The organism is Hymenobacter rigui (assembly GCF_003944715.1).
In the GTDB taxonomy this organism is placed as follows: Bacteria; Bacteroidota; Bacteroidia; order Cytophagales; family Hymenobacteraceae; genus Hymenobacter; species Hymenobacter rigui.
This window is the reverse complement of record NZ_RWIT01000013.1, coordinates 1-56,457: the sequence shown is the minus strand read 5'-3', so window position 1 is coordinate 56,457 and position 56,457 is coordinate 1. Positions and strand designations below refer to the sequence as shown.

Sequence of the window (56,457 nt, the reverse complement as noted above, 5' to 3'; positions counted from 1 at the left end):
ACTTAGAGAATTAGTTCGGGCAATTAGCAGGCGCAAGCATCGTCAGGGCCGCAGACCGCGCCGGTGGTAGCCTCCAGAAAAAAGGCCGTGAACTGCTGGTGCACCTGGTGCAGCAACTCGGTATTGAGGCAGTAGCAAACGGTGAGTCCGTCGATTTCGCCGCGTATCAAATCCAGCGCCTTCAGTTCCTGCAGGTGCTGCGACACCGTAGTGCGCGACAGGGGCAGCTCGGCGGCGATGTCGCCCGAGATGCAGGTTTTCTGCGCGGCCAGAAACTGGATGATGGCCACGCGGGCCGGGTGGGCCAGCGCTTTGGCCACGCGGGCCAACTGCTGCTGCTCTTCAGTGAAAGCGGCGGTTTTTGCGTAAGTCATTGGGAAGAAGATGCGAGCCCGCTGGGGGCGGTGGGAGAATCCGCTGTGGCGGCCAGCAGCTGGGTGAGCAGGGTTTCGGCCCGGTGGTAGGCACGCTGCTCAGCAGCCTTCAGCCGTTCCTCGCCCCCGCCGCCCGGTAGGCCATTGTAGCCCTGCAACTGCAGCCGCAGGCCTTCCAGGACGAGGCACTCGGTGCGCAACACCCGTTCGAGGATGGTATGCAGCACAGGCTGGGGCTGGATAGCAGTGTCGGCGCTAAAAGACATACAGGGAGAATGCAAAGCCGGGATTCATGTCGCAAATATACGACATAGTATGACGTAAGTTTGCGACATAAGACAAAAACTTTTGCCGTTTTCCGAAAAACGCTTACTTAAAGCGAGTTGCATTCGGCGAGCCCTGCGGGCCAGGCTATACAGGGGGCCGCTGCGCTTCCGTGCTGCGCACCGCTCCCGCTGGTCGCGCCCTTCCTATCCTTCTCGCAAAACCCCGCCGCGCCGGCCCAGGCAGCGGCGCTTACTCGGAGACGGGGCCGGCTCTCCGCTGCTCCCGCTGGTCGCGACGGAAGGCCGGCCCCGTCTCCGGTGCGCTCTGCAGCCCCGGCCGGGCCTCCCGCCTACTATATGGCTGCCGGCCGAACCGGCCAAGGCCGGTACCGCCAGCGAAGTGTTTGAGCCGGCTTGCCGCCGGCAGCTAGTGAGAGGAACAAGAGGGAGAAACGGGCTTGCTGACCTGAGTGAATAAAGGGTGTTCCATTTAATATTTGTTGTCTTTTTAGCAACAAAAACACTGGTTTTGGCGTTTAATAAAGAAAGTAAGAGGTTGTTTAGCTTCACCTTATTCCCTTAAATGTCATGCTAAATCCCGAATTCTTTCCCACCCCGGCCGCCGTCATTCAGCGCATGCTCGACCCGTTTTTCAACCCCGCTCCCAGTGGTGACGATGAGCAGAGCAGCGAGCGGTACCGCCGCTACAATCCGGCTGCGGCTGCCTTGCGCAAGCTTACCATTCTGGAGCCTAGCGCCGGCAGTGGGGCCATTGTGGACGAGCTGACGGCCTGGCTGGACCGGGAGGATTACCACAGCCGCAGCGGTAAGCAAAACGTGTACTGCTGCGAGGCCGACCCCGAATTGCGCGCCGTGCTCCATGATAAGGGCTATAAGGTCATTGCCAACGATTTCCTGACCTACCGCGGCGACCATTTTTTCGACCTTATTGTGATGAACCCGCCTTTCTCCAACGGTGACCGGCACTTGCTCAAGGCCTGGGACGTGGTAGCCGCTGGCGGCGACGTGGTGTGTTTGCTCAACACTGAAACGCTGGCCAACCCCTACACCGAAACCCGGCAGCTGCTAGCCCGCCTCATCGAGGACTACGGCACGAGCGAGGCACTGGGAGCCGTTTTTGCCGAGGCCGAGCGCCCCACCAACGTAGGGGTAAGCCTGGTACGGCTGCACAAACCCGCCAAGGCCGACCGCCTCACGTTTGAATTCACCAGCCGGGGCCGCCGGGGGCCGGAGCTCAACGAAAACCTGTTTGCCAATGCCGTGGCCACGCGCGATGTTATCGGCAACATGGCCGCCGAGTACGAGGGTCTGAAAGCGCAGTACGCGGCCTACCTGCAGGCCCGCGAGGGCATGAAGTTCTACGCCAAAAGCCTGTTGCGCAGCGAATACCAGGACGTGCTGAAACTGGCCGAGGCCAGCTTGGAGCGCGGCAGCCTGCGCACGAGCTACAACAACTTTGCCGACGAGATGAACCAGCAAATCTGGGGGCTAGTGCTCGACAAGGTGAATATTCAGAAGCTGATGACGGCCGACGTGCGCCGCAATTTCGCGGCTTTCAGCAAGGCCCAGGGCTACCAGGAATTCACTCATGAGGCCGTGGCCGAGTTGGTGGCGCTGGTGCTCGACAACCGCGAAACCATCATGGAGCAGGCCGTGGAATCGGTGTTCGACACCTTCACCAAGTACCACAAAGAAAACCGCCTGCACGTGGAGGGCTGGGTTACCAACTCGCAGTGGAAGGTGAACCGCAAGGTAATTCTGCCCTACGCAGTAGAAGAAAATTATTCGGGCAAGGGCTTCCGTGTGAACTGGAACCGGCGCGACGACTACGCCGACATTGACCGGGTGATGTGCTACTTAGCGGGCGAGGACTACGATGCTTGCGTTGGCATCGATACGGCCTTGGACCGCTACGGCAACCAGAACGCCAACCCCAATGGGGTATGGACGGTGTACAGCCGCTTCTTTGAAATCCGGGCTTTTAAGAAAGGCACCGTGCACCTGATTTTCCGCGATGAATACCTGTGGCAGGAGTTTAACCTGCGGGCCTGTGCGGGCAAGCAATGGTTGCCCGGTCCGGAAATGGCGGCCTACCGTGCTCGGCAGGCCAAAGAAACGACTTCCCCGACCCATCCGCTGGTGCACGAGGAGGAACCGCTGGCAGCGCCCGGTACGCAACTGCAATTGCGCTTGGCGGCTTGAGTCTTGGTGCCGGGCGGGTCATGATGCCCGCCCGGCACCAGGACCGGGGCAACCTCGCCAACCGGCTTCCTCCTGCGTATGCTTATCTAACGCCGACAAATCGTCTTCATGAAAAAACCGCTACCTCCCGCATCTGCCCCTAGTGTCGCTCCGCCGGGGCAACAGTTCAGCTACCTGCTGCGACACGGGCGTTTCTCATTTACCGAGCGCGAGCTGATGGAGCACCTGCAAATGACTTACCGTACTATCAAGCAGAGGGAAGCCGACCCTTCCAGCCTAACCGTGGCCGAGGCCCTGCGGGTCGCCGACTTGCTAACCATACCGGTACAAACCGTGCTGGCGGCCGCCCTGGCCGATGCCCTGACTACCCAGACAGAAAATTAATGGCAATGCGGCTGACCTAGTGTTGCGCGATAGGTAGTTACCTAGCGCAGCATGGGCCAGCGGAGTCTTAGTTTATCTGCTATGCGGTTGTTATAATGCGGCATGGCCTTAAAATTAAGAGTATCCTTTGCCGATAAAGAAGAAGCCAAGCGCAAGGGCGCGTTGTGGAGCGTGGCCGACAAGACGTGGTTTGTGCCGCCTCATCGGGATTACAACCAGTTCACGCAGTGGTGGGAGGCGGGAGAGGCAACGCTTATTCTGCAAGCGCCCTATTATGTAGCTACCAGTACGATTTATTGCTGGAAATGCACCCAATCCACGACGGTAGCTGCTTTGGCGGCGGACAGTTATTGTTTGCTTGATTACGACGACTCAGAATCTGATGAGGTGACCGAGGATGCTCCCAAGAGCTGGTACCGGCAGCAGGAATTTGTCTTCATTTCGGGCGTCGGATACGTCGATGAGGCCACTACTGCCCAACTCGCGGCAGCCTATCCGTTTTTTCGTTTGGGACATTCGCGCGCTGGTGGCAGCTATTGGGCCAACCATTGCCAGCACTGCCAGGCGCTGCAGGGGGACTTCTTCCTGCACCAGGAACCCGGAGGTGCATTTTCGCCCACCACGGTAGCCGAATGCCAACGCCTTACTCTTGAGGTGCAGCCGACGCCATACGACTGCATTCTCAATGCCGGCGTCAACTGGAGCAGCTTTGATGCGCAGGTGCCACGCTATGCCAAACGGCGCCGCATAGCACCAACGGCTGAGTAAAACCAAGGTAGCTCAGCCCAATGACTTCGCCCGGCTGAAGCTTCGCAACGCCCCGGCTTTTCTTGTATTTTCACTGCCGGAAAAACGATAGAGAACTGTTTGCCTGTGCGCTTATAGAATGAATGTGTATCAGATGTATGCCCACAACGGGCACCAGGTGGGTTTTTGGATTGTGCGAGATTCGTGGGGCAATACGCTGGCCCGGGTAATAGAAATCGAGGGGGCAACGGCGGGGCATAAGTTGCCGGGCCGGGCTCCATACCACGGTAATCCGCGGGTACTGGCTGATTTCTACAGCACGAGCGGCAAGCTACTGAGCCAGCGAAGCGAGGTGAGCTGTCCGGGTACCTACGCCTACGACTTGGTGCAGCCTTCGCCTGAACTGCTGGCCGCCATGGGCTTTTCAGTGGAATTGCCTACCGCGCAACCCGCTGCGCCAGCCGCGGTGCCGCCGGCTGCCTCTCCAGCTGAGGCTGTGCCAGCCGCCACTACCTTCCCTTATCAGGATATTCGAGCCCACGTGGAGCAGGGCGAATGGTCGGTAGCGCAGGCGTTTGAGGTGCTGAAGAAACTGCCCAAGCCGTGGGAAACAGCTGAGTGGAAGGCCAAGCGTCAAGACGTGCTCAAAGACCAATGCGAAGGCTGCGGCAGCCAAGAGCCTCCGCTGGTGTTGCTCAATCGGCAACTGCCCCTCTCCTACCCAGACGTCAAAACGCAAGTGCGCAACAGTATTCTGGCCGAGTTGGGTCGTTCTGTGTTCGACAACATTACCGACGAGCAGGCGGCGGCCGTCATGCGGTCGGAAAAGCGTCAAGCTTGCCCTACGTGCGGCATCATCAACATCCGGTCGCGCAAAAGCATGAAGCCGACGTTTTTGTGTGGCCGCAACCACGGCTTCGAGCAGCCCGTCGAGTTGGACTACTACCCCATCCCTAAAACCACCGACCGCGCCAAGGCGCTGCAGGCGGCCAAGAATTACCTGGCCAGCGTGCAGTTGCAGGCCGTGCTCAAGGCCAACGATGAAGCCGTTTCTCGCTTTGCCTTGCTAGAGTCGCTAGCCCAGTCGGCCGAGTACGTGAAGATGGAGGCCGTCACGACGCTATGCCGCCCCTGCCATTACCGAGCCCGGGCCGAAGGCATCGCCAATAAAGAATGGAAGCTGCCCCTAGTGCCGCTTATCTCCCGTTTCGTCTTCTCCTAAGCAGGCGCTCAACATACATTCCGTTAGAACTCCCGGGTGGGTATTCGCTAAATGAAACAGGAAAAAGCTGCGAAGCATAATCGGCAACAGGTTTTCGCGGAACTCGCTACCTACTCGGGTACCGGTGCCGAATGGTTTATCTCGCAGTGGCATTACCTGCCCTTAGACGGCCCGGTTACCCGGCACTTTGCCGTGGTAGTTCTGGTGCGGGAGTGTCCGGATAAAACGCTGGAAATAAACGTGCAGACCTACCGGGCGCTGCGGGAACGGCTACGGGAAAAGCCCACCAAATTTCCGTTGCCGCATAGTGGCCGGATGCAGTACGAAGACCTGGCGGAAGCGGAGCGCGTCCGCACGGCGGCCCTCGAACTCAAGGAGCAAGAGCGGGCATTATCGGAGCAAATATGGGACAAGATGCACTGGCTCGAAGACACGCCCGGCATCCCCTTGGGCAAAGCCGATGCCTGGATTCGCGTTGCGCAGCACCAGCTGGAAACAAACCGCATCAGCTACAATCTGGCAAACCAAATTGCCCGCCTAGGCCCACCCTGGTACCTAACAATTCCGGACCAAGTAAGCGAGCAGCTGCCAGCTGCCGCCGCCCGCCTTGCGCAGCTAGCTGCATTTCTTGAGAACGAACCTGCCCCGGCAGTGGAACCTGATTTTCCCGGTGTTAAAACCACCGGTCGCCCACGGCACTTTCCCATTCGTCGGCTGGGCAACTCCTACCGCCGCGTTCAATTGGAGGGCGAAGAGGCGTGGGATACTCCACCTTTTGGAGACGAGGCTGCGGAAATAGTCAGCGCCGAACCTTCGGGAGCCATGTCACCCGCTGAGATGCGGCAGCAACTACTGACGATTCGTGGAATGGTGGACCGGCTATTGGAGCAACTGGCATACTAGAATCAGGTTAGCTGCTGCGCCGGTTGCGGGGAGCGGCTGGCCTGTAGCAGCAACCATTCACTACGCAACAACATGGCTGTTCTTGTATTCTTTGGCGGGTTTATCCTGCTTCTTTTCTTGTGGGCCAAAATTGCCGATTGGTGGGATGGGCGCATCTTCCGCAAAAAGCTACAAGGTCTACAAGGTCGCTTTGATGAGTTAGAGGAGGTCACCTTACAGCAGAGCGAGCAAGCCCTTAAAACCTTGGATGAATTGACGGCTGCTATGCAAGGGCATGAGGCCTATCAGCAGCACCTGCGTGAGCGACGGGTAGTAAGCTGGCCGGCAACATCTTCCAGGAAAAAGTACAAGAAGAGTTACAAGCGGCGTTAGCATACAAGCGTATATGGGGCTGACAACGAATGAAAAAGGCTTAATCAGCCGCATGCTGCGGTTTGATAACGTGAACAGCGAGCTGCAAAAGAAGCTGGCTGCCACGCAACAGCTCGTCAATAGTTTTACTGCCGCTGCGGCGCAGTTTGATGCCAAACTGCAGGCCGTCGAAGAGCGGGAAGCTGCTTCGCGCAAAGTTCTTGCGCAGGAGGAAGCCGCTCTGCGGCAGCGCGAAACAGACGTGGCCAATCTGGAAAGACTGTTGACAGAAAAAAGCAAGAGTTTTCCCTGGCTGGCATCGGCCGTGGCCGACTTAGTGCTGTTGAAGAACAAGGAAGTATCCGATTACCTGCGCACCAAGCGCAACCCCGCTGCCACGGCCGCCGAAACGGTTCGCCAAATTGGGCAGGAGAAACGGGCCCTGGCCGAGCAGCTGAAGTTGGCTCAATACACCTTGGACCAGTACGAGTCCTTGTTCCCCTTCCTGACTCAGTTCCGGGAAGACGATATCGAAGAAGCCCTGCTGGAGATTACGGAGGCCTACGCCGAGCAGCCCGAGCCGCAGCAGGACGACCCGGTGAAGACGTATTTATCACCCGGCGAGTACGCCGCGTTATCCCCCGCCGAACGCAATCAGCGAGCCCTGGACCGATACCGCCAGGCTCGAAAAAGTAGCTTCCAAATCGGTCGGGACTACGAACGGTACGTGGGCTATTTGTATGAGAGCCGCGGCTACGAAGTTTCGTACTACGGTATCGAAAATGGCAAAGAAGACCTGGGGCGCGATTTAATTTGCCGCAAAGGCGGTAAGACGGAGGTAGTACAGTGTAAGTACTGGAGTCAACAAAAGCTGATTCACGAAAAGCATATCAATCAGCTTTTCGGTACCACCGTAATGCTATACTTGGATTCGGCAAGCAAACAGCAGGTGCCCCAGCAATTACACCTTTTCCCCCAGCTGCTAGCCGCTGGGGACATTGCGGCCGTTTTCTACACGTCTACCAGCCTATCTACCACTGCTCGAAGCTTCGCGCAGGCACTTGGGATTCAAATTCACGAGCAGGTCGCCATTGGCCCCTATCCCATGATTAAGTGCCATATCAGTACCGCCACCGGCGAAAAAATCTATCACCTGCCCTTCGACCAGATGTATGACCGAACCAAGCTGGACAAAGTCGGGGAGTTTTACGCGATGACCGTAGCCGAAGCGGAAGCCAAAGGGTTCCGGCGAGCTTGGCGCTGGCGTGGCTAAGTGTGCATGTTTTGTGATAGGCTCCCCCGATTCCTGCTACCATTATTTACAGCCCATCATAGGCCCGTAGTTGCTGCGCGATACGCTGCAGCACCTGTAGCACCTGGTCAAACGCGGGGAGCGGGCTATGCAACAGGCTGGGTAAGTCCTGCTCATAGGGCTGCCGAAGCTGGCGCAAGTTTGCTGCTTCCTCGGTGTAGGCCCAGCAGGCCGTCAGGGGTTTGGTTTTCCACTCTAGGGTCGGGCCGATGACGCCCGCCCGCGCATCGTCGCGCTGTACGGCCGCGAGTTGCTGAGCCAAGCCGGGCCCGTCCAGCAGCGCAACGATTTCGGGTTGGCTGGCCAACTGGTGCAGGTCGTAGAGGTGGCGCACTTTGCGGCTCATTGCCGCGAGTGGGTTCTGCTCGTACGAGGCCCGCACCAGGGCCATGATTTTCTCCGCAAACGTGCGCGAAAGGCTCAGTACGTTGAAATTGAAGGCTGCCAGGCCGTACTCCTGCACGGCTTCCGGCTGCCCCTGGTCGAGCAGGTACTGCCCCAGGTAGGAAATCAACGGGCGCTTGCTGTGCGGCTCAGGCTCCCCGAAGGCCGTTATTTCCAGCAAAATGTGCTCGGTAGCCGTCGGCACCGGGTCGGTGAACAGGTGCGGGTACTGGTGGTACACCAGCCGGTTGTGGCCGCGCTTGCTGGTGGAGCCTGGCACGTCTACTTCGGGCAGGCTGCCGGCCGCGATTTTATGGATGTCGCGAATAAGTCTTTTTAGTGCCCCATCGGTCTGCTGCTCCTGCATAATGACGGCCAGGTCTACATCCTCCGAGAACCGCTCGATAAGTCCGTAGCCTTTGGAAAGCGAGGTGCCGCCCTTGAACACGACGTGGTCGGCCACTGCCGAGTCGGCCAGGTTGCGCAGCACCCAGGTTACCCAGTAGTCCTTCTCAATAAAGCTTTGCCGCATTCCCCGGGCCGTCGCGGTGATGGTAATCAGGTTGCGAAAGTCCTGCTCGTGGGTGTGCAGGGTCATCGGATTTGCCATTGCGCGCGGTTGGGTAAGGCCTGCTCAGACAGGCCAAGTTTATAAGTGGATAGAGGATTTAGGCTGGCTTTCAACTTGCTGGCTAGCTTGATTTCGCCCAGTCCTTCCAGCAGGGCCCCCAGCAGGGCGCGCGTTGCCGGGTTATAGTCCTGCGCCAGGCGGACCAGGGCAACCTGCTCAGCCGGTGGCAGCTGCTTTACCTGCTCGCGCAGGCGCAGCAGAGCTGCGGCCGGCGAGGTGTCGGGCAGGCGCTTAATCTGCCGCAGGGCATCGAGCAGTTGGCACAGCTTCACTTCCTCCGGCTTCACATCGGCCCGACTGCGCACGAAGCGCACGCGCACGTTGCCGACTTTCTTGGGCCGACCCGGCCGGGGGGTGGCAATCTGAATTTCCTGGGGGACCTGCGTGGTCAGGCCCAGGCGGTTGAAGGCCGCTACCCCGGTGGGGTAGCCCCGCAACTTTTTGCTGGGCGTTTGTAGCAGCACCTGCAGCACTTGCTGCTCGGAAACCGGTACCGGGCCGAAACGGCTCTGCAGGGGGAGGCGGTAGGTGCCTTTGGTGACCTGCTGCACCACGCCTTCCTGGCGTAGCCGGCTTAGGTTCACGGCCACCGTGCCCGGCGCGATGCCCAGGCTGGCAAAGTCCTGGTAGCGCACGAGGGCACCCGGCTCCAGCTTATGCAAGCGGTTGAGGATTTTCTGGCGGGCGGTCGTGGATTTGGGCGATTTTTCCATCTGCTACGGCCGGTAAAGATACAGCTAATGTAAAGTTTTTTTACTGCAAAACATTACAAAGTGTTTTCTGTGCTTCGGGTAAGTTACGGTTCAGGCGGTAGCGCATGGGTTAGTGTTTCATAGAAGGCCCAAACGCCAAACACCCTCCTGCTGCCTTTTCAAGGCAACAGAAGGGCGTACTAGGCAATACCACCGGAAGTGAAGCTGCTAATAATTATGAGGGTCGTAGCGGTCCTGGGGGCTGCGGGAGGCCCGGTGCATAACGGAGCTGGAAAGACGGAAGAACTTATAGCCGAAATAGAATAGCAGGCCCCAAGTGGCCACCTGGGCTCCCCAGGCCGGGGCCCAGGATGAATAGAGAAAGATAACCAAGGCGATAAGCAGCAGAATACGCATAGCAGTAGGGATGAGAGTGAGTGCCGAGCCGGTCGTTTGCTCTGCTTGTTCTACCCAGTAAACGAAATGATGCCGGTTTGGTGCACGCAAAGCAGCTAATCAGCAAGGCGCACAGGCGAATTGTGGTTACCGGAAGCCGCGGGCCCGCAGCAGGTCGCTGTTGGAAAGCTTGAGCTTAACGTTGCGCCCACCTCCCTTCTCATACACTTCGACAACCAGGTTTTTCTGGTCAGGAATTGTGAACTTCTTGAACACAAATACCTGCTCCAGCTTACCGGCGGCTTCAATCTTTTTCAGGTTGCCGTTGTAGACGTAAGTGGGCGTGAGCTCAATGGCCTGCTCGGCCGTGCGCTTGGCCGCCTTCTTGTCCTGGATGTAGAACTTGACGAAATCCACGTCATACGTCACGTTGGAGCGGTTGCGCAGGTGCAGCGGGAAAAACAAGGTTTCCTGCTGGTAGCCCACGCGGCCGGCGCGCACGCTGAGCTGGTTTTTTGTGTCGCTGGCTGCCGCGCCGCCGCGCGCCAGCGCCTGCTTAGAAAAAGCATCCAGGTTGCCCTGCGGAATGGGCGTATTCGATAAAATGGCCTCGCTGCCACTGCCGGCCTGGGCGGTGGAACCGGTCATCGTGCTCAGGTCCATGCTCAGCACCTTGGGGTCGTGCTGGTAGTTCACGACGAACATATACAGCTTGCCCCCGGAGGTAAGCACGGTCATGTTGGTTTCGGTCAGGCGGCTGCTGGCCGCCTTCACGCGCACGATGTTGTCGGCGCCCGTGGCTTTGGCGGCCAGAATGCCGGAGTTACCCAGGTCGACGTAGGTGACCGGGTAGGGAAACACGAGGTGCGTGGTTTTCTGGTCTGAGACGTAGAGCGGGAGGACGGGCAGCTTGGCGGAGCCCGCGCTGGCTGCGCCTAGGTCCAGGCCCAGCTGGCGCGGGTTGCGCTGGTAGCCCACCACGAAGGAGTAGAGCTTGCCGCTGGCCGTGAGCACGGTCATGTTGGTTTCGCTGAAGCCGCTGCCGGCCGCCTTGACCCGCACGATGTTCTCGGAGCCCGTAGCCTTGGCCGCAATCAGCCCGGCGCTGCCCAAATCAACATACGTGACCGGGGACGGGAAAACCAGGTGGGTGGTTTTTTGCTCCGACACGAACAGCGGATACGTCGCGAGCTTCGCCGGCGCCGCCGGCGCTACGGGCCGGGTGCTGGCCAGCGTCGTGGATTGAGCGAGGGCGGGCGCCACGGCCAGGCTGAGGGGCAGGGTGCAGAGGGCAAGGGCGATTCTCATAGTAGCTTATTTATCAATCTTCAACATGACCTGGTAGCCGGCTTTCAGGCGCACTTTGACCAGGCGGATTTTCTTCTGGCCGAGGCCCTTGACGGCGGTAACCGCGACGCCGGCCGCGGCCAGGGTAGGGTCGGCGCTCATGGTCATGGCATCGGCGGCGTTCAGCCCGTCGGCACCGGCCTGCTTGGCCGCGTCCCGAGTAATGGCGCCCGGGATGTGCAGGCCTTCCAGGCCGTCCACGTCGTAGACTTCGAGGGCCACCGGAAAGACCCGATTGCCGGTTTTCAGCGTTTCGATGCTGATGTTCAGCCGCTCCCCGGCCAGGCTGCACTTGCCGTAGATGAAGGTATTAGCCGGTAGGGTGCGGCCATTGACCACGGCCGATTCCGTCAGACGCATTTTCACCAGCGAGCCGCTGACGACTTCCTGCGATTCGTGAATGACGGCCGGCAGGGTGTTGGCATCTTCGGTAGCCGCATGGCCGTCATCCAAACCGGTAAACGAGGCCGTGCGCCGTCTGCCCGCGCCGCCCCCACCCAGCCGGGAAACGACGGCATCCTCATCGACCACGTTAGCCCGGGTGCGGGCTTTTTTCCTGGTCTTGGCCACCGCCGGCGCGGCCGGGCGGGCTACCCCTCCCCCACCGCTGTTGCTTTGCGCCAGCAGCTGGGCCATCTGCAGCTGGGCATCCTTCTCGGCCAGCTCCCGCTCGTGCTGGCTGCGCATCAGCTCCAGCTGCTCCTGGGGCGTGAGGGCACCGGGCGCTGCCGTCGGGGCTGCTGCAGTGCCGGGCGCAGCCCCACCGTTCAGCAGAGCCTGCTGGGCGGCAATGAGCTGCTGCTGGGCCGCCACCACGGACTTGTCCACCGACCCGTTGGGCCCGGGCTTGCCGTCGGCACCGATGGAGTAGGACAGGCCCGAGCCGGCCGCCGTATCGAGGCGGGCGTCGACCAGGCCCCGGTTGCGTAGGGTGTCCACCGGGCTGGCGTAGGCTTCGAGCTTGCTGGCGGTGATGGAGCCTTTTTCGGCCGTGGGCAAGGTGGTGTTAAAGCCGGACGGTACGTTCTGGGCCTCGGCGGGCGCGCCCTGCCCGCCGCCGCCCAGGTAGAACATAACGGCCAGAAAGGGGACGCCCACCACCGGCAGGAAGGTAGCCATCTTGCGGGTGCGCAGAAATTGCGCGTCGTGCGATTTGGTTTCCATCGGGTAGGGCTTAGCGGGGCTGGGTGCTGAGGTCTTCGTTGCGCAGGACCCGCCAGTTCTCCATCAGGAAGCCGTGCGGGTTGTTCTCCGAGCGCGTCACGTCGCGCAGGGAGCATTCCGAGAGGAAGTTGCGGGTGGTCACCGAAGTGGCTCGAATTACCCGCTGGTGCCCGTAGCACCGCGCCACCAGGGGACGGGAATTGGTTATCACCACGCTATCCACGCTCATTTCCAGGCTGATGTTGGCGGCAATCAGGTCGTTGTAGAAGCCCTTCTCCTTGAAGTTCTCGTACTGCCGCTTCGCGGAGTTGTCGGCCAGGTACAGCGCCTTGTTCACGTTGCTGTCGATGGCTTTCTGGTCGGGGTCCAGGGTGAAAAACAGCTCGTGGAAGCGCGTGACGTGGGCGCGGGCCTCCACCGGCCGGTTGGCCCGCGCATCCCGGGCGCCGGCCGTGAGCAGTTGCCCGCCTTCCAGCACGTAGATGCGGTTGGCGGCCGCCGTGGTGGTCTGGAATGCGAAGTAAGCAATGGCGCCGGCCAGCACCAGCACTGCCACGATGAAGAGCAGGGCCAGCGTTTTGACCTGCTGGAAGGCGGAGTCGATGGTTTTCAGGGATGCGAACATGGCTAGGGAGGGCTAGTGAGGAATAAGTGGGCCCGGGCTTAGGCGGAGCGGCGGCCGAAGACTCGCTCCCGCAGGGCGGTGCCGGCGCGGTGGCCCAGCTGCTCGCCCCAAGACCGGTTGTCAGTAGCGGCGGCCGCCGCAGCCGGGGCTGCGCCCAAGCGGGTGGCCGCCCCGGCCGCGGCGCCTGCCGTGGCGGCGGTGCCCACCAGCGCGCCCTGCATGGCGCGGGCCACGCCGCTCACGCCCGAGGCGGCCAGCATCATATCCGTGATGAAGGGAATGACCAGATAGCCGGCAATGGCGATGCAGAGAAAGACCAGGTAACCGAAATCGGCGGAGTCGACGCCGGCGCCGGTGTTGAGGCGGCCGATGTCGGCTTCCAGCATCATCACCTGAAACTGCCCCATGATGGCCCCGAAGATGTTGGCCACCGGCACCCACAGGCTGATGGTGACGAACTGTCCCAGCCACTTGGCGATGGAGCCGGTGAAGCCGGGAAAAATGGCAATGCCGAAGGTCAGCGGACCCAGCACCGACAACACGATGAGCAGGAAGGTGGCCAGCACGTTGACGAGCAGGCGGGCGGCAATGTGAAAGAGCTCCAGGGTGTTTTTCATCCATTCCCGGAAGTCCTGCTTGACTTCGTACTTGAGCTTGTCAAAGCCCAGGGCGGCCTGCTGGCCCAGGTTGCTCATGCCCGTGGCCCCGCCCAGCTCTTCCAGCCGCTTTTCGTAGGCCTCATCCGTGGCGAAGTATTCGTTTCCCGGCTGGCGGGCCAGCAGGGCCTTTTTCTGCTGCTGCAGCTGGTCGATACGGGCGGTCTGGTCGGTGCGCACCGAATCGGTGCTGGTAGCCAGCGCACCCGTGATGCCGCGCAGGCCGCCGAGCAGCTGCGGAAACAGCAGGATGGCCAGGCCAATCAGAAAGGGGCGCAGCAGCGGGTACAGGTCGATGGGCTCGGCCCGGGCAATGTGGCCCCACACCCGGGAGCTGATGAAAACCAGGGCGGCAATGCCGCCCACGGCGCGGCCTAGGGTCACGAACTGCGCGACCAGCGGCAGCATCGAATCGTAGAGCCGGCCCAGCATCTGCTCCATCTGGAGCATCTGCATGGTAATTGAGTTCATGTCCATAGCGGCGGGAAATGCGGTGGGAGAAATGCGGCGGGAGCTAGTGGGCGTCTTCGGCCCCAATCAGGGCGAGTACCGAGGCCCGGTCCTGCCGGGCCTGCTGCTGCTGGTAGGCCACGGCCCGGCATTTGTTGGTGTAGTAAGTCATCAGCTGCTGCTGCTGCTGCATGCGGTCGGCAATGCGGTTGATGAACCTGAGGCGCTGGGCGTCGGTCATCTGCGCCCGGTTGGTGGTCATGATGGTGGCCAGCTCGGCGATGAGCGACACGTTTTCCTGCAGCAGCACCTGGTACATGGCGGAGGCTGCGCTGACTTGCGCGGGCGTGAGGCCCCGGGTGCGCAGCTCGGTTACACCGCTGGAAAACTGGGTAATCATGGCGGCCTGGGCGTCGTAGATTTCCCGCACCCGGCGGTAGTTGCGCACGCCGGCGCTGATTTGCAGCAGCGAGCTATACCACTGCGCGTGCAGGGCCTGGGTTTGGTCGGTGATGCCTTTGATGGCTGTGCTGAGCTGTTTGATGTCGCCGGCCAGCACCTTGGCCCGGCCTTTCAGCGTGGTCGATACGCCTTGGTGGAGAATCTGCTTGCGCGAGATTTGCTCGGAGATGGGCGCCGATATCACCGTTTGGGCCCGCGCCGGCCGGGCCAGCAGGCCCAGCAACGCCAGCAGGACGAATGTGGAGGCAGTTTTCATTAGCGGCGGGTAGGGTTAGCGGGCACTGGCGCCCATGAAGGATAGAAGGGTCTGGCGGTCCTGCTCGATTTGCTGGGTCGCCCGCAACTGCATCATGTTGCGCCGGGTGAAGTAGCTAACCAGGCCCAGCTGGTCGGTGATTTTGGCGTCCAGCTGGTCAATGAATTCCATGCGCTCAGCGTCGGTCATCTTGAGCATGGCGGGGCTAACCACTGTGCGCAGGTCGGCCACGGTGTTGGCCCCTTCTGCCAGCAACTGGGCGTACACGCTGGTCATCTGCGTGAGCTGCTGGGGGCTGATGTAGGGCGAGGTGCGCAGCACGTTGATGGCATCCGAGTACTGCTGGATAATTTGGGTTTGCTTGGCGTAGATGGAGCGCACCCGCCGGTAGTCGCGCACGGCGGCGCTGACTTTGAGCAGGCCGTCGTACCATTCTTTGTGTTGCTCCAGGTTCTTGCGGGCAAAGGTTTTGGTCAGTTCCTGCTCCTTTACCCCGAAGGCCACGAGCTTATTGGCCGCGGCCTCCAACCCCTTCATGGTCTTTTGCAGGCCGGTCTGCACCGCGCTTTGGCCTTCCAGCAGCGGGGCCGATACCACCAGCTGCGCCGAGGCTTGGGTAGCACTCAGTCCCAGCAGGACTAGGCTAATAAGGATGATTTTCTTCTGCATGGGCGGCGCGTTTGCGTGGTAGGTGGCTTACTGATTCCGGGTTTGCGGGTGCAGCAGGTACTTCATATGCCGCTCGGCTGCGAAGCGGGCCTGGCCGGTACCGCCCTCGAAGCCCAGCAGCGTGGGCAGCGCCTGCGTTGCCGTCACGTTGGGCTCTTGGGTCAGGGCCAGCAGCATCGTGGCCACCGTTTCGCAGCGGCCGGCCAAGCCGTTCCAGGTGGCCACGTCTTCGGGCTGCACCCGGGGTAGGCCCCGCGAGCGGGCTACCGTGCGCAGCACGTAGCGGTAGCGGGCCCAGCCGCTGCGTACCACCGGGTGCTCTTTCACCGAAGCGTCCAGGTCGCTGTCCTGCCACGTTGCCACGAACTGGGCGTAGCGCCGGGCCGCCGCCTTGTCGGCCGGCTCGGCGGTGGGCAAGGCCACCAGGCTGTCGGCCAGGGCCTGCGCAGCGGCTACCGCGGCGGAGGCGGGCGCAGGAGCAGCGGCTGCAGGGGCTGCCGCCGGCGAGTTGGCCGGGGATGTATCAGCGCCGCAGCTGCTGAGCAGCGCCAGCGGCAGGGCCAGGTAAAGCAGTGGATTGCGCATCGTTTTTTCCCTTTTGTTGATGGTTCGCCCCCTACCCTTCGCGCAACTCGGCGGCGAAGAGCTTGATAGCCGTGGGCATGTCGCCGGTCTGGCGCAGCTTCTCGAACAGCCGCACTTTCTCGGTTTCCTCGGTGGTATAGGTCACGTATTCCTCCTTCGACACCTCGATGGCGTACACCTTCGACACCACCCCGCCCAGCGAGATGAATACCTCGGTGTAGCGGCCGCGCGCGGGCTGGTTGTCGCGGTTGATGCTCAGCACTAGGTCTTTTTCCTTGGGTGTGAGCGAGAGTAGGGCCTGAATCTCCTCGAAGCGGTTGATGAACTTGCGCTGGTCGAGCAGAATCTTGCAGTCCGAGTTGTTGATGATGGCGTCCTTGACAATCTCGTTGCCGATGATGTCGTCGATTTCCTGCGTCACCACGATGGCCTCGCCGAAAAACTTGCGCACCGTCTTAAAGAGGTACTTGATGTAGGCAGCCATGCCGGGCGTGGTCAGCGCCTTCCAGGCCTCCTCAATCAGAATCATCTTCCGTACCCCCTTGAGCTTGCGCATCTTGGAGATGAAGGTTTCCATGATGATGAGCGTGACCACCGGAAACAGGATGGGATGGTCCTTGATGTTGTCCAGCTCGAAGACGATGAACGGGGCCTGCACCAGGTCCAGCTCCTTATCGGAGTTGAGCAGGTAGTCGTACTCGCCGCCGCGGTAGTAGGGCCCGAGTACGTAGAGAAAGTTGTCGAGGTCGAAGTCTTTCTCGCGCACCTTCTCCTCTTCCAGCACCTTGCGGTAGGTGCCCTTCACAAACTCGTAGAACGTGTTGAAGCTGGGCTGGATAGCCGGGTTGGCTTCGAGCATCACGTAATACAGGCTCACGGCCGTGGAGAGCGACACGTACTCGGACTGGCTCACGGTTTCGTCGTCCTTCTTCCACAGGGCCTGCAGCAGCGTTTTGATGCTTTCCTTCTTCTCCACGTCGAGCTTGCCCGAAATCAGGAAGGGGTTGAAGGCAATAGGCGCATCCTCCTCGTAGGTGAAGTACACCCCACCCACCAGCTCGCAGAGGCCTTTGTAGGAGTTGCCCGTATCCACCAGCAGCACGTGGGCGCCCTGCTCGTAGTACTGGCGCACCATGTGGTTGGTGAAAAACGACTTGCCCGAGCCCGAGGGACCCAGCACAAACTTGTTGCGGTTGAAGATGACCTGCCGCTTCATCGGCTCGTCGGAGATGTCCACCAGCACGGGCTTGCCGGTGAGGCGGTCGGAGAGCTTGATGCCCTTGGTGGCGCCGGTGCTGCGGTAGTTGGTTTCCGAGGCCCAGAAGCACACGGCCTGCTCGATGAAGGTGTAAAAGGTTTCCTCCGCGGGAAAGTCACCGGCGTTGCCCGGAATGCCGCCCCAGTAGAGCGCGGCGATGTCCACCGTGTTCTGCCGGGGCTTGCAGTTCATCTGGTTGAAGGCGGCGTTAACCAGCTTGCGCACCTCCGTCAGCTCCTCCTCGCTGCGGCCCCAGGTCAGCACGTTGCAGTGCACCCGCACCGGGCGGCGCTTGTGGGCAATTAGCTCGTTGAGAAAGGCGTGGTAGTACTCCACGTTGATGGCGTTCTGCCGGGAGTAGAGCGAGAGGGAGTTGAGCCGGTCCTTCTTCTGCTCGAAGGTTTTCACCGTTTTCTGGGTGTTGTCCAGAAACACGTACTGGTTCAGGATGTGACTGGTACCCAGCAGCAGCCCCAGCGGGGCGGCAAACGAGATGGGGAAGTCCGAGTACTCGGTGCTGTAGGCCTCGTAGCGGATGTCGGTTTCCACCGAGGTGGGCAGGTCGTCGAGGTTGGCCACCGAGAACATCTGGCAGAACTCCTGCCCTACCTTCAGCCCGTTGGTTAAATCCAGGTCCACCTGCGGGGCCTGGTCGGACAAGTCCAGCGAGAGGTACTTTTCCAGCAGCCCGGCTTTTTCCTGGGTACCGGCCAGCTCATCCGACGTAAGCCGGTGCGAGCGGATGAACGGCGCGTTGGTCGGCCCCACCCCTTCCAGCGTGCGCACGAACTGGCCTACGCTGTCGAAGAAGCTTTCCAGCACCTTCGTGTCGAGCATGTCCTTAGGCACGATGTGGCGGCGGGCCAGCAGCCCCGAGGTGCTGCCCCAGTTGGGCCGCTCCGACGAGGTTTTAGTGATGTAGAGGTAGCAGAAGTGGTTCAGGAACGGCCGCTCGTTGAAGTGCCGCTCGTAGGCGGCGGAAAGCAGCGTGCGCTCAGCCTCGAAGCCGGGCGCGTACTTGTCCTCCACGTACCAGTCCTGCTTGTGCACCACGCAGTGGTCGGGCAGCAGGCGCACGGCCTTTACGAAGGCGGCTTGCAGCTGGGCGTAGTCCTCGCGCGAGAGGGTGAAGATTTCCGGCAGCTCCAGGCGGAACACCACCGTCACGTCCGCATTTTTCGAGACGAGGCAATCCTTCTCCACCTTGTAGATGGGCTGCTTGGATTCCAGGGAAACGGAGGGCAGAACCTTGTTGCTCATAGGCAGGGAAAGCACCCGCTCCGGCCGCTACGCGCGGCCGGGCGGGTCCTGGTTGAGGCGTTGGAAAAGGCGGCTGTGCCGGTTGGTGATGTAGCGGGGCGAGGAGCGGCGGGCGGCGGCTTTCATCAGCCCATGCTCGCCGAAGCGGCGGTTCAGGGCAAATACCCCGGCCCACATGCCGCCTCCGGCCAGGAAGGTGAGCAGCACGGTGAGTACCAGCGGCACGCCCGCCAGGTAGCAGGTCACGAACAGGGCAAACACCAGCCCGATGCCGGCTACCAGAAAGTAGATGTTGCTGCCCACCAGCCCCTTGAATTCGACGGGCTTGTTGATACCCCGGTTCAGGTCATAGACAGGCATGGTGCCGGTACTAGAGGAAGAACGAGCGCACCACCGTGGCCACGATGACCAGGAAAATCATCGAGCCAAACCACGACACGGCCGTTTTCTGGGTGTCCTGGTCACCGGAGTTCCACTTGCTGTACACCTTGATGGCGCCTACCAGGCCCAGCACCGCCCCGATGGCGTACATGAGCTTGGTGAGCGGGTCGAAGTAGCTGGTGACCTGGGTAGTGGCATCCTGGATGCCGGCCGTGCCGTTGCCGCCCCCGGTTTGGGCATAGAGCAGGTGCGAGCTGAGCAGCAGGGCCAGGATGGCCAGCGAGGTACTAAAACGCTTCTGGTTCATACGAATGGGAAAGAATGAGACGTGGGGGATGGGCCGGCCGGGCACTACAGCTCGTCGGCCCCGAACAGGGCGGCCAACTCGGCCTGGTATTCTTCTAGGTGCTGGGCCATTTGCTCGGCCAGGCAGGTGCCCTGCAGGCCGGCCGGGGCGGGCGGGTTCTGGCCCGCCTGCAGCAGGGCGATGTACTCGCTGACCGAATCGGCGGCCACCAGCTGCGGCGCGGGCCCGGCCGTGATGATGTCCAGCGGGGAGGCCACCGGCTCTTCGAACGAAGCCAGGGGCTCGTAGCCCTCCGGCAGCTGCTGCTGGCGCATGGGTTCGGCGTCGAGGAGTTCGGCGCGGTGGTCAACGGCCGCCGGTGGGTCTGCCTCGGCGTGGGCCTCGCGCCGCACCAGCTCGGCCAGGCGCTCATCGGCCTGGTCGGGGGCTTCGGTCCGGGTCTGGTCCTGCGCCGCGGCCTGCTCTTCTGCCGAGGCCGAAGCAGCATCCATCGGTGTGCTGTCGTCGGCGCTCTGGTCCTGGCCGGTGGCCGTGGCGGTGGAGGCCGGCAACTGGCCTTCCACTACCGATTCGGTGGCTGGGGGTAGGTTCTCGGCGGCACCTTCCTCCGCGGCCGGGGCTTCCGAGGCTGCTGCGGTTGCCACCGGCTGGGTCGGCGCAAAGGCCGAAGTCGGCCGCACCAGGGCGGGCGGAGCCGCTACGGTGGCCGGGGGGCGGCTCGCGCCGAGCTTACTGTTCGTAAGCAGGGAGGCGAGTTCGGTGCGGTAGTAGAGCAATCCGACTACCAGGTAGTAGAGTAGAACCACGACCAGCATAAACAGGCCAAACTGGCTCCAGGTATAAGCACTGAGCATCGGCAGGAAACAAGCGTGGCACCTCGGGTCGGTCGACCTGAGCGTGGACGTGCCAAACCGCGGTTTGACTTGTGCAAACCTATTTGGCCCCAAAACCCGATTAGTAGAAAGTTGACGAACGGTTAAAATCGGGTGGTGAGGTGCACCGACTCTACACGAATGGAATGCCCTTTCTGGCCGTTTTCGCGCCAAATGGTCGAATCACCGTTGCTTCCGGCGGAGCTGCCCGCCTCGGCACCATGGGCGCATGCCAAGCGGGCCCACAGCATTCTTTCAAGCAAGACAACCCACCGAGAACACAGGCCAGCAGGCTCGGTCCCCGGTGGGTTGTAGCAGCCCGTAGGCGGGCAGTACGCTCGTTAAAGTCGTTCGTGGAGTAGCTGCCGCAGGTGGTGGATGAGCTCGGTCTTGTACGCTTCGGTTTCTGACTCAACGGCATCCGCCGGGAGCCCGGCCGCGGTCAAGGCTTCGTTGAACTCAGCCAGCCGGGCATTGGCTACGCCCATGGCTTTGGAGGCGGCCAGTTTGTCGAGGTTGTCGGCCAGCTCATCCAGCCGGTCCAGCCCCTGACTGCCGCTGCTGAGCCCAGCCTCGTTCATTGCCTCATCCAGCAGCGCCTTGGAGGCCGTTAGGTGGGCCTGGCGTTCTTCAGTTGTTTGCATAGACTCGGATAGAATTGCGTAGGTGCCAGCCCGAAGATAAACTACTGGCGGCCAACAGTCAGCGGGTGGAACAGAAAACTTGGTAGCAACGCAGCGAGACTACCCTACCAGGTGAATGCGGCTCTTGAGCTCATCCTTGCAGGAGCGGCTCACCGGCACGTATTCTTTCCCCAGCAGCACGCTGCTTTCCTCGTAGGCCTGCACGTGGTCCAGGTTCACGATGTGGGAGCGGTGGGTTTTGAAAAACTGGTCGGGCAGCTTCTGCTCCAGTTCCTTGAGGGTGGAATCAAACACGAAGTTTTCCCGCACGGTGTGCAGGCGCACGTAATTCTGCAGGGCCTCGAAGTACAGGATGTCGCTGAGCAGCACCTTGACGTGGCCCGAGCCTTTGCGCACGAACAGGTAGTCCTTAAACTTGGGGCAGCGCTCGGCCGGGCCCAGCACCTCCGCGCCGGCGTCGGCCGTGTCCAGCACCGGCCCGACCGGCCCGGCTTGGTAGGCATTGAAGAGGGCCAGCTCAATCTGCACCCGCAGCGAATCATCGGTGAAGGGCTTGACCAGAAAGCCGTAGGGCTGGGCCAGCTTGGCCCGGTTCAGGGTGGCCGAGTCGGAGCGAGCCGTCAGAAACACCACCGGCACGGCAAACTGCCGGCGCACGAGCAGCGCGGCCGCGATGCCGTCGCAGTCGCCGGCAATGTTGATGTCCATCAGCACCAGCTCCACGGGCTGGGTGGCCAGCACGCTCAGGGCCTCGTCGCTGTTGTCCACGGGCGGCAGGGGCGTGTGGCCCAGCCGGACCAGGGCGCGTTCAATTTCGCCGGCAATCAGCAGTTCGTCTTCAACAATGAGGATGGTAGCCATAGGGTGGGATAAGGGACGAGGAGACGGGCCAGCGTCACGCGCTGGCCACGACTACCTGGGTGCCCGTGGGAAGAAGGGGAACGGTCGACACGCTGGCTTTTAGCTGTCGAGCTAGGGTATTAACCAACTGCAAGCCCAGCGAATGAGTTTCGGGCGCTGTTTCCGCCCCTGGTAATCCGGCCCCGTCATCCTGCACCGTCAGCTGGAAGCCGGCGGCGGTCTGTTCCAGAGCCACGTGCAGATGACCGCGGTCCAGGTCCCGGAAGGCGTGCTTGTAGGCGTTGGTTACCAGCTCATTGACCACCAGGCCTAAGGCGCTGGCTTCTTTGGGGTCCATGACCAGCGGGGCCAAGCTGCTGGTCAGTTGGATGCGCTGCTGAGGCGTGGTGAGTGAGCGGTGCAGGGATTCCAGCAGCTCGCCCAGGTACTCGTTCATGCGCACCTGCGAGAGGTTATCGGCCCGGTACAGAAATTCGTGCACCAGGGCCATGCTCTGGATGCGGGCCTGCGAGCTGGCCAGGGCCTGTTGCAGTACGGGGTCGGGCAGGGTGCTGCGCTGCCAGGCCAGTAAGCTACTGACCAGTTGCAAGTTGTTTTTGACGCGGTGGTGAATTTCCTGCAGCAACACCTCCTTCTCGGCCACGGCCCGGCAGTTGGCCTGGTTGGCCTGGGCCAGCAGGGCTTTCTGCCGCCGCAACCGCCAGTACAAGCCCCCGCCCACGCCGATGGTGGTGGCGAGGCCGCCCAGCAGCAGCCAGAGCGAGTGCAGCTGGGCCCGCTGGCTGCGCTGCTCAAACTCGGCCGCCTTTTTCTGCTCGGTGAGCAGCTGCACGTCGTAGCGCACCTGCAGTTGGGCCAGGGCCTGCGCCTTGTTGCCGTTGAAGAGCGAATCGCGTAGGTCCTGCGCCCGAGCGTCGAGCTCATCCGCCCGCGCGGGGCGTTTTTGGTCAGCATACGCAAAGGCCAAACTGGACAGGGCATCCGCTTCGTATTCGGGCATTTTCTCCGTGCGGGCGAGGGCGAGGGCCAACTCGGCCGTCCGCTGGGCAGCCCTTGGCCGGCCCTGCAGGCGGTACACCCGCGCCAGCGAAAGCGCCGAGCTAGCCGCTTGGGGCTGGTAGTGGTAGCGCTGCATGATGCGCAGGGCCCGCTGCATGTTCGTGGCAGCGGCCGCCAGGCTGGCCCGCGAGCGGGGCGTCAGCTTGGCATAGACTTCGCCCCGAAACTGGTACACGTAGCCCAGGCCGCGGGCATCGGCCGCGCGCTGCATGTAGGGCAGGGCCCGCGTGGCGTAGTGGAGTACCGAGTCGTACCGCTGTAGTACCAGGAAAGTGTTGGCTAGGTTCAGCAGCAGGCCTCCCCGTTCCCGGGAGCTAACGGACGGGGTGGCGGCCTGCTGCCGGTAGGCCTGGCGCAGGTAGCGCAGGCCACCTGCCGCGTCCTTGGTATCCACGGTCACCAGCCCCAGGCACTGGGTAAAGCGCCACTGCTCGCGCGGGCGGTGCGCGCGGGTGAGCTCCACCCCCTGCTGGCTGTAGTGCATGGCAGCCACGTAGTCGGCGGCCCGCTCGCAGTTCACCACGAGCTCGTAGAGGGCATTAGCCGCCCGCGCCCAGTCTTGCCGGCGCCGGGCCAGGGCTACCGCCTGCTCCCCGGCCCGGCGGGCCTGCGGCACATCCTGGGCGAACAACTCGTCGCTCAGGGCTTGGAGCGCTTGGTAGCGCACGGAGTCGGGCAGCTTCGGGCGCCGCGCCAAGGCTCGGAGCGAGTCGATGAGTTGCGGCGCCCTAGGAGAAGCGGGCGTTCGGGTGTTGGCCCAGGCGCTAGGGCTGACGAGGAGCAGGCCGAGCACGGCCCAGAAGGCACCGCCCCTCACGCAGTAACAGATTTTGGGTAAGGTAGTGATTGGCAGAAAGTAGGTGTAGACATAGCGGACGGATAGTGCAGCCCCTCCCCTACCCCACCGCTAGGCGGCGCATCAGGAAAAGGCCATAGCGGGAAAGGAAGCGGCCAGCTCAACCAGAGAAGGTGAGCCGGCCGCTATACGTATCGAGAAGCCCTGGGATACCAGGGCCGCCCTATTTTTTGGGGGCCATCATCTGGCGAATCTGCTTTTTCATCGCCTTCTGCAACTGCGCCTCGTGCTCTTCCCGAAAGCGCGTGAGGATGTTATGAATGATATCCGGGGCCGACGCCCCCCCGCCCAGGATAAAGCCAAGCTGGGTAAAATATTGCTGGTGGTCGGCCGTGATGCGCAGGGTAGTCGTCTTCTTTTCCGCCGACGGCACAAACAGCTGCGCCAGGTCAAGCTCCCCGCCCGCCGCCGCGACCGGCGCGGCAACAGCTGGCTCATCATCAGCTTCCGCTTCATCTTCCGCTTCCGGCGCGCTGGCCGCGGCTGACGCAGGCGGTGGCGCGGAGGCAGGCGTGTGCGGCTCCTCCCCCACCGGCGCCGGCGCCACCGCTACCGGTTCCATCGCTTGGACAGGTGCGGGTGCTGCCGGTACGGGCGCCGCTAGCGCAGGCGCCGCCTTTTTTCCCTCTGGTTCCTTGGCTGCAGCCGGCGGAGTGGCTACGGCAGCGGGGGGTGTCGGAGCCGTCGCAGGAGCTTCCGGAGTTGCAGATGTTGGTGCCTCAGCCGGCGCCGGCGTGGGCGATGCCGGCCGGGGCGCGTCGCCCATCAGGCTGAACGCGGCGACGCCCGACGTAAGAGCGGCTAGTTCACGCTGGCGCCGCTCGGCTGCGGCTTCTTTGGATTCGGTTGTTTTCTTGGCCATGGGAGCGGGCGTTATTTAGCGTTGTCGTCGAGGGTTTCAATAGCAGCGGGAGCAGGCTGCTCAAATTCCGTGGGCGTGAAATCGATGGTTTTGCCCGAGGGGGTAACGGTACCCTTGCCGAGCACTAGCTCCAAAATTTCAGTAATCAGACTGCCCAGACCGAGTTTGCCCAACTCCTTTTCGGGCATGGGAAACATCGTGGAGCGTTTATCCTTGATGCTGACCAGTGATTCCACGCGGCTGTTGAGCAGCGGGTAGCCCTTCTCGCGGAACAACTCGGCGGTTTTGGTGTAAACTGTCCGCTTTTCCGCCTTGAGAAACTTGTTCCAGAAAGCGTAAAAGCCTTCCAAGTTGGATTCCGGCCGCTGCTTGCGGGTGAAGTTGCCTAGGATGTGCATGTAGGACATCGTGGAGGCAATCGTGCCCATGTCCGGCTCCATAGGCAAGAAGATGTAGTCCACCCGCTCCAATAGCTCCGTCAACCCCACAACGTTGACTGTACCCGGCGTATCCACCAGAATAAAATCGAACTCTTTCTCGGCCAGGGTATCAATGGCCTCAACGGCCTTCTCCACGCTAGAAATAGCAATGGGATACGGCGTTACTCCCTGCTTGATGAGTCGCTCCTGAAAAGCTACGTCGGATTGCAGTAGTTGCTGCTCATGGTTGCGGTAGGCGTGCAAGGTGTTCTGCGGATAGTCGCAGTCGAGCATCGCTACTTTGTAGCCGTAGAGGTAGCAGAGTGCCGAGGCGACGTGTGTACCGATGGTGGATTTGCCAGCCCCACCCTTTTGAGTGGCAAAGGCTATTACCCGAGTCTTGTTCATGGGGAGAGCGTTGTGTTTAGATGGCAGCTAGTTGGTGTTGTGCTTCAATGCTTCAGCGCTCCAATTTGTCTGCGTAGCGCTGAGGCTTTGCTTCTGTGCTTCAGTACATCCTAAAATTCGTGTAACACTGAAACAAGGAAGCAATGCCTCAAAGATACGTAGCTTCAGTGAAATTTAGAGGCATTGAAACGGCTTGTCGATGCACCAAGACTTCGCAGCTTCAATGAATCAATATCTCATTGAATCTTTGAAGCATCGAAGCTGTGAAGCAGAGAAGCGGATTAAAATCAAATAGACCTTTTTTTGAAGCATTGAAGCACTGAAACATTGAAGCGCGCAAAAAACTTTGTGTTTCATAAATAACATAACCATTAGCCTTGATGCAATGAAGCATTGAAGCAATGAGTCATTGAAGCAGAAATATCAAAGAGTTAGCCACAATACGAGATACTTTATTTGACCTGATATAATCATCAATAGTCAGCACCAGAAATGCTTCATTGAAGCGCAGATGCAACGAAGCACGGAAGCATACCAGCTCTAGTCCTAGCCCCGTTCAACGCCCTCGTTCAATCGGCTCGTTCATCGACCAGCAAGCCATGTCATTGTCCGGACAAACTTCGTTTGCCCGTTTCAATGACACCGCCATGTTCGCAGGCTCACATGGCTTGGCTTGCTAACTTTAGTCGCTTAGATTTGCGTAGCAAGGATTGCGTAGCCATTGCTCCTAAAGTATCGTAGATAGCTCATGGAATCAGAAAAGCCGGATGAAAGGATTGCCGACGCAGCGCGCACTTTGCGTATTGACGTGCGGGTAAGTCCAGACGAAAAGAAGGAACTGCAGGAGAAAGCAAAGGCAGCTGGCTACAAGAAGGTGTCGGCGTATCTGCGTGATGTTGGAAGGGGGGTAGAAGTGAAAGAGAGCGTACCTGCTGAGTTGCGGCGACAATTGGTTGGAATTGGCACTAACCTTAATCAGATTGCTCGTTTGGCGCAGGCCGGCAAATCGTTTAGCAACCATGAGGCGCAGCTGCTAGAGGCGTTAACAGTTATTAGAAGCTACTTGGTATGATTGCGAAAACAACTACCGGTAGTGACTTTGTAGGTGCACTAACGTACGGGGCTGGTCAGCGGCAGGGCAGGGGCAAAGAGCCAGGGGAAGCGCCACTCTTGGTAGTGGCTAATGTGATTCCAGGCAGCCCGAAAGAGATGGCGCAAGACATGCAAGCCGTAGCGGCCCGTAGCAAGCGTGTGCAGAAGCCGGTGTGGCATACGGTGCTTTCGTGGAAAGCTGGAGAGGTAGTAAGCCAGGCACAAAAGGTAGCTGCGGCCAAGCGCTATTGCGAGCTGATGGGAGCCCCGATTGACCGACACCAGGTAGTCGTGTATGAGCACCGGGACAAGCAGCATGCCCACGTGCACATCTACCTGAACCGAGTGCCGATTGATGGTGGCCCGGCGTTGCGAACGGACAATAACTTCTATCGGCAGCCGGCCATCACGCGGCAGATAAGCCAAGAGCTGGGCATGGACCCGCTGCCTGAGCGGCGGCGCAGTTTGAAGGCACTGGACCCAACCAAGGAGGCGGCGCGGCAGCGAGTGAGTCAGGCGCTGGCGCAGCTGCTGCGGCAGATGGATAGAGCAGGGGAGCAGTGGCTGGCTTTGCAATTGCAAAAACTGGCCATTGAAATTCGCTACACCCACGATAAGGGCGGGGTGCTGCGCGGCGTCAGTTTTGAAACGGATGGGGTAGCACTTCGGGGCCAGGAGGTAGGCTATAAAGGCGCGCAACTGCGGGAGGCGCTGGCGGCACCTGCGGGGGCGGCGATGGAACACAAAGCTGAGCACGAAGCCCGTCCCGAGGTATCGCCTGCATTCCTTCAAACGTTGCCTCCTCAACGGCCGAAGCCGGCGCGTCGGAAGAGGCATAAGCGCTAGGACCAGGTCGGAGACGCGGTGACCCTTCGTGTGCTGAGCGTGCACCTCACCGCTGACTTTGAACCGCTCGTCAAGTATTCCGTGCCAGCGGCAGGGTAGGGCAGTAAGTTGCTTGATTCACCAAGTGATTCAAGCGATGGAAGATGAAAAGGGGCTACGGAAAATCATGGAGTTTATGCGTCTGTTTGCCATCGGGCTACTGGCCGTAAACATCTACTATTACTGCTTTGGTTACTTCCGCGGGCTGGGCTGGACGACAGGCGTGGTAGAGCACCTACTGGAAAGCTTTACGCGTAATACGTTTCTGTTTAAGGCCAGCTGGGTAAGCAAGAGCCTGGCCGTGGTATTCCTGCTGCTCAGCTGCCTGGGCACGCGGGGGCGAGCCAATCAGGAGCTTAAAGGCCGAACGGTGGCGGGCTCCGCCGCGCTGGGGTTGCTGCTGCTCTTCGGGTCTGATGCGGTGCGCGGCCTGACGCTGGGGGCGGGGCTGACGACGGTGCTCTACGCCGGGCTGCTGACGACGGGCTTTCTGCTCTTGCTGAGCGCCGGGGCGTGGCTAAGCCGGCTGTTCAACAACGACCTGCTGAAGGACATTTTCAACAAGGAAAACGAGAGCTTCCCGCAGGAGGAGCGGCTGATGGAAAACGAGTACTCGGTGAACCTGCGTACCGAGTACCAGCTGCGCGGCAAGAAGCACCAGGGCTGGCTGAACGTGGTGAATCCATTTCGGGCCACGATGGTGCTAGGCACGCCCGGCTCGGGCAAGAGCTTCGCCATCATCAACGAATTTATCCGGCAGCACCTGGCGAAGGGCTTCTGCATGTACATCTACGACTACAAGTTTGACGACCTGAGCCGCATCTGCTACAACACGCTGCTGCGCCACCAAGACAAGTTTGACCGGCCGGTGGGCTTCTACGTCATCAACTTCGACAACCCGCGCAAAAGCCACCGCTGCAACCCGCTGCTGCCCGAGCTGATGACCGACATCGTGGACGCCTACGAAAGCGCATCGACCATCATGCTGAACCTGAACAAGAGCTGGATTCAGAAGCAGGGGGACTTTTTCGTGGAGTCACCCATCAATTTCGTGGCGGCCATCATCTGGTTTTTGAAGCTGTTCGAGAAGGGCAAGTACTGCACCTTTCCCCACGTCATTGAGTTTTTGAGCCGCGACTACGAGGAGATTTTTCCGGTGCTGGCTTCGTACCCAGAGATTGAGAACCTGGTAAAGCCCTTCGTGTCGGCCTTTCAGAAGGATGCTATTGAGCAGCTGGAAGGCCAGATTGCCAGCGCCCGGATTCCGCTGAGCCGGCTGGCGTCGCCCCAGCTCTACTGGGTAATGTCGGGCAACGACTTCACGCTCGACATCAACAGCAACGAGGAACCCAAGGTGTTGTGCGTGGGCAACAACCCCGAGCGACAGGCCATCTACGGGGCCGCGCTGGGCCTTTACAATGCCCGCTTAGTGAAACTGGTCAACCAGAAGGGCAAGCGCAAATCGTCGCTTATCATTGACGAGCTGCCCACCATCTACTTCAAGGGCCTCGATAACCTCATTGCCACGGCCCGCAGCAACAAGGTGAGCACCTGCCTGGGCTTCCAGGACTTCTCGCAGCTGGAGCGCGACTACGGGCAGAAGGAGGCCGAAGTCATCAAGAATACGGTAGGCAACGTGTTCAGCGGGCAGGTATCGGGCAATAGCGGCAAGTGGCTGAGCGAGCGGTTCGGTAAGATTCTGCAGCGTCGCCAGAGCCTGAGCATCAACATGCGCGAGACGAGCACCAGCCTGTCGACGCAGATGGACAGCATGATTCCGGCCAGCACCATTGCCAACCTGACGCAAGGCAATTTCGTGGGGGCGGTGGCCGATAACTTCGGCGAGGAAATCGACCAGAAGGTATTCCACGCCCGCATCCAGGTGGACGTAAAGGCAGTAGCGGCGGAAGCCAGCAACTATCAGCCTATCCCCGACATTACCAGCTTTATTAACCCGGCCACGGGTAAGGACGAGGCTGAGGAGATGATTAAGGCCAACTTCAACCGCGTGAAGATGGACGTGAAGGAGCTGTGCGCCCGTGAGCTAGCCCGCATCAAGCAGGACCCGGCCTTGCGCCACCTGATTAAAGAGAAGGCCGAGCAGTAGAACTGGCCGCGCATTACTGGGCACGGTAGAGCAAATGTGCTAGCCTGACGACGCCATTCGTGTACCCGGCCGGCACCTCACCCCCCAATTCTGACCACTCGTCAAGTTTCTGGTAAGCGCCTGGTGGTAGCCGATAGGTTTGCACAAGTCGAATTCCGGGCGGCTCGGCCCCTGCGCTGGGCGGTCAGGGTAACATTTTCCTTCACCTATTCCACTTTCCGATGGCCGAGCAAGATGATGCGATGACCCCAGCGCCGGACCTATGGTACCTGAGTGCCATACCGACCGCCAACGGCAACATTAGTGGGCAACTGCTACAGCGCGAGCCCGCCGGGCACACCCTGTACCAGCTTCAGATAAGCCCGGATAACTCCAGCCAGGCAGTCCTGCTGCCAGCGCCGGGGGCCGATGGCCGGTTGTTAAATGCGTTTGACAGCGCCCTGCTGCGCGCATTTACCACCAACCGGCTTCCAGGTCGAGATGACAAATTCCTAGCGGTTGAGAAGCCCACGCTACTAGAAAAGGTGGGCGACAACTGGAAAATTGCCGAACTGGGCCGCGTCGGCTTCAGCGCTACGGCGCCGGTGCACCAGGCGCCGGTAGCCGTAGCAGATGAGCTTCTGGCCACCGAACAGGCCCAGGCCCCTACGCAATCGATGCCAGGAGCTGACGAGGTAGGCCCGACTCCGAGCGTTGCGCCGGCCGATGATAAAGCTACTGCGGGGTTGGCACCCGATGAGGTGTCGGCCGGCCCGGCCGAGCAACTAAGCAGCGCCTCGCAGGGGCAGGCCCCACCGGTAGGGGAGGGGTCGGAAGCCCCCGCCGGCCTTGCTACCGACGTAGCTATTGCGGCGCCCGTGGGCGAATTACGCATTACCTGGCGGCAGCAAGGCGACGAAGTGGCCCCGCTGCTGGAAATGCGCGCCTACCTCGACCAGCTGCGCGAAGCCGGCGTGGCCGTGGGCGCGCTGCAGTTCGAGCGCAACCCGGCGGGCAAGCTCATGGGGGGCTTCGCAGTCAGCTACGACCCGCAGTCCAACAAGCTGGGCCAATTGGAAGCGACCCTGCAGGGCTTCCGGCAGGTGGGCCACGGCGTGGCCGTGGTAGAAAAGCCGGCGCAGGCCGCCGCCCGCCGGCAGGAGGTGGGCTACGACGACGGCTACGAGCCCCCGCGCAGCAAGCAGGTGCGGCAGGCATTCGGCGCCAGCCAATGGGACGCGCTGAGCGCCCAGCTCGCGGCCGTGCCCCGACACGCGCTGACCGTTCCGGAGCAGGGGCAGCAGGCCGCGGCCGAGCAGCGCGTGCAGCAGCTGGCTCAGCGGCAGGGCAAGACCACCGAGCAGGTGCTGCGCGACGGCAAGAGCATTTTTGACATTGACACCAGCGGCAACCCTGCCTCCGCTTTTCTGAAAAACTTCTATGCCCACCTGAATGGGGGGCCAAAGACCCGGCAGCACCTGGAGGTAGATTATGAGAAAACCCGCCAGGACTTGCAGGCGCGCCTGCTCAGCCGGGCGGGTAATGCCCAGGCGGAAGTTATCCCCAACCAGGTACCAACTGCCCCGAGTGCCCGCGTGGTGGCTGCAACCGACACCGACAAGCCTACTTCGGCCGAGGTTGTCGCTCCGGCGACTCACGTCGCCACGTCATTTCAGGCCAGCGAAGTGCCGCAGCAGGTGCTGGCTTCGCTGGGCTTAACTCTGCAGACGCTGGAGCAGAACGGGCAGCTGGAGAAACTACTCAGCGGCCGGCAAACCGACTTGCTGGCCATGCAGGTAACGGGCCGGCCGGACCAGGACCCCGTTCGGTTTGAGGGGAAGATGGTGCTGCGCCGCGAAACCGACGGCACGGCCACGCTGAAAATGGAATTACCCCAGGCCCGGCTGGTGATTCCCAACGAGATTGGAGGCCTGCCGTTCACCCCCGAGCAGCGCCAGCGGCTGGAAACGGAGGGCAACGCCGGCCTGCTGCGCGGCCTCAAGGACGAGCAGGGCCGCCCCTACAACGGCTACGTGGCCGTGGACAAGGCCATGAACAAGGTGGTGATTCTGCCGGAAGACAAGGTGACCCTGCACGACACCATTGCCGGCGTTAAGCTCACGCCCGAGCAGAGCCACGACCTGCGCGAGGGCAAAGTGGTGGCCCTGGCCAACATGGCCAGCGGCGACGGCGGCCGGAAGTTCGACGGTACCGTGCAGGTAAACGCCGCCAAGGCCTGCATCGAGGTGCGCCCCGCCGCGCACGAGCTGGCCCAGCGCCAAGCGCTGCCGACGCAGCAAACCGTACCGGCCGCTACCAAGACGGTCGAGCCCACCCCGGCTAAAGCGCAAACCGCGCAGGTGAAAACCCGGGGCCCGCGCCACTGAGCGGGCTGGCTTATGCCACACTTACACCATCTGCCCCCAAGCCCGGAAGCACTTTTCCGGGCTTCTTTTTTCCGGGCCTTCTCCGGTCTAACCCATCCCCAATCCATGGAACACGAGCTGACTTTTCAGAAAATCAAGGAGCAGGTGGAACTGCCCGAGTTGCTGAGCCACTTCGGTTACACCCTCAAAAAGGGGGAGCACCTGGGCCGGGGCAAGTGGCACGTATTCGAGGGTGACGATACCCTGGTTGTGTTCAAGGGCCGGGGTGGCGACTGGATGTATTTCAACGCCCAGGATGACCGCGACAAGGGCAGCGTTATCGACTGGATGAAAAACCGGGTGAGTTCGGGACGCATCGCGGGTATTGCCCAGCCGCCAGGCCGGAACTTGTGGCAGGCCGTCAACGACCACTTCCGCACCTACCTGAACCTGCCCGAGCAGCAGCGGCCCCGGCTTGAGTTGCCGCCCATTGCCGAAACGGCTCCTGGGGAAAAATTTCTTAGTATTTACACCAAGGATTGCCGGCCGCTGGAAAACACCACGTACCTGGAAGGGCGGGGCATCAGCCAGGCCACGCTACGACACCCGCAGTTCGTCGGGCGCATTCTCAACCACAGGCATACTGTGCAGCGGCCGGGCCTGCCGCCCAAAACTTACGTCAATACGGCTTTCCCGGCCTACCACGAAGGGCGGGTAGTGGGCTTGGAGCTGAAAGGTGAAGGCTTTAAGGGACAGGCGCCGGAAAGCCAGTTTTCCCGCTCGCTGTGGCTGAGCCGGCTGCCCGAGGCACAGCCCGCAACGGTGCTCGTCGTCAGCGAGTCGGCCCTCGATACGCTGTCCTACGCGCAGTTGCATCCCCAGGAAAGCGCTCTGTACGCTTCCACCGCCGGCACGCTTACCCAGAACAAGATTTTTGAACTGCAGCGGCTGCTGCGCGAGGAGCAGATTCCAGCCATCCGGGCCGCGTTCGACAATGACAGCCAGGGTCACCACTTCGACACGCGGCTGCTGGCGGGCCTGGCCAGCGACCAGAACCCCATGAAGGTCGTGCGGGAGCACGAGCATCAGCTGACCGTCGAAATCGTAGCGCCCCAGCCGGCCGGGGTGCAGGCGCTGAGCCGCCAGTTACAGGCCTACAACGAGCACACCAGCCAGCAGTTCAGCCAAGCCAATGGCATCCCTGGCACACCGGCTACGAGCCCGACGCTGCGCGATGCGCTGATACACTCGCAGAAGGCAGGCCTCCACACGTACCAGTTTCACCTGCCAATGCACCCGGCGGCGCTGCACGCCTTCAACCAAGCGGCCAGCCAGACGCTGGCCTTCGAGTACCGGATGGAGATAGTGAAAAGCCAGGGCAAGGACTGGAACCAGGACCTCAAGCAAGACCAGTTGCAGCAGGGGGTGCGGCGCGAGTTCGACCCCTTGGACGAAGACCAGCATGGCTTTGGTCAGGAACATTGGGACAATCCCACGTCGGAAGGACTAGGTAAAATAGCACAGCAGCACGAGGCGCAGGCAGCGGCTCGCACCCACGGGCAGCGGCAGCTCGTGTTAGAGCTGCGCGAAAGCCGCGATGCGGTGGCATTGCTGCCCACCCTGCGCGAAAACCTGGAGCGAGTGGGCCTGGCAATTGACCACGCGACAAAGCTCGAACCCAGCACAGCCCGCGAGATTGTCACGGAGCTGACGCTGCGCTACGCCCTTGATTCACCCCGACTATCTACCATCAGCGACGCATTGGATGCGTTACGGCAGAATCCCAACGCCAGGGTCATTGAGCCCCTGCAGGATGCCACGGAGCGCCGGCAGCTAGCTGCCGCCCGGGAACAGGAGCGCCAAGCCGGGGCATCGCTGGTGCCCAGCGGCTCGCGCACCCACGACCAAGCGCGCCAGTCTTTCATCGAGGCGGCGGGACGGGTGGCCCGCGCGCTGCGCGATGGTGCTGCTACTCTGGACGCAGCCCGTCTGCAGGAGGTCAGCAAGCAGCTGCTCACGAAGTCGGTGCTGACGGGCGTAAATCAGGAAAATGTCGGGAAGGTTTTGGCCGTTGTCGATACTTTGGATGCGCTGAAGGCCAATCCAGCGGTAGCACAGTTGCGACAAGCCGCGCAAGTGCTGCAAACGCCCGTGGCGCCCGCTCAGCAGGGGCGGCAACGCCCTGCTCCCCGTCTGTAGAGCAGTATCTAATCAATTCATCTGTGTAGCATGGCACTATTCAATAGCGTTGCTGAATGCATGCAGTATCTGGAAACGTGCAAGAAGGCTTTTCCCGTACTGCACGAGATTATCAAGCCTGGGGATGTCAAGGCGTGGGCGAAGCAGCTGGCGGCGCACGCCAGCCTGGACGATTACCTGCTGACAGAAATGGGGAATCTGAATCTGCTGAACATATCCATTGCCACGGGCTGGGGCTTGGAAAACGGTCGGCAGGATGAGCCGCCGTTGCGGCATTATCAAGGACTTCTGGAGAAGCTGAGCACGTACTTAGACAAATTTCCTAGGCTAAAGGCTAACCGGAGCTTTCGGGGCAAAGTCAAGAATTTGACCGGGCTAAGCCTGCTGACAACCCTAAGTGAGCTTTCCTTGGCCTTTCAACTGGCTACCAACGGCTACCAGGTAGTATTCGAGAAAAAATTCAAGCGGGCTGCTGCCGCAGCTGATAAGGATGTAGACGTAAGCGCAACCGATGCCACTGGGCACGTGGTACACTTTGAGGTGTACATGCCGAGTAAGGTGATGGAGGACGAAGGATTTCTGGACCTGAACGAGGACGACGCGGACTTTGCAGGCAGAGTGGAAGCGAAGCTGTTGACTAAGTTTGGTAACGAGGTAATCACCGCGCTGGACGGGCAGGTATTCTTGGCGGTGAATACGGCTTTCTTTGACAGGCTCCGGGTAAAAAATGCTTTTTCGTTTACCGCGAGCGACTACAGCAGGCTCATTGACCTTGTACCCCGGCCCGTTGACGGGATACTGCTGTTCGATGATGATTTTGGGGCCGGGAATTCTTTTCGCTTCGGCCCGTTGCTACGGAAGCTGTGATGTCATTTTTGGTGTCCACCTGTCAAGGCAGCGTGGTACTTACGACGTGGCTGTGGGCCTCCGGCTTACCCTGCTGGGTTTCGTGCTGCACGTAATATTCTAGGTGAGTCCCCGGCGCAAAAACGTCGGCGTCCAGGTAAGGCGAGCGGGCATTGACGGCGACGCGCTGCCAGGGACTCGCCTCGCCACCCACGCGGCGGAAAATGTGGGCTACTTCCAGCAAGTCTTTGGAAAAAGCCAGGTGGCGCCCCTCGGGCGTCAGGGTCAGTTCGATGTTGGCAGTATGCATTGGGGATGGAGAAAGCCGCTAGGCAACCATGCCCAGCAGCAAAAACAGTAGAAAGCCGACAAAAAAGGCCAGCGTGAGCAGCGGGGTTTCGGTTTCTTCGTGGGCCTCGGTGAGCAACTCTTCCGTGACCAGGAACAGCAAAGCGGCCAGCCCAAAGGAAAGCACAATTTCCAATAGGTTGCCCGAGGCCCCACGCAATACGGTGGTGCCGATGCCCGCTCCTACGAGCAGCATCAGTGACGTGCCGGCGACAATGGCCACCACTCGCCCCTTGCTGTGCCCGTCCTGCCGCAGTTCCACGGCCGTGGCCAGGCCCAGCGAGAGCAGCTCGATGGTTAGGGCAATGGCCAACAGGGTTCCCTCCTTAGCGCCCGCGGCAAAGCCGATGCCGAGCAGCAGCCCGTCAATTAGGATATCGATGCCGATAGCTACCAACAGGCCCCAGGGCAACGAGACAGCCGACGCCCTCCCAGGGCCGGACGCATCCGGAATTGCCGCAGCAGTGGGCTTGGCTGGTTCAATCTGCTTTTCCAGCCGCTGGGTAAAATAGCGCAGCCCGAGCATGGCTGCTACGCCCAGCCCAAAGCCCAGCGCTACTTCGTAGGGGGCGTGGTGCTGCACGATGTCGGGCAGCAACTCTACGGCTACTACCGAGAAGATGACCCCCGCTGCAAAGTGTAGAATGGCACTGCGCAGCTTGGGACCGGGGGCGCGCCAAACGGCCAGGGCCGCCCCGACAATCATTACCGCCGCGGGCAGCAGCGAGAAGCCTAGCATGGTCGTCCAGGGCGGGGTGACGGCGGTGGGAATGGTGAGCAGTATCAAGGGTACAGTTTATTTTGGGCGCTAATGATACGCAAGCTCTAGTGGCAGCTATGTTGCTGTTTCAGAATGGAGGAGTTACGTGAAATACACGGCGCTACCCCATTTGAGAAGGTTGGCCAAGTCCATGCTGGATTTATTTTGTAGCCTATCGAGGAGGGCCTCAATCGACGGGTGTGGTGTGTCTGAATTCAGTGCAGTCAACCTGTCAACAAGATGCTGTTGCCCAGCTAACAGGGTTTGCAATGCCGATTGGTAAGCATTGAAATAGGAAGAACGCGACTGACAAAGCTCCAGTGCTACTAAAACACCGAGTAGCGGTGCAACTAGAGAATCTGTCATCCACAGGTGCGAAAGCACGTCTTGGTTGTGACTAGTCAGCATGTGCCCAAAGCCTACATTTTGAAACTCGCCAATCTGGGTATTGGCCCCTCCCTCACACACGTTTAAGAATAGCAGTCGGACGTTCAGTTGCTCGACAGGAATGGGTACGAGTTCAGCTAGACTTACAGCTTCCGTTTCGGAAAGAGAAAAGCTGGAGTTATCGGGCTCATAGTAGCCCAACTCCCCGTGTGAGGATACCCAGATAACATCATAATCAGAGCTGCGGTAAGCATCTATAAAATCCTGTTTGGTAGCAGTCCCTTCCGTCAAGACAGTCAGTTCCACGCCAGCTCTGCTGAATAGATGAGCCAGCGCACAGGCTTCCATCTCCGATGTCACGCTGTTACCTTGCCAAAGTAGCACACGCCGAATTACCGGGTAGGCTGCCTTTTGCTGTAGGCTCGTGTAAATGGGGAACGTGACCTGCAGTTCTTTCAACATTAGCGCCTGCAAAGGCAACTGGTTAAAGTTGAAGGGACATAGGCTGGTTACGGCAGCGATATCTAATTTTTTAAGGGTGCTGAAGCCGTAAAATTCAGAAATTGCCTGCTCAAAATTAGCCCCGTGCGCGAACATGGGCATACCCATCACCCGTTCTGGCAGCGGTGTTTTTTGGCTCGAAGTCCCTCTGAGCACGTGCAACTGACTCAATGCTCTGTTGGACGCCTCTATTAAGTTGGGGACGGCAACGACATTGTCCTGTTGCCGAAAAGCCAGCTTTTCGTTTGCGCAGTAGTACACGCCATCTAGAGCGTTGGGCAAAATGAACAGAATGGATTTCTGAGGCTCCCAGTTAGCATCTGGGTGATAAAAAGCCGTCATTAGAGCGGCCAACTCAGTTGTGGCAGCGTGCTGACACAGGGTTAGGATTAGGTTATTCAATACTTTGAAGAGCCGTGATTTCTCATAAGTCACTAAAATTCTGTCGGCGGCCCGGCTTTCCACATCACGACTATAATCTCTAACTGCCGAGAGGATGGCGTCGAAGTTCGCTTTGATATCGTCAATGCCATTATTGACCTCACAGGCAATCTGCATCCTCTCCTGAGAAGAAAGTGTGCCCTGATTAGTTAGCTCAGCGTGAATAGCCTGGCGTTGAGCGAGCTGCTTGGTGGTCAGTACCAGATGTACACCTAGGTGTTGTTTTTCCCTGCCATGTGCTGCCCAATCAAGGCCGTCGTACAGAGTGCTGATAAGGGTTAGAATCTGTGTGGCCGTAGCGGGTGGCTGATGCGTGGTCGACCATGCGTAAAGTTGCGTGGCCAGCAGTGCTCCTTCCATCGTGGTGGCTCTCATCGCCCGGGCCCACGCAATAGCTGGTTGCAGGAAAACCTCACACCATTCTGATAATCCACCGAAAGAACGGGCATAGTAAAAGAGTTCAGCCAGCCACCGCGTGATTACCAGCGCCATCTCCACACCTGGGTACAACGGCCATATTCGTGGATTGGCAAACCGCCAAAGGCGTTCCGGCTGAAGGTCATATTGCTCCCCGTTTTCCAGGGACCTGCCGTACAGGGACTTCATGAAACAATCGAAAACCTCGGGGAAGGAGCCCCGCCGGTTATAAGTTCCAGCTGCTTTCGCCCCGTGAATCAACAGCAGCAAGTCAAGCCCAGCGTTTGAAAGTACTGTTGCCGGGTTGTTGTTAGCAGCGATAATGGCAGCAAAGATGAGGTTGATGTGTTTTCTGAATTCGTCCAGCGTTGAATCATGGGCTAAAGCACATTCTTCATTGAAAAGAATATCGAGTAGCCCCACTAAGTGAGGGTGCGTTACAACGTATTCCTGCTCCCATATACTCTCTACTTCTTGGCTGTAGCGGACTGCGTATACTGTCGGGAAAACTTCTTTTATCTTCATTGCTGACGCTCAGAGTAGGAAGGGGCAAGTGTAAGTAGATGGATGAGGGAAAATCCGCCTACTCACTCGAAGATTACTGGTCTATACCTCATCAGCTGATAAGGAGCGATGCGCGTTAGGTGTTTGGGGGGATGCAAAATCCATCCGCTGAATGCGCACGGCGTTGAGAATGGCCAACAGAGCCACACCCACGTCGGCAAACACGGCTTCCCACATCGTGGCTACGCCCCCGGCGCCGAGGGCCAGTACCACGGCCTTCACCCCAAACGCCAGCCAGATATTCTGCCACACCACGCGGTGGGTGGCGCGGGCAATGCGGCGGGCCGTGGCAATCTTGCTCGGGTGGTCGGTTTGAATCACCACGTCGGCCGTTTCGATGGTGGCATCGGAGCCCAGCCCGCCCATGGCAATGCCCACATCGGCCAGGGCTACCACGGGGGCGTCGTTCACGCCGTCGCCCACAAAGGCCAGCTTGCGGCCCTCCGTGAGGTACTGTTGCACGTAACGGGCTTTGTCTTCGGGCAGCAGGCCGCCGTGGGCTTCGCTGATGCCCAGCTCCCGGGCCACGCGCTGCACGATGCTGTCCTTGTCGCCGGAGAGCATGACGACCTTGCTGATGCCGTCGGCTTTCAACTCCTGCACGGCGCGGGCTGCGTCCTCTTTCGGGGCGTCGGCTACGGTCAGGTAGCCGGCGTATTTCCCGTCCACGGCCGCCACCACGATGCTGTCCACCACTTGGTCTACCTCGGGCGGATAGGCCACGCTGAACTTGGTGAGCAGCTTGGTGTTGCCGGCCAGCACCTCGCGCCCGTCTACCCGGCCGCGCAGGCCGTGACCGGCAATTTCTTCCACGCTTTCAACCGGCACGCCCGCGGCGGCGGTGCCCACGTGCGTCACCACCGCTTTGGCAATGGGGTGGGTCGACTTGGTTTCCAGCGCCCCCACCAAGCGCAGCAGTTGCTCCGGCGCGGTGCCCGGGGCCGGCTGCACCTGCTGCACGGCAAACACACCCTGGGTGAGCGTACCGGTCTTGTCCATGACTACCGTGTCAATTTCGCGCAACACGTCCAGGAAGTTGGAGCCCTTGAACAAGATGCCCGCTTTGGAGGCCGCCCCGATGCCGCCAAAATAGCCCAGCGGGATGCTGATGACCAGCGCGCACGGGCAGGAAATGACCAGGAACACCAGCGCCCGGTAGAGCCAGTCCCGAAACACGTAGTCTTCGACGACGAAGTAAGGCACCAGCACCAGCAGCGCGGCTAGGCCCACGACGATGGGCGTGTAGATGCGGGCAAACTTGGTGATGAATTGCTGGGTCTTGGCCTTGCGGCCCACCGCATCCTGCACCATGGCCAGAATCTTACTCAGCTTGGTATCCTTGAATACCGCCGTGACGGTTACCTGAATCAGGGATTCGAGGTTAATCATGCCCGCCAGCACGGCCTCACCGGATTGCTTGGTTTGCGGGGCAGATTCCCCCGTCAGGGCCGCCGTGTTGAAGCTGGCGGCCTGGCTGTTGAGGGTGCCGTCGAGGGCAACCTTCTCGCCGGGCTTGACTTCCATCACGTCGCCGACTTGCACGGCGCTGGGTTCGAGCACCAGGGGCTGGCCCCCACGCACCACGGTGACTTCGGTAGCCTGAATTTCGAGCAGGGCCTGAATGCTGCGCTTGGCCCGGTTCACGGCCGCGTCCTGAAACAACTCGCCCACGGTGTAAAACAGCATCACGGCTACCCCTTCCGGGTACTCGCCGATGGCGAAGGCCCCCAGCGTGGCGATGCTCATGAGCAGGAACTCGTTGAACACGTTGCCGGAGGGAATGCTCAGCACGGCCGCGCGGATAACTTTCCAGCCTACCAGCAGAAAGGCCACCGCGTACCAGAGCAGGCGCACGTAGCCGGTAAAAAAGCCGGGTTTAACATAGTCCAGGGCAATGCCGCCGAGCAGCAGCGCCAGGCTAAGGCCGGGAGGCAGATAGGGGTGTCCGCCGGCCGAGCCGTGGTCGTGGCCGTCTTCTTCGTCAAAGTCCAATTCGCCCGGGTCGTGGGAGTGGCCCGCGTGGCCGCCGGCCGGCTTCCCGGCCAGGTCCACTACGCGCTTGCCTGGCGGGTGGTGATGGCCGCGGTGGTCGTGGGGGGCGTGGTCATGGCCGGGTACATCGTGGCCCTCGGGCGCGGCGGCGGCCTCGGGGGTGAGCTGGTCGCGGTTCAGGGCGCCCACGTTTTCGGGCTGCACCTGCTTGGCGGTGTTCAGTTCTTCGTTGGTGTTGGGAGAAGTAGGGTCAGGCATGGAAAATCACGAGGTTGGGTGAAAGATGCGGGAGGCAGGGCAGCCTACTAGTCCACGAAAAAGCCGGCTACGCCCACCAGCACGAGCACGGCCCCGGTGAAGCGGCGCTCGTGCCGGGCCAGACCGGCCAGGTTGAGGCGCCGGATGCCGGAATAGGCAGCGGCCACCAGTGCGCTCATCGCTCCCACCGATACGACCAAGTACGTGGCCATGATGAGGGCCAATGCGGCCGTGCCCTGGGTGCCGGCAGCCAGAAAAAAGGTTTGAATTTCCAGGCAGGGCGCCAGAAACATGGTGGCGGCCAGCCCCAGCACTATCCGGCCGCGGGGCCGCTGAGCGGGCACGGGGGCCGGGGCCGGGTGGGTGTGGCCCGGCCCGGAAAAGGCGTACAGCAAGCCTATGATAACGAGTAGGGAAGGGGCGGCCACCCCGGCCACCTGTGAGAAGCGGGTCGATAAGCGCCAGCCCAGCCAGCCCAGCCCCAACCCCAGCAGCACCGTGCTCAGCACGTGCGCCAGGCCCGCTACCAGCGTCACGCCCACGGCCCGGCGTAGTGACCAGCGCTCGGCGCGGGCCACCGCCAGCACCGGGGCCCAGTGATTGGGAATGGCGGCATGGAGCAGACTCAGCAGAAAGGCACCGGTGAGGAGGTTGAGCATGGATACGGGACGGGGTTGGAAAGGGGCAATACGAGAGGCTTATTCCTCCTCTTCAGCGTTCTTCATTTTCGCCAGCAGCGAGTACGCTCCGTCAGTAACGAAGGTGGTCGAGGCGGGCACGGTGGCGGGCAAGATGACTTCGGTGAACTCATCCTCGCTGCGGCCAGGCGTCACGGGCACCATGCGGTAGCGGCCGGGCGCTTCTACGGCAAAGGCATAATTCTTGCCGTTGAAGCGTACCAGCGCCGCATTGGGCAGGGAGGAAGCGGTGGTGCGGCCGGTTTCGATGGTGGCCCGCACGTAGAGGCCGGGCAGCAGGGACGGGTCGTTTTCCTGGTCCAGGTGGCCGTGCACGCGCACGGTGCGGTCGGCCCCAATGGCCTTGCCCACTAAATACACGTGGGCCGTGCGCTCACGGCGGGACCCGGTGGAATCGCTGGCCAGGGTGAAGCGAATCAGCTGGCCGTGCTGCACCCGAGCCACGTCCTTCTCGAAGACCGTTAGCTCCACGTGCAGGTGTTCGGGGTCCACGATTTCAAACAGGGGTTCGGTGGCCGTCACGCTTTGGCCCACCGTCACGTTGACGGCCCGCACAAAGCCCGCCCGTGGAGCCCGCAGCGTGGCCGTGGTGGTGATGCCGCCCCCAACTGGCAGCCCGGCGATGCGCAGCTGGGCGGCCTGGGCTGCCGTTTGCACCTGCAAGGCTTCCACTTCGGCTTGAGCGCGCTGGTAGTTTTTGAGCGGGGCTACTTCCTGCTCGTACAGCTCGCGCTGGCGGGCCAGCTCGGCATTGGCAAACTTCAGCCGGCTGCGCAGCTCCAGGTACTCTTTCTGCAGCGTGACAAACTCGGGGTTGCGGAGTACGGCCAACACTTCGCCCTTGCGGACGCGGGAGCCCTGCAGCAATTCGGTGCTCTGCACGTAGCCCCCCAGCGGGGCGGTGATAGAAACGGCGCTTTCCGGTGGCACATCCAGCGTGCCGTTCACGGCCAGGCCCGCACCCATGGGGCGAGTGCTCAAACGACCGGTTTGCAGGCCGCCGGCCTGCTGCTCGGCCGGCGACAGGGTCACGACGTCAGAAGCTTCGTCGGCCGCAGCGGCTGGAGAGTCACCTGCTTCTGCTTTTAGGAGTTGCTCCGTCGAATCGGCGCCGGCGGAGGTTTTGTTGTCCGTGCCGCAGCCGGCCAGGGTCAGGCTCAGCAGCAGTGCCAGGGATGCGATATACTTCATGGGGTGAGGTCAAAAGATGCGTTACCGGGTTGTGCTCAGCAGGTAGTCCAAGTCGATGACGGTCTGGTTATGCTGCAGCACGGCGTCGAGGTAGGCGGTGCGCACGGCCAGGGCGCGCTCCAGGTTGAGCAGTAGCTCGGAATAAGTTGTTTCACCGGCCTTGTAAGCGCGCTGGCTCAGCCGCACGATGATGGTAGCCTGGGGCAGGGCCGTCTGCTCGTAAAACTGCACCCGGCGCTGCTGCTCCGTGAGGCGCGTGCGCAACTCGTCAAGCTGGGCTGCCGCCCCGGCTTGGTAGCGCTCGTAGTTGGCCGTGGCCACCTGCTCCTGCAGCTTAGCGGCTTGCACCCGGGCCTTGTAGGGGCCGCGCAGCAAAGGAATGGCCACCCCGGCCTGCACGCTCTGGAAACGGTCGCCGGTACCGTAGGTTTGTGGGCGCCCGTCCACCTCGTAGGTGCCGCGCAGCGACTGATTGGTATAGCCCACGCTTACCTGCGGCAGGCCCTGGGCCTGCTCCAGCCGGGTTTCAGCTTGCCGCTCCGCCAGCTGCTGGCGCAGTACCCGGGCCTCGGGCGTTTGGGTGAGCAAGGCCGAGTCCGTGGCCACGGCCGGGGCCGGCAGTAAGCGCAGGGTGCTGTCGGCAACGGCCACGGCCTGCGGGGCTTGCAGCAAGGCTTGCAGCTGCCGCCGGGCAATGGTATAGTCAGCCCGGGCCCGCGCCAGCAGGTTCTGCGTCTCACCTTGCTGGATAATGGCATTGGCCGGTTCCAAGCGCGCTGTTTCCCCGGTTTTAAAGCGTAGTTGGGCTGCGCGCAGAAACTCAGCGTAGATGCTGTCCTGGCCGCGTAGGGTGCGCAGGCGGTGGCGGGCGTACACGGCCTGCTCGTAGCTCAGGCGCACCTGCCGGCGCAGCTCGGCCTGCACCTGGGCCAGCTGCTGCTCGCGGGCCCCAATCTGGGCCTGGCTTAATCGGGCCTGGGCCTTGTAGTAGCCCGGTAGGGCCAGGGTTTGCCCCACGCTCAGCACGTTGTCCGATAGGGGGGAGTTTACTTGGCCATAGGTCCCCACCACCGTGGTGCGACCTACATCAAAGGCCGTGCGGCGCAGGGCCTGCTGCGCTTCCAGCGCGCGGGTGGCCGCCTGCACGCTGCCGTTGGCTTGCAGGGCCTGCCCCACGGCCTGACTGGCTGTGAGCGGGCCTTGCGCCCGGACCGGCCTGCTGGCCAGCAGGCTCCCAAGTACCGCTAGCACCACCACGGAGACCGGCATGGCGGGGGTAGGCCGCAGCTCCTCGGCTGCCCGGGACTGGGCAGGTCGCTCGGACCAGGCGTAGAGCACCGGCAGCACCAGCAACGTCAATAGCGTGGCCGTCACCAAGCCCCCAATAACCACCGTGGCCAGGGGCCGCTGCACTTCGGCGCCCGCCGAGGTCGACAAAGCCATGGGCAGAAAGCCCAGCGAGGCCACAGTGGCCGTCATCAGCACGGGCCGCAGGCGCACCTGCGTGCCTTCCAGGATGCGCTGATAGAGGTCGGTGCGCCCCTCGTCTTTCAGTTGGTTGAAGGAGCCGATAAGCACGATGCCGTTGAGCACGGCCACGCCGAACAGGGCAATGAAGCCCACGCCGGCCGAGATGCTGAACGGCATGCCGCGCAGCCACAGGGCCAGCACCCCGCCGATGGCCGAGAGGGGGATGGCCGTGAAAATCAACACCGATTGCTTGAGCGAGCGGAACGTGAAAAACAGCAGCACGAAAATCAGCAGCAAGGCCACGGGCACGGCGATGCTCAGGCGCTGGGTCGCTTCGCGCAGGTTCTCAAACTGCCCGCCGTAGGTGGTGTAGTAGCCGGGAGCCAGTGGTAGCTGCTGGTCGATTTTTCCCTGCAGTTCTTTCACAACGCTTTCCACGTCGCGGCCCCGCACGTTAAAAGCCACGGTAATGCGGCGCTTGGCGTCGTCGCGCTGAATCTGGTTGGGGCCTTCCTGCAGGTCGACGGTGGCTACCTGCTCCAGCGGCACCTGCTCGCCGGCGGGCGTGGCAATGAGCAACTGGCGCACCTGGCTGATATTTTGCCGCAATTCCGGGGCCAGGCGCAGGACCACGTCGAAGCGGCGCTCCTGCTCGAAGAGCTGCCCGGCGCTCTGGCCGGCAAAGGCCGTCTGCACCGTGCGGTTCACCTCGTCGGCGTTGAGGCCGAAGCGGGCCATGCGGTTGCGGTCCAGCTTCACCACGATTTGCGGCAGGCCGGTAACCTGCTCCACGTACACGTCCTCGGCCCCGTCCACTTGCCGCACCAGGCGGGCCGCCCGCTCGGCATAAGAAGCCAGCTGCTGCAGGTCTTCGCCATAAATCTTGAGCACCACATCCTGCTTGGCTCCGCTGATGAGCTCGTTGAAGCGCATCTGGATGGGCTGCTGAAAGCCGAAGGTGACGCCCGGGATGACGCTCAGGGCCTTGGCCATTTTGTCGGCCAGTTCCTGCTGGCTATGGGCTGAGGTCCACTTGTTTTGGTCTTTTTCCAGCACCACCATCACGTCGGCCGCTTCCACGGGCATGGGGTCCGTGGGAATTTCGGCGGCCCCAATCTTGGCTACCACCTCTTTTACTTCCGGAAACTGCTGTTTGAGGATGCCCGCCGCTTGCTGGCTCTTCTCTACCGTGTAGCTCAGCGAGGAACCCGTGAGCGTGCGCATTTCGATGGCAAAATCGCCTTCGGAAAGCTGGGGAATGAACTCGCCGCCCAGCGAGCGAAACACCAACAGGGCACCCGCAAACAGCGCCACGGCCGTTCCCAGCACCAGCGCCCGACGGCGCAGGGCCCACTCCAGTACAGGCCGGTAGCGGGCTTCCAGCCAGCTCATCATCCGGTCCGAGAAGTTGCGCTTGTGTTCCGTGTCGCGGCTTAGGGCCAGGGCCGACATCATGGGCACGTAGGTCAAACTCAAGATGAAGGCCCCGACAATGGCGAAGGCCACGGTTTCGGCCATGGGCCGGAACATCTTGCCCTCGATGCCGGCCAGCGCCAGCAGGGGCAAATACACAATCAAGATGATGATTTCGCCGAAGGCGGCCGAGGCGCGGATTTTGGAGGCCGCCTCGTAGGTGGCCTCGTTCATCTGGCCCTGGCTAAGCCGCCCGTGCGCCTCGTCGGGGTGCGCGGCCGTGCCCACATGGTGCTGCAGGCGGTGCACGATGGCTTCGACGATGATAACGGCGCCGTCCACCACCAGCCCGAAGTCAATGGCCCCGAGCGAGAGCAGGTTGCCCGACACCCCGAACAGGCGCATCATGCTGATGGCAAAGAGCATGGCCAGCGGAATCACCGAGGCCACCACCAGGCCCGCCCGGAGGTTGCCCAAAAACAACACCAGCACAAAAATGACGATGAGCGCCCCTTCCAGTAGATTTTTGCTGACCGTGTGAATGGCGCGGCCCACCAAGTCGGAGCGGTCCAGGTACACGTCAATGGTCACGCCTTCCGGCAGCGACTTTTCCACCGTTGCCATGCGCTGCTTCACGGCCTTAATGACCTCGTTGGCGTTAGCGCCCTTAAGCATGAGTACGATACCGCCCGTTACTTCGCCCCCGTCGTTGCGGGTCATGGCCCCGTAGCGCACGGCGGAGCCCAGGCGCACGGTGGCCACGTCGCGCACCAGCACGGGCAGCCCGCCCTGGGTGTTGCGCACCACAATGTTGCCCAGGTCGGCTGCGTTTTCGGCCAAGCCTTCGGTGCGGATAAAGTAGGCCGTGGGCTTCTGGTCGAGGTAGGCCCCGCCCGCGTTCTGGTTGTTGCGCGCCACGGCCTGATAGACTTGGTCCACGGTGACACCCAGGGAGCGAAGCCGGACCGGGTCCAGCGCGATTTCGTACTGCTTCAGCAGCCCGCCAAAGGACGATACGTCGGCCACGCCGGGCGTGCCCAGCAACTGCCGCCGCACAATCCAGTCCTGAATAGTGCGCAACTCGCGGGCGTCGTAGCGCAGTTCGTAGCCCGGCTTGGCGCGCACCAGGTACTGGTAAATCTCGCCCAGGCCAGTGCTCACCGGGGCCAGCTCGGGCCGACCGACACCTTGGGGAATCTGGCTTTCGGCTTCACGCAGGCGTTCCGCTACCTGCTGACGGGCCCAGTAAATGTCGATTTTGTCCTCGAAGACGATGGTGACCACCGACAGCCCGAAGCGGGAAAATGAGCGTACTTCCTCGCGGCCGGGAATGGTGGCCACGCTCTGCTCGACGGGAAAGGACACCAGCCGCTCGATGTCGCCGGCCGCCAGCGAGGGAGCCACGGTATAGACGACGACTTGGTTGGTGGTAATGTCGGGTACCGCGTCAATCGGCAGCCGACTCAACGAGTAGCCGCCCCAGGCCACCAGGGCCAAGGTCAGCAGCCCGATGATGAGCTTGTTGTGAATGGAAAAATGAATTAGCCGGTCAAACATCCGGAAAGGGGGTTAGGTCTAACGCTTCGGTTATGACCTGCCGCGCCACCGCTCCAAGCCCAGGCTAGGCAGAAGCAGTAGCGATACTCGCTGAACATCATGCGGCTACACGCATACGTCAACAGCCCGAGCGCACGACGGCGTCTCAGGTTACCCGGAGGGAGTCAGCAGGAAAACGGGAAGGGTTAGGCCTGCGGCGGCTGCCACACGGCCCCAGAGCCCCGCGTCGGGGCGGCCACCACCAGGTAGCCGTGGCGCTGAGCAGCGGCCCATTGCGTCAGTGGGGCCAGGGCCACGGCTGGTGCGGACGGCAAGGGCATAACGGCCCCGCCGCAGCAATGGCACTGGCAGAGGGGGGAGCACCAGTCACCCAAGGCGCCGGTACGGCAGTCCGAATGCGAGGCCGCGACGACAGTTGTTTGCGTCTGGTCTTTGCACGCAGGAGCCTCATCCGTGCAGCTCATGCAGGAGAGGATGGCAAAGTAGAAGGCAAAAAACAGAGCCAGCAGACGCATAGGGGCAAAGGTAACCGAAAACCGATAGTGCGGCGCTGCTTTTACCGGCATCATGTGCGAAAGGTTCCCCTTTGAAGAAGCGTCCGCTAGCCGCTGAGGGGGATTCACTGGGCGTTTGAACATCCTCCGGGAAATGCTTGCTACTGCGGTAGGCAGCGAGAGAAAACTGCAGCACTCTCACGAAAGTGAACAAGAGGGAAAAAGCCAATCATCGTGCCATAAATTAGCTAAAAAAGCATTAATAAATAAGCTAAAAAAGCAACTATAATAAGGACTTTTGCGTTTAATAAGTATAAGCAACGCACCTAAAACAGCCTGGTAATCATGGTGTCAACGCCCCTTTCCCCTGCTTGTGCGCTCTTGGTTTCCTCGGCTCGCCGGAACCTGCGCGAAGTGCTCAACCACCCCGCCTTTAGCCCGGAGCGCCGCCAGAAGGCTGAGCTGCTGCTGAGCGCCTGCACCGATGCGGCCCAGCTGCTGCGCTGGAAGCTGCTGGCCCTGCAAGAAAGCGAGGCCTGGGAAGATGCCCAGCTGGCCCGCGAGGCGCAGGAGCTAGGCCCGGCCGCCCACCCCGATTACCTCTACTAACGCCTTTTCAACCACTTACCCGCCTTTGGTTTATGAAAAATGCCCCCGCTGCCGCCCCCCGCGCCGATGTGTATGACATCATCACCAACCGGATTATTCTGGCCCTGGAAAGCGGCGTTGCCCCGTGGAAACAGTCGTGGAACGCTGCCCACGGCGCGCCCCGCAACTACCGCAGCAAGCACGTGTATCAGGGCATCAACGCCTTGCTGCTGGCCATGCTCCAGCACGAGCAGCCCTATTACCTGACCTACAACCAAGCCCGCGAGCTGGGCGGCCAGGTGCGCAAGGGCGAGAAGGGCATGCCCGTGGTATTCTTCAAGGTGTCGAGGAAAGAGGACGCCCAGGGCAAGGAGAAAAAAGTGGCCATCCTGCAGTATTCCACCGTGTTCAACATCGCCCAGATTGACGGCGTGGCGTGGAAGCTGCCCGAGCCGGTGCAGCGCGAGCACACGCCTCAGCAGGCCGCCGAGCAGATTGTGGCCGGTTATGCCGGTGGCCCCCGCATTCGCTACGCCGGCAGTGAGCCCCACTACCGCACCAGCACCGACACCGTGACCGTGCCCGAGCCGGCGAACTTCCACACGCCCGAGGATTTTTATACGACCCTGTTTCACGAGCTGGCCCATTCCACTGGCCACGCCAAGCGCCTCGACCGGGCCACGCTGACGGAAAAGGCGGCTTTTGGCAGCGAAACCTACGCCAAAGAAGAACTGGTGGCCGAGCTGGGCGCCGCCTTCCTGAGCAACGCCGCCGGCCTGAACCTGGCCGTAACCGAGCCTAGTACCGCCGCTTACCTGGCCAACTGGCTGCAGGCCCTGCGCAACGATAAGCGCCTGATTATCTCCGCCGCCAGCCAGGCCCAGAAAGCCGCCAATCATATTCTGGGCATTGAGCCCAGCTACGAAGCCGACAGCGCCGAAGCCCTGCCCGAGGCGGCCTAAGTAGGGAGTAGGGGAGAGGGAGCCGGCTCCCCAGCGCGCCAACAAAAGGAAAATGTCCGGCCCCGGAGTCGGCCGTCAAGGACTCCGCCGTTTTACCACTTACCCGTTACTGCCCTGTGATGTCAATTCCAGCCGCTTCTGCCGCCCGTCAGCCTACTCTTAGCCCCGCCGCCTGGGCGGGTAAGCCGCAAGCCTGCCCGGCGTGGGTCGGGTTTCCCAGCTTAGCGGGCCTGCCAGCCGGGCTGCAGTGGTCCGGCCGCGGCGAGGTGCCGGCCATCGGTGCCCGCGTACACATCTACCTGAACGGCTTCGGGCCGGCCGAGGTGAAAGCCTACTTTCACGCCGAGGGCTTTCTGGGCGTGGTGTGCGCCCCCGAGGTGCTACCCGCCTGGTTTCAGCAGCAGTGCCCCGGCGTCACGCTGGGCCACTGCTTCGGCCGGGAGCTGGAGCCCTACCAGCCCACGCCGGCGCCAATCGTTGGCAGCCCGGAGGACTGGATACCGGACTATCCACCAGAAGAGAATGAGTAGGTGCGGGGGCAATACTTGGCCCCCGCGCCAAGTGAATTGCTTTTCCCTTTTGTAGCCGTTCCATTGCGGCCAGCCGACGTGTTGCCCCAAGCCGGCTTAGCGCAGGCCCACCATCTTGAGAAACAGCCCGCCCGGGTTCTTATCGGCCTTCACTTTGCCGGTTTTGTGCTTGTAGCAGAACGAGAAGAGGGCGTTTAGTTTTTTAGCGTCGCCCAGAATCTGGCTGACCAGCTTGGGGTCCCGGATTTCCAGTTCCTCCAGATTCTGCAGGGCCCGGCGCTGCTTTTCTTCTTCGGCCCCGTCCTCGAAGGGAATGGGAAGTTGCTGGGGCACCTGGCCGTTGACGAAGAAGCGGATGCTGTGGAAGGAGCGCCCTTTCTTAATCAGTTCGTAGTTGATGCGCAGGTCGGTGTGCTCGTTGATTTGGGTGGTGGCCACGTCAAGCACGTACTTCTGCAGGGCCGAAATCTTCTCGTATTGCTCCGGCTCGTGGCCCTTGGGGTCCTTGAGTGAGAGCATGATTTTAAACTCGTCCAGCGTGAAGGTTTTCGTTTCCCCGATGTCTTTCCACTGCGAGGCAATCTGGTAAATACGCTTCGCGTATTTGCTCGACAAACTGAAAACCGACTGCAGGCGATAGGACGTGAAGTTGTTTTTCAGGTCAATCAGGTAGCGCCGCATGCGCTCGGATATTTCCAGCTCGATAATTCCCTCCCCCTTCACGTACAGCGCCGAGGCCAGCAAGCCTACCTGTAGCACGTGCTTGTTATCCTCAATAACATACTCGCGGCTGCGCAGGTTGGAGGTTGCTTCCAGTAGGCGCTGGTAGTTCCAGGAGCGCCCCGTCATCTGCTCCAATTCCTTTACCCGGATGCGGTAGATAGTGCCTGGCTTGTCCTCCTTGCGCAGCACCGAGAGCAGGGAGAACACAATATCCATCTCGACAGCGCTCATTTCGTAGCGCGCGGTGGTAATGGCATTGTGCTGCCTAATTTCTACTCCCGTAGAGGGAGTGCTGGCGGTAACGGGGGTACTCATGCTAGTGGGAATAGGTAGGGCGTATGGTCAAAGATAAGGGAGTTCCAGACATTAAGGTAAGTCTTCCCTAAGGCTCTATCCTTTCGCTTACAAAATCTATCCGTTGCACTTACCATCCCTATCCTTTTACTTACCGTCCCTATCCTTTCACTTACAAAATCTATCCCTGCCGCTTACAAAATCTATTCTTTTACTTACCATCCCTATCCTTTGAGTGGTATAAAATTCACAAAGTCAATGACTTACAGAGCCTGCAAATAGAGTAAATACTTGACAAATAAAAAAAAATCACAAATTTGTTGATGCCGTTCTGGGAAAAGGCTTTTAAAGGGTACAAAACGCCAGAACGGAACAAAAAGGCAACAAAAACGGGAGTCTAAATTGGCACAAGATGCGTTGCACTATTTCAAGAAAATTTATACTTTTATTTACCTAATAGGCCTTTTAGTTAGTACTCTTCATTCACAAGATTACAACAACCGCTTATTGGGAGATACATTTTCCCCTAAAAGCTTGCCATCTGCTGGGGCACTTTATCAAAAGCATACGCTGTTGCCTGCGCTTCTGCTAAATGCCTGGAGACTGGCCCAGAACTGAAAGGATAGAAATGATAAGCGGATGTCGCCGAGGCAGCCAAAAGGATAGAAATGGTAAGCCATCAGGTGCTGACCAGCGGCAAAAGGATAGAAATAGTAAGCATTTCCAGCGAGTAGAGGCCGTTTTTGCCTTTTGGGGGCCTACCTACGCAGCTTGCTCCAGCAAAGTTGACTTACAAAACCTATCCTTTTCCTCGCGGGCCGTGGCTGCCCAAGCTGGGTACCCAGCCTGCAGCTCATAAGCGGGCCAAAGCCAAGTAATTACCGCTTGCAACTTGGCCAGTGGATACTTGCCAGAAACATTTTGTCCTTGCTCAACAGCCTGTGGAGATGAATAGCTAGTGACTTACCATTTCTATCCTTTTCACTAATCAGAAACTAACCGGCGGCTATCTCAGTGAGCACCAGCGGTGCCCAAGCAGCCCGATTACTTGGTACTAAACAGCTGATTTTGGCTACCATTCCGCCAAGAATAGACAAGCACCGCCCAGAGTAAATGCGCGGGAAAAACCACTTTTTATAACCGAGAATGAAGGGGAGAAAATAGGAAGACTAGCACTATTAAGGTGCTGTAAAAGCTCTTATAAATAAGCTATAAAAGCAACTTTAATTTCTCTGCTTCTGTTTATTAATTACACGAGCATCCACTCATAAATCCTTGTCAGCCATGGATAAAGCTACTTATAATAGCCCGGAAATCGTTGAGGAAGCCTACGTCATCCTGCTGCAGTTAGGGGGGCGGCGGTTTCTGGCCATGACCGGTGCTGACCAGTTACTGGCTGCCGGGCGCACCGTTACCAACCCCCACCCGTGGTTGCGCATGAACCTGCGCCGCAATGAGGCCGGCGTGAATCGGTTGAAGATTACCCTCATGCCCACCGACACCTACACGGTCGAGTTCTATCACCAGCAGCTCGTCGACTGTGAGACAGTGATTACCCGGAAGCAAACCTTTGACCTGGTGTATGGGGAAGACCTGCCGGGCCTGTTCACGTCGGTCACCGGTTATGCTACCCACCTGTAACGGCCCAGCCCATGAAAGCCATCGATGCCCCCACTAATTGCCACCCGGACTGGAACCGGTTTCGCAGCCGGGTAATTGCCGCCGTGACTGATGTGGAAGCCCAGATGCAGCAGCTGGGCAAGAGTCTAAACTGCGAGGGCCTGGCCTGCGAGGTAGCCCCGCGGCTCGGGCTAGCGATTGACACGCCGGACGATTTCACCGTGCTCGAAAAGCTGGTCCGAGCTGTCCGCCCTATCGCCCTGGAAGCCCTGCGTTGCACTCGGGAGGAGCAAGGGGGACAGTTTGCCCTGCTGCTGTTGTAGCGGGGCCAGCCGCGGTTGACGAGCGAGCTACTATGCCGCTGCCGAATTGGTCATGAATTGCGTAGGGCCGTAATAATGCCAATTTAGCAACCTTTTTTTACGGCATGAAAACTCCGAAATCAATCCCACCCAGCGTGCACGTGCAGCCGTTGGAGCGCGAGCAGCTGCCCGTTGCCCCCGTTGCTTGTAGCTCACTGGCCGAGCTGATTCACTCGCTGGGTACCCGCAAAGAAGTAGCTGAGGCCTGGAAGGTGGTACCGCGTACCTTGGCCTTGCGGATGCAGAAGCCCGAAACCGCTACCCTGGAGGAGCTGCAGCGCCTGGCTGTTCTCGCCCGCCTCGACCTGCCCACGGTGTTCGAGCTGGCGTACTACCAGATGCAGCATCCCGTGGCCGTGCCGGCGCCGCAGCTGGGGCGCCCCAAGCAACAGCACTGAGGCGCGACCTGGCAGTTGATGATAGTTGACGACACTGCCGGCGGGCACGCGCGGAACCGTTCGCGTCGTCGTGGTGCATTTCGCGGCTAACTTTTTACCATTCGTCCTTTTTTCGCCCCGGGCCTGACCGCAGTTGGTAGCTTCGTGGTGTCCACCTGGTTGCCAAGGCGCCAGCAATTGTAGACCATCGGTCGGGTCCGGGCGCTGCACAGGCTACCGCGACGACCACCCCGACCCGCTTAATCCTGAACCCGCATGGAAGCAGAATGCTCGGTAGTAGCCCCGCTGCCTTTCCCCGACTTAAACCTGACCGTATCCTACGCCGAAGCGCTTTGCTACGCGCAGGGGCGGTTGAAAATGCTGGGCAACGGGGGCTTGAAACCCTTTTGCGCGGCGCATCAACTCACGTACCCCAACATCATCAACCTGAAAAACGGCAAGCTCAAACGCGAGGAGCCGCGCCTGCTCCAACGGCTGCTGGGCTGCCTGGCGGTGCCCACCGAGCTGCTGCAGTACCCGCTGGCCAGCAAGACGCCGTGCTTTCTGCTGCCGGATGCCGGGGCCCTGGCCACGTTCCGCGACCAGCTCCATTTCCTGACCGCTCAGCAGTAAAGCCACCAGTTGGTCTTTTTCCCTTTTGTTGCCAATACTGCCCCGGAAATGCGCTTCCTACCGGTTTAAGGAGCCTTTCAGGGGGTAAATATGTTGTCTTACCTGAACCACTAGCCCTAACCGATGACTCATCCCATCACCTTTTCCGAGCGGGAGGCCACCCCCGCCCAGCGGCAGGAACTCATCGACAAAGCCCGCGCCTGGAGTGTCGCCCAGGGGGCCGTACCCGGCCCGGCTGCTGAGGCGGTGTACGCCCGCTACGTGGCGGGCGAGTTGACGCTGCAGGGCGTCACCGACGAGCTGAAAAGCTTCTACGCAGGCCAGGCCGAAGCTTCAAACGACGCACCAGCTGTCCGCCCGCCGGCGGCCATGCGCCCAGAGCAGCCGCTGCTGGACTAACCCCCCGCCCCATACAGCCCGTCTGGTCTTCGGCCGGACGGGTTTTTTTATCACGCAACCTTCTTGCCGTGGCTATTCAGGATGGATTTTTCGACCCGGCCCACCAGGTTATCTATAACCGGTTGGGCATTACCAACCAGGACCAGCTGCGCGAAGCGGAAGGGGCGTTGTCCATTCCGGCTCTGCTGCGCATCGTGGTGGGAGCCGTCGACCTGCCGGGCCAGTTTGACGCTGCGCACCTCAAACGCATCCACCGGGAGCTATTTCAGGACGTGTATGCATGGGCGGGGCAGACCCGCGCCCACGGTCCAAATGGCCCGTTTCAGGGGCAAAAGCCGGCCTACGTGCTCAATCCCCGGGGTGATACAATGCGCTACGCCCCGTACCAGCAACTCGACCAGCGTCTAGATGCCATCGGCGCCCAGCTGCAGCTGGAAAACAATCTGCGCGGCCTGGCACCGGAGCAGTTTGCCCGGCGAGCAGCCTACTATTTTGACCAGTACAACCACGCGCACGCTTTTCGGGAAGGTAACGGGCGCACCATTCAGAGCGTGATGACCTTGCTGGGTCGGCAGGCTGGCTACCAGGTCGAACTGAGCCCGGCCGCGGCTGCTCAACTCAACAATGCCCGCGACTTGGCCATCATTCGTCCTTACGGACCCGCCCAGTCGGATAAGAATCTGGAGCCGCTCGTACTGTTGCTGCGTACGGCCGTCACGCCCCTCGCCGGCGCGGAGACCATGCAACTGCGTGACGCCAGTCAGGCCCGACCCTTAGCAGCTCCCACGCCCGATATGCAGCGCATGGAAGCGCAACGGGTGATGCAGACCAGTTCCTATGTTATCGGTGAGGCCTTGCGGGATATTGACCGAGGCGACACGACCAGAGGAAATCGGTTGTTGCAGCAAATGACGCGGGTGCTGCATGAGCCGGCCACCGCCGGGGAGCATAGTCATGCTATTCAGCAAGCGGCACTGGAAGTCGCCAAACATCCGATGCTGCGGCAGGAGCTTGCCCTTATGCAGCACGCCGTGTGGCTGGCCGAGAGTGTACAGAGGCTTGTGCAACTAATGCAGCCTGTACAGGCTATTACGGTACAGCAACAGAGTACCGCTAGTAAAATGGTTTCGAGGCGGCAATCACCAAGACATTAGTGGAAATAGGCTGCTAGTTAGCCAACTAGGAGTAAGTCTTCCAGCCGGGTAGTATACTGCGGCGTGCGCCACTGAGACTGTCCTTCCCAGGGGGCACGTGACTGGCCTGGTGGCAGAACCAGCGAAGCCAATTTCACAGTGCCTTTACCGAAGCGGCGATTCAATGCATCCAATTCGGCCATGAGTCTGTTTCGCTTTTCCGATACCTGTTTGGGCTCAAATAAAGTGAGTTGGATTTGCCCAGTCGGTTCCAAGCCGTCAAGAATGACCCCGGCTTTGGTGTAACGCTGACCCGGCCGCCAAAGCCGTTTGAGCGCCGCTCGTGCAAAGCGCACCAGTTCCACTGTGTCGCTAGTGGCCACGGGCAGAGTGAGTACGGTGGACGAAGAGTAGGGCGGCGACTCTAGCCCGTAGCGGCTTTTGCTTAGGAACACCGTCATGATATGGGCCGCGTCGCCCTGCCGCCGTAGCTTCTCTGCGGCCCGGGAAGCAAAGGCGCTGACGGCCCCTATTACATCGGCAAAATCCGTCAGAGGACGGCCGAAAGTACGCGAGCAGCATAGACTACGTCGCGCCAGGGTGCCATCTTCGCTGGGTGCCAAGCCCTGGCAGGGAAAGCCCTGCAGCTCGCGCACCAGGCGGGCGCCCACCACCCCGCCCAGGTGCTTGCGGGCGTAGGCTTCGGAACAGCCAGCCAGCCCGGCTGCGGTTGTAATGCCGGCCGCATGGAGCTTTTGGGAGTACTGCCGGCCAATGCCCCAGATATCTTCCACCGCAACCTGTTCTAAGGCCCAGCGCCGCCGCTCAACCGTATCCAGGTGGCACACTCCGCCCATTTCTGGATTCTTTTTCGCGAGGCGGTTAGCCAGCTTAGCCAGCGTTTTAGTGGGAGCGATACCCACGCAAGTTGGAATGCCAGTACGAGCCAGCACGTTGGCGCGCACGGTCCGGGCGAACGTATCTAGGCTGCTCACGACAAAGCGCTCCATGCCGTGTAGGTCCAGAAAGGCCTCGTCGATGGAGTACACCTCCACCGCCGGCGCGACCTGGCTCAGGTACCACATCACCCGGCGCGACATGTCGCCGTAGAGGGCGTAGTTGCTGGAAAAGACGGCCACGTGGTGCTGCTCCAACAGGGGCTTGACCTGAAAGTATGGGTCGCCCATCTGCAGGCCCAAGGCCTTGGCCTCGGCGCTACGGGATATCAGGCAGCCGTCATTATTGCTGAGCACAACCACGGGCCGGCCTTCGAGCCGGGGCTGAAAAACCCGCTCGCAGCTCACATAGAAGTTGTTACAGTCGACTAAGGCGTACATCGGCTAATCGCGGGTACGCAGCAGGGCCGCCAGTTTGCCGGGCACGAGCTCGTGCAGCACGTGCGTGACCACGCCCCAGATGCGCACGGCGTCGGCGTCCACAATTTCCCAAGGCTGATAATCGGGATTTTCCGGCTTGAGCCACCAGGTGCCGTGCTCGCAGACTAGGCGCTTCACGGTGCACTCGCCCTCGACCACTGCCACCACGATGTGGTTGTGGTCGGCTTCCATCTGCTTGTCCACGGCCA

General features: G+C 60.9%; 54 protein-coding genes. 22 read left to right on the top strand and 32 right to left on the bottom strand.

The features are described 5' to 3' along the window. Nucleotides 1-23 precede the first annotated feature (23 nt). Together EI291_RS17970 and EI291_RS17965 are read right to left on the bottom strand one after the other, a co-directional pair. On the bottom strand, nt 24-374 hold the full coding sequence (locus tag EI291_RS17970) for an ArsR/SmtB family transcription factor (RefSeq protein WP_125423274.1): 351 nt from the start codon (nt 372-374) through the stop codon (nt 24-26). Then, nucleotides 371-640, bottom strand: coding sequence for a hypothetical protein (locus EI291_RS17965; RefSeq protein WP_125423271.1), 270 nt, complete (start codon nt 638-640; stop codon nt 371-373). The genes EI291_RS17970 and EI291_RS17965 overlap by 4 nt, the downstream gene beginning before the upstream one ends. A gap of 588 nt (nt 641-1,228) precedes the next feature. Here EI291_RS17965 and EI291_RS17960 point away from each other — a divergent pair. The 7 genes from EI291_RS17960 to EI291_RS17930 all read left to right on the top strand — a co-directional run bounded on the left by EI291_RS17960 (nt 1,229) and on the right by EI291_RS17930 (nt 7,743). Beyond that, entirely contained in the window at nt 1,229-2,863 is a 1,635-nt protein-coding gene (locus tag EI291_RS17960; RefSeq protein ID WP_125423268.1) for a class I SAM-dependent methyltransferase, read from the top strand. A 108-nt stretch (nt 2,864-2,971) separates the two neighbouring features. Beyond that, nucleotides 2,972-3,247, top strand: a complete 276-nt coding sequence (locus tag EI291_RS17955) for a hypothetical protein (protein ID WP_125423265.1) — start codon at nt 2,972-2,974, stop codon at nt 3,245-3,247. A 102-nt stretch (nt 3,248-3,349) separates the two neighbouring features. Next, a complete protein-coding gene (locus EI291_RS17950; protein WP_125423263.1) occupies nt 3,350-4,015 on the top strand; it encodes a DUF5710 domain-containing protein in 666 nt (221 codons plus the stop codon). Between the two features lie 118 nt (nt 4,016-4,133). Further along, entirely contained in the window at nt 4,134-5,216 is a 1,083-nt protein-coding gene (locus EI291_RS17945) for a hypothetical protein (protein ID WP_125423260.1), read from the top strand. Between the two features lie 51 nt (nt 5,217-5,267). Then, a complete protein-coding gene (locus tag EI291_RS17940) occupies nt 5,268-6,119 on the top strand; it encodes a hypothetical protein (protein WP_125423257.1) in 852 nt (283 codons plus the stop codon). A gap of 72 nt (nt 6,120-6,191) precedes the next feature. Next, nucleotides 6,192-6,491, top strand: coding sequence for a hypothetical protein (locus tag EI291_RS17935; protein WP_125423254.1), 300 nt, complete (start codon nt 6,192-6,194; stop codon nt 6,489-6,491). A 52-nt stretch (nt 6,492-6,543) separates the two neighbouring features. Further along, nucleotides 6,544-7,743, top strand: coding sequence for a restriction endonuclease (locus EI291_RS17930; RefSeq protein WP_170172713.1), 1,200 nt, complete (start codon nt 6,544-6,546; stop codon nt 7,741-7,743). 46 nt (nt 7,744-7,789) lie between these two features. Here EI291_RS17930 and EI291_RS17925 read toward each other — a convergent pair whose 3' ends face one another. The 19 genes from EI291_RS17925 to EI291_RS17835 all read right to left on the bottom strand — a co-directional run bounded on the left by EI291_RS17925 (nt 7,790) and on the right by EI291_RS17835 (nt 25,286). Beyond that, nucleotides 7,790-8,776 carry a nucleotidyl transferase AbiEii/AbiGii toxin family protein gene (locus EI291_RS17925; RefSeq protein ID WP_125423248.1) on the bottom strand — a complete coding sequence of 329 codons (987 nt, stop codon included), beginning with the start codon at nt 8,774-8,776 and terminating at the stop codon, nt 7,790-7,792. After that, nucleotides 8,761-9,510, bottom strand: coding sequence for a type IV toxin-antitoxin system AbiEi family antitoxin domain-containing protein (locus tag EI291_RS17920; RefSeq protein WP_125423245.1), 750 nt, complete (start codon nt 9,508-9,510; stop codon nt 8,761-8,763). The genes EI291_RS17925 and EI291_RS17920 overlap by 16 nt, the downstream gene beginning before the upstream one ends. Before the next feature lie 207 nt (nt 9,511-9,717). Further along, nucleotides 9,718-9,906: a hypothetical protein gene (locus EI291_RS17915; RefSeq protein WP_125423243.1), complete on the bottom strand. Its 189-nt coding sequence runs from the start codon at nt 9,904-9,906 to the stop codon at nt 9,718-9,720. A 126-nt stretch (nt 9,907-10,032) separates the two neighbouring features. After that, nucleotides 10,033-11,193 (bottom strand): conjugative transposon protein TraN, encoded by a 1,161-nt coding sequence (gene traN, locus EI291_RS17910; RefSeq protein WP_125423240.1) that lies wholly within the window; start codon nt 11,191-11,193, stop codon nt 10,033-10,035. A gap of 6 nt (nt 11,194-11,199) precedes the next feature. Next, the gene (gene traM / locus EI291_RS17905) at nt 11,200-12,396 is read right to left on the bottom strand and encodes a conjugative transposon protein TraM (RefSeq protein ID WP_125423237.1); all 1,197 of its coding nucleotides are present in this window, start codon (nt 12,394-12,396) and stop codon (nt 11,200-11,202) included. Between the two features lie 10 nt (nt 12,397-12,406). After that, entirely contained in the window at nt 12,407-13,021 is a 615-nt protein-coding gene (gene traK / locus EI291_RS17900; RefSeq protein WP_125423234.1) for a conjugative transposon protein TraK, read from the bottom strand. A 38-nt stretch (nt 13,022-13,059) separates the two neighbouring features. Next, nucleotides 13,060-14,148, bottom strand: a complete 1,089-nt coding sequence (locus tag EI291_RS17895; RefSeq protein WP_125423231.1) for a hypothetical protein — start codon at nt 14,146-14,148, stop codon at nt 13,060-13,062. 43 nt (nt 14,149-14,191) lie between these two features. Continuing rightward, entirely contained in the window at nt 14,192-14,845 is a 654-nt protein-coding gene (locus tag EI291_RS17890; RefSeq protein ID WP_125423228.1) for a hypothetical protein, read from the bottom strand. A 15-nt stretch (nt 14,846-14,860) separates the two neighbouring features. Then, nucleotides 14,861-15,514, bottom strand: a complete 654-nt coding sequence (locus EI291_RS17885) for a hypothetical protein (protein ID WP_125423225.1) — start codon at nt 15,512-15,514, stop codon at nt 14,861-14,863. A 27-nt stretch (nt 15,515-15,541) separates the two neighbouring features. Next, complete coding sequence (locus EI291_RS17880) at nt 15,542-16,099, bottom strand: hypothetical protein (RefSeq protein ID WP_125423222.1); 558 nt, start codon at nt 16,097-16,099, stop codon at nt 15,542-15,544. Between the two features lie 31 nt (nt 16,100-16,130). After that, nucleotides 16,131-18,617: a TraG family conjugative transposon ATPase gene (locus EI291_RS17875; protein ID WP_125423219.1), complete on the bottom strand. Its 2,487-nt coding sequence runs from the start codon at nt 18,615-18,617 to the stop codon at nt 16,131-16,133. 27 nt (nt 18,618-18,644) lie between these two features. After that, nucleotides 18,645-18,977, bottom strand: coding sequence for a DUF4133 domain-containing protein (locus EI291_RS17870; protein ID WP_125423216.1), 333 nt, complete (start codon nt 18,975-18,977; stop codon nt 18,645-18,647). A 10-nt stretch (nt 18,978-18,987) separates the two neighbouring features. Next, the gene (locus EI291_RS17865) at nt 18,988-19,305 is read right to left on the bottom strand and encodes a DUF4134 domain-containing protein (RefSeq protein ID WP_073285643.1); all 318 of its coding nucleotides are present in this window, start codon (nt 19,303-19,305) and stop codon (nt 18,988-18,990) included. A gap of 44 nt (nt 19,306-19,349) precedes the next feature. Further along, a complete protein-coding gene (locus EI291_RS17860; RefSeq protein ID WP_125423213.1) occupies nt 19,350-20,159 on the bottom strand; it encodes a hypothetical protein in 810 nt (269 codons plus the stop codon). Nucleotides 20,160-20,518: 359 nt separating this feature from the next. Beyond that, nucleotides 20,519-20,821, bottom strand: a complete 303-nt coding sequence (locus tag EI291_RS17855) for a hypothetical protein (RefSeq protein ID WP_125423210.1) — start codon at nt 20,819-20,821, stop codon at nt 20,519-20,521. Nucleotides 20,822-20,920: 99 nt separating this feature from the next. Further along, the gene (locus tag EI291_RS17850; RefSeq protein WP_125423207.1) at nt 20,921-21,682 is read right to left on the bottom strand and encodes a LytR/AlgR family response regulator transcription factor; all 762 of its coding nucleotides are present in this window, start codon (nt 21,680-21,682) and stop codon (nt 20,921-20,923) included. Nucleotides 21,683-21,716: 34 nt separating this feature from the next. Then, nucleotides 21,717-23,558, bottom strand: coding sequence for a sensor histidine kinase (locus EI291_RS17845; protein WP_148103426.1), 1,842 nt, complete (start codon nt 23,556-23,558; stop codon nt 21,717-21,719). A 202-nt stretch (nt 23,559-23,760) separates the two neighbouring features. After that, the gene (locus EI291_RS17840; protein WP_125423202.1) at nt 23,761-24,159 is read right to left on the bottom strand and encodes a hypothetical protein; all 399 of its coding nucleotides are present in this window, start codon (nt 24,157-24,159) and stop codon (nt 23,761-23,763) included. A gap of 311 nt (nt 24,160-24,470) precedes the next feature. Next, complete coding sequence (locus EI291_RS17835) at nt 24,471-25,286, bottom strand: ParA family protein (protein ID WP_125423199.1); 816 nt, start codon at nt 25,284-25,286, stop codon at nt 24,471-24,473. A gap of 748 nt (nt 25,287-26,034) precedes the next feature. On the opposite strand from EI291_RS17835, the gene EI291_RS17830 reads away from it, so the two are divergent. The 6 genes from EI291_RS17830 (at nt 26,035) to EI291_RS17805 (ending at nt 34,781) form a co-directional block, all read left to right on the top strand. Next, nucleotides 26,035-26,358, top strand: coding sequence for a plasmid mobilization protein (locus tag EI291_RS17830; protein WP_125423195.1), 324 nt, complete (start codon nt 26,035-26,037; stop codon nt 26,356-26,358). Next, nucleotides 26,355-27,224 carry a relaxase/mobilization nuclease domain-containing protein gene (locus EI291_RS17825; RefSeq protein ID WP_125423192.1) on the top strand — a complete coding sequence of 290 codons (870 nt, stop codon included), beginning with the start codon at nt 26,355-26,357 and terminating at the stop codon, nt 27,222-27,224. The genes EI291_RS17830 and EI291_RS17825 overlap by 4 nt, the downstream gene beginning before the upstream one ends. Before the next feature lie 136 nt (nt 27,225-27,360). Continuing rightward, nucleotides 27,361-29,370 carry a conjugal transfer protein MobC gene (gene mobC / locus EI291_RS17820; protein ID WP_449547231.1) on the top strand — a complete coding sequence of 670 codons (2,010 nt, stop codon included), beginning with the start codon at nt 27,361-27,363 and terminating at the stop codon, nt 29,368-29,370. 221 nt (nt 29,371-29,591) lie between these two features. Next, nucleotides 29,592-31,736: a DUF3945 domain-containing protein gene (locus EI291_RS17815; protein ID WP_125423189.1), complete on the top strand. Its 2,145-nt coding sequence runs from the start codon at nt 29,592-29,594 to the stop codon at nt 31,734-31,736. A gap of 105 nt (nt 31,737-31,841) precedes the next feature. Further along, nucleotides 31,842-33,914, top strand: coding sequence for a toprim domain-containing protein (locus EI291_RS17810; RefSeq protein WP_170172711.1), 2,073 nt, complete (start codon nt 31,842-31,844; stop codon nt 33,912-33,914). Nucleotides 33,915-33,944: 30 nt separating this feature from the next. Further along, nucleotides 33,945-34,781, top strand: coding sequence for a hypothetical protein (locus EI291_RS17805; protein ID WP_125423183.1), 837 nt, complete (start codon nt 33,945-33,947; stop codon nt 34,779-34,781). Between the two features lie 22 nt (nt 34,782-34,803). Here EI291_RS17805 and EI291_RS17800 read toward each other — a convergent pair whose 3' ends face one another. The 8 genes from EI291_RS17800 to EI291_RS17765 form a co-directional block, all read right to left on the bottom strand. Next, on the bottom strand, nt 34,804-35,070 hold the full coding sequence (locus EI291_RS17800) for a hypothetical protein (RefSeq protein ID WP_125423180.1): 267 nt from the start codon (nt 35,068-35,070) through the stop codon (nt 34,804-34,806). A gap of 18 nt (nt 35,071-35,088) precedes the next feature. Beyond that, the gene (locus EI291_RS17795; protein WP_240635589.1) at nt 35,089-35,895 is read right to left on the bottom strand and encodes a ZIP family metal transporter; all 807 of its coding nucleotides are present in this window, start codon (nt 35,893-35,895) and stop codon (nt 35,089-35,091) included. A gap of 75 nt (nt 35,896-35,970) precedes the next feature. Further along, nucleotides 35,971-38,139 (bottom strand): CHAT domain-containing protein, encoded by a 2,169-nt coding sequence (locus tag EI291_RS17790; RefSeq protein WP_125423177.1) that lies wholly within the window; start codon nt 38,137-38,139, stop codon nt 35,971-35,973. 81 nt (nt 38,140-38,220) lie between these two features. Beyond that, a complete protein-coding gene (locus EI291_RS17785) occupies nt 38,221-40,428 on the bottom strand; it encodes a heavy metal translocating P-type ATPase (protein ID WP_240635588.1) in 2,208 nt (735 codons plus the stop codon). Between the two features lie 47 nt (nt 40,429-40,475). Next, nucleotides 40,476-41,087, bottom strand: coding sequence for a hypothetical protein (locus tag EI291_RS17780; protein WP_125423174.1), 612 nt, complete (start codon nt 41,085-41,087; stop codon nt 40,476-40,478). Nucleotides 41,088-41,126: 39 nt separating this feature from the next. Then, nucleotides 41,127-42,317 carry an efflux RND transporter periplasmic adaptor subunit gene (locus EI291_RS17775; protein ID WP_125423171.1) on the bottom strand — a complete coding sequence of 397 codons (1,191 nt, stop codon included), beginning with the start codon at nt 42,315-42,317 and terminating at the stop codon, nt 41,127-41,129. A 21-nt stretch (nt 42,318-42,338) separates the two neighbouring features. Continuing rightward, nucleotides 42,339-46,757, bottom strand: a complete 4,419-nt coding sequence (locus tag EI291_RS17770) for a CusA/CzcA family heavy metal efflux RND transporter (RefSeq protein WP_125423168.1) — start codon at nt 46,755-46,757, stop codon at nt 42,339-42,341. 185 nt (nt 46,758-46,942) lie between these two features. Further along, nucleotides 46,943-47,272: a DUF6660 family protein gene (locus tag EI291_RS17765; RefSeq protein WP_125423165.1), complete on the bottom strand. Its 330-nt coding sequence runs from the start codon at nt 47,270-47,272 to the stop codon at nt 46,943-46,945. A gap of 360 nt (nt 47,273-47,632) precedes the next feature. On the opposite strand from EI291_RS17765, the gene EI291_RS17760 reads away from it, so the two are divergent. From EI291_RS17760 to EI291_RS17750, 3 genes are all read left to right on the top strand, one after another. Beyond that, nucleotides 47,633-47,860 (top strand): hypothetical protein, encoded by a 228-nt coding sequence (locus EI291_RS17760; RefSeq protein ID WP_125423162.1) that lies wholly within the window; start codon nt 47,633-47,635, stop codon nt 47,858-47,860. 32 nt (nt 47,861-47,892) lie between these two features. Beyond that, the gene (locus EI291_RS17755) at nt 47,893-48,801 is read left to right on the top strand and encodes an ArdC family protein (RefSeq protein WP_125423159.1); all 909 of its coding nucleotides are present in this window, start codon (nt 47,893-47,895) and stop codon (nt 48,799-48,801) included. 116 nt (nt 48,802-48,917) lie between these two features. Then, nucleotides 48,918-49,331, top strand: a complete 414-nt coding sequence (locus EI291_RS17750; RefSeq protein WP_148103425.1) for a hypothetical protein — start codon at nt 48,918-48,920, stop codon at nt 49,329-49,331. A gap of 96 nt (nt 49,332-49,427) precedes the next feature. Here EI291_RS17750 and EI291_RS17745 read toward each other — a convergent pair whose 3' ends face one another. Further along, the gene (locus tag EI291_RS17745) at nt 49,428-50,369 is read right to left on the bottom strand and encodes a replication initiation protein (RefSeq protein WP_125423153.1); all 942 of its coding nucleotides are present in this window, start codon (nt 50,367-50,369) and stop codon (nt 49,428-49,430) included. A 1,263-nt stretch (nt 50,370-51,632) separates the two neighbouring features. On the opposite strand from EI291_RS17745, the gene EI291_RS17740 reads away from it, so the two are divergent. From EI291_RS17740 to EI291_RS17715, 6 genes are all read left to right on the top strand, one after another. Then, the gene (locus EI291_RS17740; RefSeq protein WP_125423150.1) at nt 51,633-51,989 is read left to right on the top strand and encodes a hypothetical protein; all 357 of its coding nucleotides are present in this window, start codon (nt 51,633-51,635) and stop codon (nt 51,987-51,989) included. A gap of 11 nt (nt 51,990-52,000) precedes the next feature. Continuing rightward, nucleotides 52,001-52,291, top strand: coding sequence for a hypothetical protein (locus EI291_RS17735; protein WP_125423147.1), 291 nt, complete (start codon nt 52,001-52,003; stop codon nt 52,289-52,291). Between the two features lie 104 nt (nt 52,292-52,395). After that, nucleotides 52,396-52,728: a hypothetical protein gene (locus EI291_RS17730; protein ID WP_125423145.1), complete on the top strand. Its 333-nt coding sequence runs from the start codon at nt 52,396-52,398 to the stop codon at nt 52,726-52,728. Between the two features lie 255 nt (nt 52,729-52,983). Beyond that, the gene (locus EI291_RS17725; protein WP_125423142.1) at nt 52,984-53,340 is read left to right on the top strand and encodes a hypothetical protein; all 357 of its coding nucleotides are present in this window, start codon (nt 52,984-52,986) and stop codon (nt 53,338-53,340) included. A 123-nt stretch (nt 53,341-53,463) separates the two neighbouring features. Then, nucleotides 53,464-53,739: an antitoxin VbhA family protein gene (locus EI291_RS17720; protein ID WP_125423139.1), complete on the top strand. Its 276-nt coding sequence runs from the start codon at nt 53,464-53,466 to the stop codon at nt 53,737-53,739. A 68-nt stretch (nt 53,740-53,807) separates the two neighbouring features. After that, nucleotides 53,808-54,893: a Fic/DOC family protein gene (locus EI291_RS17715; protein ID WP_170172710.1), complete on the top strand. Its 1,086-nt coding sequence runs from the start codon at nt 53,808-53,810 to the stop codon at nt 54,891-54,893. A 17-nt stretch (nt 54,894-54,910) separates the two neighbouring features. Here EI291_RS17715 and EI291_RS17710 read toward each other — a convergent pair whose 3' ends face one another. Together EI291_RS17710 and EI291_RS17705 are read right to left on the bottom strand one after the other, a co-directional pair. After that, entirely contained in the window at nt 54,911-56,209 is a 1,299-nt protein-coding gene (locus EI291_RS17710) for a Y-family DNA polymerase (protein ID WP_125423134.1), read from the bottom strand. Nucleotides 56,210-56,212: 3 nt separating this feature from the next. Continuing rightward, nucleotides 56,213-56,457: LexA family protein (locus EI291_RS17705; RefSeq protein WP_148103424.1), on the bottom strand; the 245-nt coding region annotated here is incomplete at its 5' end.

Bases quoted from the DNA above. Each gene is read 5' to 3' on its own strand.
- EI291_RS17970 (WP_125423274.1), bottom strand. From the start codon at position 374: ATGACTTACGCAAAAACCGCCGCTTTCACTGAAGAGCAGCAGCAGTTG.
- EI291_RS17965 (WP_125423271.1), bottom strand. From the start codon at position 640: ATGTCTTTTAGCGCCGACACTGCTATCCAGCCCCAGCCTGTGCTGCAT.
- EI291_RS17960 (WP_125423268.1), top strand. From the start codon at position 1,229: ATGCTAAATCCCGAATTCTTTCCCACCCCGGCCGCCGTCATTCAGCGC.
- EI291_RS17955 (WP_125423265.1), top strand. From the start codon at position 2,972: ATGAAAAAACCGCTACCTCCCGCATCTGCCCCTAGTGTCGCTCCGCCG.
- EI291_RS17950 (WP_125423263.1), top strand. From the start codon at position 3,350: ATGGCCTTAAAATTAAGAGTATCCTTTGCCGATAAAGAAGAAGCCAAG.
- EI291_RS17945 (WP_125423260.1), top strand. From the start codon at position 4,134: ATGAATGTGTATCAGATGTATGCCCACAACGGGCACCAGGTGGGTTTT.
- EI291_RS17940 (WP_125423257.1), top strand. From the start codon at position 5,268: ATGAAACAGGAAAAAGCTGCGAAGCATAATCGGCAACAGGTTTTCGCG.
- EI291_RS17935 (WP_125423254.1), top strand. From the start codon at position 6,192: ATGGCTGTTCTTGTATTCTTTGGCGGGTTTATCCTGCTTCTTTTCTTG.
- EI291_RS17930 (WP_170172713.1), top strand. From the start codon at position 6,544: ATGCTGCGGTTTGATAACGTGAACAGCGAGCTGCAAAAGAAGCTGGCT.
- EI291_RS17925 (WP_125423248.1), bottom strand. From the start codon at position 8,776: ATGGCAAATCCGATGACCCTGCACACCCACGAGCAGGACTTTCGCAAC.
- EI291_RS17920 (WP_125423245.1), bottom strand. From the start codon at position 9,510: ATGGAAAAATCGCCCAAATCCACGACCGCCCGCCAGAAAATCCTCAAC.
- EI291_RS17915 (WP_125423243.1), bottom strand. From the start codon at position 9,906: ATGCGTATTCTGCTGCTTATCGCCTTGGTTATCTTTCTCTATTCATCC.
- traN (WP_125423240.1), bottom strand. From the start codon at position 11,193: ATGAGAATCGCCCTTGCCCTCTGCACCCTGCCCCTCAGCCTGGCCGTG.
- traM (WP_125423237.1), bottom strand. From the start codon at position 12,396: ATGGAAACCAAATCGCACGACGCGCAATTTCTGCGCACCCGCAAGATG.
- traK (WP_125423234.1), bottom strand. From the start codon at position 13,021: ATGTTCGCATCCCTGAAAACCATCGACTCCGCCTTCCAGCAGGTCAAA.
- EI291_RS17895 (WP_125423231.1), bottom strand. From the start codon at position 14,148: ATGAACTCAATTACCATGCAGATGCTCCAGATGGAGCAGATGCTGGGC.
- EI291_RS17890 (WP_125423228.1), bottom strand. From the start codon at position 14,845: ATGAAAACTGCCTCCACATTCGTCCTGCTGGCGTTGCTGGGCCTGCTG.
- EI291_RS17885 (WP_125423225.1), bottom strand. From the start codon at position 15,514: ATGCAGAAGAAAATCATCCTTATTAGCCTAGTCCTGCTGGGACTGAGT.
- EI291_RS17880 (WP_125423222.1), bottom strand. From the start codon at position 16,099: ATGCGCAATCCACTGCTTTACCTGGCCCTGCCGCTGGCGCTGCTCAGC.
- EI291_RS17875 (WP_125423219.1), bottom strand. From the start codon at position 18,617: ATGAGCAACAAGGTTCTGCCCTCCGTTTCCCTGGAATCCAAGCAGCCC.
- EI291_RS17870 (WP_125423216.1), bottom strand. From the start codon at position 18,977: ATGCCTGTCTATGACCTGAACCGGGGTATCAACAAGCCCGTCGAATTC.
- EI291_RS17865 (WP_073285643.1), bottom strand. From the start codon at position 19,305: ATGAACCAGAAGCGTTTTAGTACCTCGCTGGCCATCCTGGCCCTGCTG.
- EI291_RS17860 (WP_125423213.1), bottom strand. From the start codon at position 20,159: ATGCTCAGTGCTTATACCTGGAGCCAGTTTGGCCTGTTTATGCTGGTC.
- EI291_RS17855 (WP_125423210.1), bottom strand. From the start codon at position 20,821: ATGCAAACAACTGAAGAACGCCAGGCCCACCTAACGGCCTCCAAGGCG.
- EI291_RS17850 (WP_125423207.1), bottom strand. From the start codon at position 21,682: ATGGCTACCATCCTCATTGTTGAAGACGAACTGCTGATTGCCGGCGAA.
- EI291_RS17840 (WP_125423202.1), bottom strand. From the start codon at position 24,159: ATGGAACCGGTAGCGGTGGCGCCGGCGCCGGTGGGGGAGGAGCCGCAC.
- EI291_RS17835 (WP_125423199.1), bottom strand. From the start codon at position 25,286: ATGAACAAGACTCGGGTAATAGCCTTTGCCACTCAAAAGGGTGGGGCT.
- EI291_RS17830 (WP_125423195.1), top strand. From the start codon at position 26,035: ATGGAATCAGAAAAGCCGGATGAAAGGATTGCCGACGCAGCGCGCACT.
- EI291_RS17825 (WP_125423192.1), top strand. From the start codon at position 26,355: ATGATTGCGAAAACAACTACCGGTAGTGACTTTGTAGGTGCACTAACG.
- mobC (WP_449547231.1), top strand. From the start codon at position 27,361: ATGGAAGATGAAAAGGGGCTACGGAAAATCATGGAGTTTATGCGTCTG.
- EI291_RS17815 (WP_125423189.1), top strand. From the start codon at position 29,592: ATGGCCGAGCAAGATGATGCGATGACCCCAGCGCCGGACCTATGGTAC.
- EI291_RS17810 (WP_170172711.1), top strand. From the start codon at position 31,842: ATGGAACACGAGCTGACTTTTCAGAAAATCAAGGAGCAGGTGGAACTG.
- EI291_RS17805 (WP_125423183.1), top strand. From the start codon at position 33,945: ATGGCACTATTCAATAGCGTTGCTGAATGCATGCAGTATCTGGAAACG.
- EI291_RS17800 (WP_125423180.1), bottom strand. From the start codon at position 35,070: ATGCATACTGCCAACATCGAACTGACCCTGACGCCCGAGGGGCGCCAC.
- EI291_RS17790 (WP_125423177.1), bottom strand. From the start codon at position 38,139: ATGAAGATAAAAGAAGTTTTCCCGACAGTATACGCAGTCCGCTACAGC.
- EI291_RS17785 (WP_240635588.1), bottom strand. From the start codon at position 40,428: ATGCCTGACCCTACTTCTCCCAACACCAACGAAGAACTGAACACCGCC.
- EI291_RS17780 (WP_125423174.1), bottom strand. From the start codon at position 41,087: ATGCTCAACCTCCTCACCGGTGCCTTTCTGCTGAGTCTGCTCCATGCC.
- EI291_RS17775 (WP_125423171.1), bottom strand. From the start codon at position 42,317: ATGAAGTATATCGCATCCCTGGCACTGCTGCTGAGCCTGACCCTGGCC.
- EI291_RS17770 (WP_125423168.1), bottom strand. From the start codon at position 46,757: ATGTTTGACCGGCTAATTCATTTTTCCATTCACAACAAGCTCATCATC.
- EI291_RS17765 (WP_125423165.1), bottom strand. From the start codon at position 47,272: ATGCGTCTGCTGGCTCTGTTTTTTGCCTTCTACTTTGCCATCCTCTCC.
- EI291_RS17755 (WP_125423159.1), top strand. From the start codon at position 47,893: ATGAAAAATGCCCCCGCTGCCGCCCCCCGCGCCGATGTGTATGACATC.
- EI291_RS17745 (WP_125423153.1), bottom strand. From the start codon at position 50,369: ATGAGTACCCCCGTTACCGCCAGCACTCCCTCTACGGGAGTAGAAATT.
- EI291_RS17740 (WP_125423150.1), top strand. From the start codon at position 51,633: ATGGATAAAGCTACTTATAATAGCCCGGAAATCGTTGAGGAAGCCTAC.
- EI291_RS17735 (WP_125423147.1), top strand. From the start codon at position 52,001: ATGAAAGCCATCGATGCCCCCACTAATTGCCACCCGGACTGGAACCGG.
- EI291_RS17730 (WP_125423145.1), top strand. From the start codon at position 52,396: ATGAAAACTCCGAAATCAATCCCACCCAGCGTGCACGTGCAGCCGTTG.
- EI291_RS17725 (WP_125423142.1), top strand. From the start codon at position 52,984: ATGGAAGCAGAATGCTCGGTAGTAGCCCCGCTGCCTTTCCCCGACTTA.
- EI291_RS17720 (WP_125423139.1), top strand. From the start codon at position 53,464: ATGACTCATCCCATCACCTTTTCCGAGCGGGAGGCCACCCCCGCCCAG.
- EI291_RS17710 (WP_125423134.1), bottom strand. From the start codon at position 56,209: ATGTACGCCTTAGTCGACTGTAACAACTTCTATGTGAGCTGCGAGCGG.